Annotated in this window: 48 protein-coding genes and 2 rRNA genes; 18 read left to right on the top strand and 32 right to left on the bottom strand. The window is 65.4% G+C overall.

Annotated features, from left to right (window positions below):
* The first annotated feature begins 75 nt into the window (after positions 1 to 75).
* A 23S ribosomal RNA gene (locus tag RRU_RS17070) occupies positions 76 to 2,817 on the top strand.
* Between the two features lie 125 nt (positions 2,818 to 2,942).
* A 5S ribosomal RNA gene (gene rrf, locus RRU_RS17065) occupies positions 2,943 to 3,057 on the top strand.
* Positions 3,058 to 3,187: 130 nt separating this feature from the next.
* On the opposite strand, the gene RRU_RS17060 is transcribed toward rrf, so the two are convergent.
* The 8 genes from RRU_RS17060 to RRU_RS17025 all read right to left on the bottom strand — a co-directional run bounded on the left by RRU_RS17060 (position 3,188) and on the right by RRU_RS17025 (position 12,420).
* On the bottom strand, positions 3,188 to 4,132 hold the full coding sequence (locus RRU_RS17060; protein ID WP_011391055.1) for a branched-chain amino acid ABC transporter permease: 945 nt from the start codon (positions 4,130 to 4,132) through the stop codon (positions 3,188 to 3,190).
* A complete protein-coding gene (locus RRU_RS17055) occupies positions 4,133 to 5,020 on the bottom strand; it encodes a branched-chain amino acid ABC transporter permease (RefSeq protein WP_011391054.1) in 888 nt (295 codons plus the stop codon).
* Complete coding sequence (locus RRU_RS17050) at positions 5,013 to 5,741, bottom strand: ABC transporter ATP-binding protein (protein ID WP_011391053.1); 729 nt, start codon at positions 5,739 to 5,741, stop codon at positions 5,013 to 5,015. The genes RRU_RS17055 and RRU_RS17050 overlap by 8 nt, the downstream gene beginning before the upstream one ends.
* Positions 5,734 to 6,486, bottom strand: coding sequence for an ABC transporter ATP-binding protein (locus tag RRU_RS17045; RefSeq protein ID WP_011391052.1), 753 nt, complete (start codon positions 6,484 to 6,486; stop codon positions 5,734 to 5,736). Before RRU_RS17045 ends, RRU_RS17050 begins: the two co-directional genes overlap by 8 nt.
* 82 nt (positions 6,487 to 6,568) lie before the next feature.
* On the bottom strand, positions 6,569 to 7,783 hold the full coding sequence (locus RRU_RS17040) for an ABC transporter substrate-binding protein (protein ID WP_011391051.1): 1,215 nt from the start codon (positions 7,781 to 7,783) through the stop codon (positions 6,569 to 6,571).
* 144 nt (positions 7,784 to 7,927) lie between these two features.
* Positions 7,928 to 9,298, bottom strand: coding sequence for a glycoside hydrolase family 15 protein (locus RRU_RS17035; RefSeq protein WP_011391050.1), 1,371 nt, complete (start codon positions 9,296 to 9,298; stop codon positions 7,928 to 7,930).
* 3 nt (positions 9,299 to 9,301) lie between these two features.
* Positions 9,302 to 10,576, bottom strand: coding sequence for a glucoamylase family protein (locus RRU_RS17030; protein WP_011391049.1), 1,275 nt, complete (start codon positions 10,574 to 10,576; stop codon positions 9,302 to 9,304).
* On the bottom strand, positions 10,573 to 12,420 hold the full coding sequence (locus tag RRU_RS17025; RefSeq protein ID WP_014626558.1) for an ABC transporter ATP-binding protein/permease: 1,848 nt from the start codon (positions 12,418 to 12,420) through the stop codon (positions 10,573 to 10,575). The genes RRU_RS17030 and RRU_RS17025 overlap by 4 nt, the downstream gene beginning before the upstream one ends.
* A gap of 210 nt (positions 12,421 to 12,630) precedes the next feature.
* Between RRU_RS17025 and RRU_RS17020 the strand changes: the two genes are divergently transcribed.
* The gene (locus RRU_RS17020; protein ID WP_011391047.1) at positions 12,631 to 14,781 is read left to right on the top strand and encodes a glycoside hydrolase family 3 N-terminal domain-containing protein; all 2,151 of its coding nucleotides are present in this window, start codon (positions 12,631 to 12,633) and stop codon (positions 14,779 to 14,781) included.
* A gap of 57 nt (positions 14,782 to 14,838) precedes the next feature.
* Here the strand turns inward: RRU_RS17020 and RRU_RS17015 are convergent, their stop codons facing one another.
* From RRU_RS17015 to RRU_RS16990, 6 genes are all read right to left on the bottom strand, one after another.
* A complete protein-coding gene (locus tag RRU_RS17015) occupies positions 14,839 to 15,192 on the bottom strand; it encodes an AzlD domain-containing protein (protein WP_011391046.1) in 354 nt (117 codons plus the stop codon).
* A complete protein-coding gene (locus tag RRU_RS17010; protein WP_014626557.1) occupies positions 15,185 to 15,874 on the bottom strand; it encodes an AzlC family ABC transporter permease in 690 nt (229 codons plus the stop codon). Before RRU_RS17010 ends, RRU_RS17015 begins: the two co-directional genes overlap by 8 nt.
* A 243-nt stretch (positions 15,875 to 16,117) precedes the next feature.
* The gene (locus tag RRU_RS17005) at positions 16,118 to 18,070 is read right to left on the bottom strand and encodes a PAS domain S-box protein (RefSeq protein ID WP_011391044.1); all 1,953 of its coding nucleotides are present in this window, start codon (positions 18,068 to 18,070) and stop codon (positions 16,118 to 16,120) included.
* Between the two features lie 8 nt (positions 18,071 to 18,078).
* The gene (gene kaiC / locus RRU_RS17000; protein ID WP_011391043.1) at positions 18,079 to 19,593 is read right to left on the bottom strand and encodes a circadian clock protein KaiC; all 1,515 of its coding nucleotides are present in this window, start codon (positions 19,591 to 19,593) and stop codon (positions 18,079 to 18,081) included.
* Positions 19,590 to 19,898, bottom strand: a complete 309-nt coding sequence (locus tag RRU_RS16995; protein ID WP_011391042.1) for a circadian clock KaiB family protein — start codon at positions 19,896 to 19,898, stop codon at positions 19,590 to 19,592. Before RRU_RS16995 ends, kaiC begins: the two co-directional genes overlap by 4 nt.
* On the bottom strand, positions 19,899 to 20,726 hold the full coding sequence (locus RRU_RS16990; RefSeq protein ID WP_011391041.1) for a transcriptional regulator: 828 nt from the start codon (positions 20,724 to 20,726) through the stop codon (positions 19,899 to 19,901). It abuts the gene before it with no gap.
* A gap of 175 nt (positions 20,727 to 20,901) precedes the next feature.
* Between RRU_RS16990 and RRU_RS16985 the strand changes: the two genes are divergently transcribed.
* Positions 20,902 to 21,684 carry a hypothetical protein gene (locus tag RRU_RS16985; protein ID WP_011391040.1) on the top strand — a complete coding sequence of 261 codons (783 nt, stop codon included), beginning with the start codon at positions 20,902 to 20,904 and terminating at the stop codon, positions 21,682 to 21,684.
* 147 nt (positions 21,685 to 21,831) lie between these two features.
* Here the strand turns inward: RRU_RS16985 and RRU_RS16980 are convergent, their stop codons facing one another.
* The 6 genes from RRU_RS16980 to RRU_RS16955 form a co-directional block, all read right to left on the bottom strand.
* On the bottom strand, positions 21,832 to 22,020 hold the full coding sequence (locus RRU_RS16980; protein WP_011391039.1) for a PLD nuclease N-terminal domain-containing protein: 189 nt from the start codon (positions 22,018 to 22,020) through the stop codon (positions 21,832 to 21,834).
* A 134-nt stretch (positions 22,021 to 22,154) separates the two neighbouring features.
* Entirely contained in the window at positions 22,155 to 23,024 is an 870-nt protein-coding gene (locus RRU_RS16975; RefSeq protein ID WP_011391038.1) for a metallophosphoesterase family protein, read from the bottom strand.
* 4 nt (positions 23,025 to 23,028) lie between these two features.
* A complete protein-coding gene (locus RRU_RS16970; protein WP_011391037.1) occupies positions 23,029 to 24,096 on the bottom strand; it encodes a diacylglycerol/lipid kinase family protein in 1,068 nt (355 codons plus the stop codon).
* Positions 24,097 to 24,157: 61 nt separating this feature from the next.
* A complete protein-coding gene (locus tag RRU_RS16965; RefSeq protein WP_014626556.1) occupies positions 24,158 to 25,972 on the bottom strand; it encodes a sensor histidine kinase in 1,815 nt (604 codons plus the stop codon).
* A 269-nt stretch (positions 25,973 to 26,241) separates the two neighbouring features.
* Positions 26,242 to 27,078: a sigma-70 family RNA polymerase sigma factor gene (locus RRU_RS16960; RefSeq protein WP_011391035.1), complete on the bottom strand. Its 837-nt coding sequence runs from the start codon at positions 27,076 to 27,078 to the stop codon at positions 26,242 to 26,244.
* A 14-nt stretch (positions 27,079 to 27,092) separates the two neighbouring features.
* Positions 27,093 to 27,446 (bottom strand): NepR family anti-sigma factor, encoded by a 354-nt coding sequence (locus tag RRU_RS16955; protein WP_014626555.1) that lies wholly within the window; start codon positions 27,444 to 27,446, stop codon positions 27,093 to 27,095.
* A gap of 547 nt (positions 27,447 to 27,993) precedes the next feature.
* Here RRU_RS16955 and RRU_RS16950 point away from each other — a divergent pair.
* Entirely contained in the window at positions 27,994 to 28,791 is a 798-nt protein-coding gene (locus RRU_RS16950; protein ID WP_011391033.1) for a response regulator, read from the top strand.
* A gap of 119 nt (positions 28,792 to 28,910) precedes the next feature.
* Here RRU_RS16950 and RRU_RS16945 read toward each other — a convergent pair whose 3' ends face one another.
* From RRU_RS16945 to RRU_RS16920, 6 genes are all read right to left on the bottom strand, one after another.
* Positions 28,911 to 29,246, bottom strand: coding sequence for a tRNA-binding protein (locus RRU_RS16945; RefSeq protein ID WP_011391032.1), 336 nt, complete (start codon positions 29,244 to 29,246; stop codon positions 28,911 to 28,913).
* A gap of 181 nt (positions 29,247 to 29,427) precedes the next feature.
* Positions 29,428 to 29,904 (bottom strand): phasin family protein, encoded by a 477-nt coding sequence (locus RRU_RS16940; protein ID WP_011391031.1) that lies wholly within the window; start codon positions 29,902 to 29,904, stop codon positions 29,428 to 29,430.
* Between the two features lie 124 nt (positions 29,905 to 30,028).
* Positions 30,029 to 30,673, bottom strand: coding sequence for a TetR family transcriptional regulator (locus RRU_RS16935; RefSeq protein WP_011391030.1), 645 nt, complete (start codon positions 30,671 to 30,673; stop codon positions 30,029 to 30,031).
* 86 nt (positions 30,674 to 30,759) lie between these two features.
* Positions 30,760 to 31,584, bottom strand: a complete 825-nt coding sequence (gene proC / locus RRU_RS16930; protein WP_011391029.1) for a pyrroline-5-carboxylate reductase — start codon at positions 31,582 to 31,584, stop codon at positions 30,760 to 30,762.
* A 1-nt stretch (position 31,585) separates the two neighbouring features.
* The gene (locus RRU_RS16925; protein WP_011391028.1) at positions 31,586 to 32,086 is read right to left on the bottom strand and encodes a YbjN domain-containing protein; all 501 of its coding nucleotides are present in this window, start codon (positions 32,084 to 32,086) and stop codon (positions 31,586 to 31,588) included.
* Positions 32,087 to 32,344: 258 nt separating this feature from the next.
* Positions 32,345 to 32,713, bottom strand: coding sequence for an accessory factor UbiK family protein (locus RRU_RS16920; protein ID WP_011391027.1), 369 nt, complete (start codon positions 32,711 to 32,713; stop codon positions 32,345 to 32,347).
* A 264-nt stretch (positions 32,714 to 32,977) separates the two neighbouring features.
* Between RRU_RS16920 and rfaD the strand changes: the two genes are divergently transcribed.
* The 7 genes from rfaD (at position 32,978) to RRU_RS16885 (ending at position 39,929) form a co-directional block, all read left to right on the top strand.
* Positions 32,978 to 33,961, top strand: a complete 984-nt coding sequence (gene rfaD / locus RRU_RS16915) for an ADP-glyceromanno-heptose 6-epimerase (protein WP_011391026.1) — start codon at positions 32,978 to 32,980, stop codon at positions 33,959 to 33,961.
* Positions 33,962 to 34,190: 229 nt separating this feature from the next.
* Positions 34,191 to 35,381: an aspartate aminotransferase family protein gene (locus RRU_RS16910; RefSeq protein ID WP_011391025.1), complete on the top strand. Its 1,191-nt coding sequence runs from the start codon at positions 34,191 to 34,193 to the stop codon at positions 35,379 to 35,381.
* Positions 35,382 to 35,383: 2 nt separating this feature from the next.
* Positions 35,384 to 36,310, top strand: coding sequence for an ornithine carbamoyltransferase (gene argF, locus RRU_RS16905; RefSeq protein WP_011391024.1), 927 nt, complete (start codon positions 35,384 to 35,386; stop codon positions 36,308 to 36,310).
* Between the two features lie 66 nt (positions 36,311 to 36,376).
* The gene (locus RRU_RS16900; protein ID WP_011391023.1) at positions 36,377 to 37,312 is read left to right on the top strand and encodes an Hsp33 family molecular chaperone HslO; all 936 of its coding nucleotides are present in this window, start codon (positions 36,377 to 36,379) and stop codon (positions 37,310 to 37,312) included.
* A 57-nt stretch (positions 37,313 to 37,369) separates the two neighbouring features.
* Positions 37,370 to 38,002, top strand: coding sequence for a hypothetical protein (locus tag RRU_RS16895; protein ID WP_011391022.1), 633 nt, complete (start codon positions 37,370 to 37,372; stop codon positions 38,000 to 38,002).
* A gap of 123 nt (positions 38,003 to 38,125) precedes the next feature.
* A complete protein-coding gene (locus RRU_RS16890; RefSeq protein WP_237703790.1) occupies positions 38,126 to 38,689 on the top strand; it encodes a CGNR zinc finger domain-containing protein in 564 nt (187 codons plus the stop codon).
* Between the two features lie 295 nt (positions 38,690 to 38,984).
* Positions 38,985 to 39,929 carry a DMT family transporter gene (locus RRU_RS16885; RefSeq protein WP_011391020.1) on the top strand — a complete coding sequence of 315 codons (945 nt, stop codon included), beginning with the start codon at positions 38,985 to 38,987 and terminating at the stop codon, positions 39,927 to 39,929.
* A gap of 72 nt (positions 39,930 to 40,001) precedes the next feature.
* Here the strand turns inward: RRU_RS16885 and RRU_RS16880 are convergent, their stop codons facing one another.
* Together RRU_RS16880 and gloB are read right to left on the bottom strand one after the other, a co-directional pair.
* Positions 40,002 to 40,640 (bottom strand): glutathione S-transferase, encoded by a 639-nt coding sequence (locus RRU_RS16880; RefSeq protein ID WP_011391019.1) that lies wholly within the window; start codon positions 40,638 to 40,640, stop codon positions 40,002 to 40,004.
* 2 nt (positions 40,641 to 40,642) lie between these two features.
* Positions 40,643 to 41,413 carry a hydroxyacylglutathione hydrolase gene (gene gloB / locus RRU_RS16875; RefSeq protein ID WP_011391018.1) on the bottom strand — a complete coding sequence of 257 codons (771 nt, stop codon included), beginning with the start codon at positions 41,411 to 41,413 and terminating at the stop codon, positions 40,643 to 40,645.
* A gap of 147 nt (positions 41,414 to 41,560) precedes the next feature.
* On the opposite strand from gloB, the gene RRU_RS16870 reads away from it, so the two are divergent.
* The gene (locus RRU_RS16870; protein WP_011391017.1) at positions 41,561 to 42,355 is read left to right on the top strand and encodes a class I SAM-dependent methyltransferase; all 795 of its coding nucleotides are present in this window, start codon (positions 41,561 to 41,563) and stop codon (positions 42,353 to 42,355) included.
* Here RRU_RS16870 and RRU_RS16865 read toward each other — a convergent pair.
* From RRU_RS16865 to metX, 3 genes are read right to left on the bottom strand one after another with little or no spacing between them, the layout of a single operon-like run.
* Positions 42,333 to 42,959 (bottom strand): hypothetical protein, encoded by a 627-nt coding sequence (locus tag RRU_RS16865; RefSeq protein WP_011391016.1) that lies wholly within the window; start codon positions 42,957 to 42,959, stop codon positions 42,333 to 42,335. The genes RRU_RS16870 and RRU_RS16865 overlap by 23 nt on opposite strands.
* Positions 42,956 to 43,591 (bottom strand): methionine biosynthesis protein MetW, encoded by a 636-nt coding sequence (gene metW, locus RRU_RS16860; protein WP_011391015.1) that lies wholly within the window; start codon positions 43,589 to 43,591, stop codon positions 42,956 to 42,958. Before metW ends, RRU_RS16865 begins: the two co-directional genes overlap by 4 nt.
* On the bottom strand, positions 43,588 to 44,763 hold the full coding sequence (gene metX / locus RRU_RS16855; RefSeq protein WP_011391014.1) for a homoserine O-acetyltransferase MetX: 1,176 nt from the start codon (positions 44,761 to 44,763) through the stop codon (positions 43,588 to 43,590). The genes metW and metX overlap by 4 nt, the downstream gene beginning before the upstream one ends.
* Before the next feature lie 188 nt (positions 44,764 to 44,951).
* On the opposite strand from metX, the gene RRU_RS16850 reads away from it, so the two are divergent.
* The 5 genes from RRU_RS16850 (at position 44,952) to RRU_RS16830 (ending at position 51,574) form a co-directional block, all read left to right on the top strand.
* Entirely contained in the window at positions 44,952 to 45,812 is an 861-nt protein-coding gene (locus tag RRU_RS16850) for a chorismate mutase (RefSeq protein ID WP_011391013.1), read from the top strand.
* Between the two features lie 167 nt (positions 45,813 to 45,979).
* Positions 45,980 to 47,086, top strand: coding sequence for a histidinol-phosphate transaminase (hisC, locus tag RRU_RS16845; protein ID WP_011391012.1), 1,107 nt, complete (start codon positions 45,980 to 45,982; stop codon positions 47,084 to 47,086).
* A complete protein-coding gene (locus RRU_RS16840) occupies positions 47,083 to 47,979 on the top strand; it encodes a prephenate/arogenate dehydrogenase family protein (protein ID WP_011391011.1) in 897 nt (298 codons plus the stop codon). The genes hisC and RRU_RS16840 overlap by 4 nt, the downstream gene beginning before the upstream one ends.
* Before the next feature lie 143 nt (positions 47,980 to 48,122).
* The gene (locus tag RRU_RS16835; RefSeq protein WP_237703789.1) at positions 48,123 to 51,179 is read left to right on the top strand and encodes a CHAT domain-containing protein; all 3,057 of its coding nucleotides are present in this window, start codon (positions 48,123 to 48,125) and stop codon (positions 51,177 to 51,179) included.
* A complete protein-coding gene (locus tag RRU_RS16830) occupies positions 51,176 to 51,574 on the top strand; it encodes a hypothetical protein (protein ID WP_011391009.1) in 399 nt (132 codons plus the stop codon). The genes RRU_RS16835 and RRU_RS16830 overlap by 4 nt, the downstream gene beginning before the upstream one ends.
* A gap of 12 nt (positions 51,575 to 51,586) precedes the next feature.
* Here RRU_RS16830 and RRU_RS16825 read toward each other — a convergent pair whose 3' ends face one another.
* Complete coding sequence (locus RRU_RS16825; RefSeq protein ID WP_014626548.1) at positions 51,587 to 51,739, bottom strand: hypothetical protein; 153 nt, start codon at positions 51,737 to 51,739, stop codon at positions 51,587 to 51,589.
* Between the last annotated feature and the right edge of the window lie 242 nt (positions 51,740 to 51,981).

Raw genomic sequence — 51,981 nt, 5'->3', positions numbered from 1 at the left:
TTTCTTCGAATATGCTGAAAGTACGAGCATGGACCGTCCAAGCCTTAGGGCCTGGGTTGATCCCTGCGCGTGGTTTCTCAAGCAAGAGAAGGGCATCTGGTGGATGCCTTGGCGTCAAGAGGCGATGAAGGACGTGGCACTCTGCGAAAAGCCATGGGGAGCTGAGAGCAAGCTTTGATCCATGGATATCCGAATGGGGAAACCCACCCCTTATGGGGTATCCGTAGCTGAATCCATAGGCTACGGAAGCGAACCCGGCGAACTGAAACATCTAAGTAGCCGGAGGAAAGGAAATCAACCGAGACTCCGTTAGTAGTGGCGAGCGAACGCGGATCAGCCCAGTGGTATTTATGTCTAAACCGGAACCGTCTGGAAAGTCGGGCCATAGCGGGTGACAGCCCCGTACGGGTAGATGGCATTTATATCCTCGAGTAGGGCGGGACACGTGAAATCCTGTCTGAACGTGGGGGGACCACCCTCCAAGGCTAAGTACTCCTTGACGACCGATAGTGCACCAGTACCGTGAGGGAAAGGTGAAAAGCACCCCGATGAGGGGAGTGAAACAGATCCTGAAACCGGATGCCTACAAGCAGTCGGAGCCTTTTCGGAGGTGACGGCGTACCTTTTGTATAATGGGTCAGCGACTTAATCTGGCGAGCAAGCTTAAGCCGATAGGTGTAGGCGCAGCGAAAGCGAGTCTTAATAGGGCGTCGAGTTCGTCGGATTAGACCCGAAACCGGGTGATCTAGCCATGGGCAGGTTGAAGGTGGAGTAACACCCACTGGAGGACCGAACCCACGTCTGTTGAAAAAGACGGGGATGACCTGTGGCTAGGGGTGAAAGGCCAATCAAACTCGGAAATAGCTGGTTCTCCGCGAAAGCTATTTAGGTAGCGCGTCGGATGATTACCACCGGGGGTAGAGCACTGGATGGGCTAGGGGGCCGCGAGGCCTACCAAACCTAACCAAACTCCGAATACCGGTGAGTACAGTCCGGCAGACAGACTCAGGGTGCTAACGTCCTGGGTCAAGAGGGAAACAACCCAGACCACCAGCTAAGGTCCCCAAGTCACGGCTAAGTGGGAAAGGATGTGGGACGGCCATAACAACCAGGAGGTTGGCTTAGAAGCAGCCATCCTTTAAAGAAAGCGTAACAGCTCACTGGTCTAATAGCTATCCTGCGCCGAAGATGTACCGGGGCTCAAGCCGTGCACCGAAGCTGTGGATTCTTTCTTCGGAAAGAGTGGTAGCGGAGCGTTCCGTAGGCCTGTGAAGGTGTCTCGTAAGGGATGCTGGAGGTATCGGAAGCGAGAATGCTGACATGAGTAGCGACAAGGAGTGTGAGAAACACTCCCGCCGAAAGCCCAAGGGTTCCTGCGCAAGGCTAATCCGCGCAGGGTGAGTCGGCCCCTAAGTCGAGGGCGAAAGCCGTAGACGATGGGAATCAGGTTAATATTCCTGAACTCGTGAGATGTGACGCCTTTCGGACGTTGTTCCTCCTTATCGGATTGGAGGGGCAGGCAGGAAAGGCCGGGAAATAACCTCACGTATGAACCGTACCCCAAACCGACACAGGTGGGCTGGTAGAGTATACCAAGGCGCTTGAGAGAATGGTGTTGAAGGAACTAGGCAAATTGCCCCCGTAACTTCGGGAGAAGGGGGCCCTCGTGGTGGGCAACCATCATGGGGGGGCACAGACCAGGGGGTGGCGACTGTTTACTAAAAACACAGGGCTCTGCGAAGTCGCAAGACGACGTATAGGGTCTGACGCCTGCCCGGTGCCGGAAGGTTAAGAGGAGAGGTGCAAGCTTTGAATCGAAGCCCCGGTAAACGGCGGCCGTAACTATAACGGTCCTAAGGTAGCGAAATTCCTTGTCGGGTAAGTTCCGACCTGCACGAATGGCGTAACGACTTCCCCGCTGTCTCCAACACCAACTCAGCGAAATTGAATTCTCCGTGAAGATGCGGAGTTCCCACGGCCAGACGGAAAGACCCCATGAACCTTTACTACAACTTCGCAGTGGCATTAGGCGATGGATGTGTAGGATAGGCGGGAGGCTTTGAAGCATAGGCGCCAGCTTGTGTGGAGCCACCCTTGAAATACCGCCCTTCCGTCTCCTGATGTCTAACCGCGGCCCGTGATCCGGGTCCGGGACCCTGCGTGGTGGGTAGTTTGACTGGGGCGGTCGCCTCCCAAAGAGTAACGGAGGCGCGCGATGGTGGGCTCAGGCCGGTCGGAAATCGGCTGATGAGTGCAATGGCAAAAGCCCGCCTGACTGCGAGAGCGACAGTTCGAGCAGAGTCGAAAGACGGTCATAGTGATCCGGTGGTCCCGCGTGGAAGGGCCATCGCTCAACGGATAAAAGGTACTCTGGGGATAACAGGCTGATACTGCCCAAGAGTCCACATCGACGGCAGTGTTTGGCACCTCGATGTCGGCTCATCACATCCTGGGGCTGGAGCAGGTCCCAAGGGTTCGGCTGTTCGCCGATTAAAGTGGTACGTGAGCTGGGTTTAGAACGTCGTGAGACAGTTCGGTCCCTATCTACCGTGGGTGTAGGATACTTGAGAGGAGCTGTCCCTAGTACGAGAGGACCGGGATGGACATACCTCTGGTGTACCAGTTGTCACGCCAGTGGCACCGCTGGGTAGCTAAGTATGGACGGGATAACCGCTGAAAGCATCTAAGCGGGAAGCCTCCCTCAAAACCAGGTATCCCTATCAGGACCGTGGAAGACCACCACGTTGATAGGCCGGGTGTGGAAGCGCAGTAATGCGTGAAGCTAACCGGTACTAATCGTCCGATCGGCTTGATTGACCACGCGCAGCGGTCAGCCCAGACCTTGGGCCCCATGCGCACCTTCAGCAAACCTTCGAAGAACCCAACCGCCAGAACGAACCAACACACACACTACCCGTACCCCAAAGGGGTCGTTTCGATGGCCTGGTGGTCATTGCGGGCTCGAAACACCCGATCCCATCCCGAACTCGGCCGTGAAAGAGCCCTGCGCCAATGGTACTGCGTCTTAAGGCGTGGGAGAGTAGGTCGCCGCCAGGCCTTCCAAACGACCCCTAAAGGGCACAACAACACCACAACAGGTTCAGAAAATCCCTCTCACAATGTCTTTGCGCATTGAAAACCCCGCCGACCCTTTCGGGTCCGGCGGGGTTTTCGTTTGTTCAGGCCGTTATTCGCCGGGGGCGTCGGGGGGCTTGCGCTGACGCCAAGCGGCGATCTCGCCCATGATGCCGCGACGGAACAACAGCACGCAGGCGACGAAAATCACCCCTTGAATGATCGTCACCCAGGCGCCGAAGCTGGCGAAGACGTTCTGGATGCCGACGACCACGGCGGCGCCGACCAGCGGCCCGGCCAAGGTACCAACGCCGCCGATCAGGGTCATCAGCACCACCTCGCCCGACATATGCCAATGGACATCGGTCAAGGAGGCCAGCTGGAAGACCATCACCTTGATCGCCCCGGCGAACCCGGCAAGCGCCGCCGAGAGCACGAAGGCCACCAGCTTGTAGCGATCGACGTCATAGCCCAGCGAGATGGCGCGCGGCTCGTTCTCGCGGATGGCGGTCAGCACCTGACCAAAGGGGGAGTGGATGGCCCGGGCGATGACGAGAAAGCCGAGCACCGTCAAAGCCAGCACCAGCCAATACAGACGGCCCGGATCGCTAACGTCGATCAGCCCGAAGACCGGCGGGCGCGGCACCGCCTGGATGCCATCCTCGCCATGGGTGAAGGCCGCCTGGAGACAGAGGAAATAGATCATCTGCGCCAGGGCCAGGGTGACCATGGCGAAATAGATGCCCTGGCGGCGGATGGCCAGCCAGCCAAAGCCCAGGCCAAGCACCCCGGCGGTCAGGGTTCCCAGGGCGACCGCCTGCAAGGGACCGAGCTCCCAGACCTTGAGGGCATGGGCCGAGACATAGGCGGCGAAGCCGAAGAAGGCGGCATGGCCGAAGGACAGCAGCCCGACATAGCCGAGCAGCAGATTGAAGGCGCAGGCGAACAGCGCGAAGCACAGCACCTTCATCAGGAAAACCGGATAGACGAAAAACGGCGCGACGATCAGCGCGAGGCCAAGCGCCAGCCAGGGGAGAAGGGACCGCGTGACCGCCATCTACCGCGTCCTTCCAAAAAGTCCGGCCGGTTTGACCAGCAGGACCAGGGCCATGATGACGAAGACCACGGTGGCGCTGGCCTCGGGATAGACCACCTTGGTCAGGCCTTCGATGACGCCAAGGGCGAAGCCGGTGAGCACGGCGCCGAGGATCGATCCCATGCCGCCGATCACCACCACGGCGAAGACGACGATGATCAGGTTCGAGCCCATCAGCGGGTTGACCGAATAAATCGGCGCCGCCAGCACCCCGGCAAAGGCGGCGAGCGCCGCCCCCAGGCCATAGGTGGCGGTGACCAGCAAAGGGACATTGATGCCGAAGGCCTTGACCAGGGTCGGGTTCTCGGTGGCCGCCCGCATCACCGCCCCGGCCCTGGTTTTTTCGATCAGAAGCCAGACGACCAGACAGACCACGGCGGAGGCCAGCACCACCCAGCCGCGATAGACGGGCAGGAACATGAAGCCGAGGTTCCAGGCGCCTTGCAGCGAGGGCGGGATGGCATAGGGCAGCCCCGAAACGCCATAGCCCTGGCGCAACGCCCCTTCCAGGATCAGCGCCAAGCCGAAGGTCAGCAGCAGGCCATAGAGGTGATCGAGCTTATAGAGCGGTTTGAGCAGCAGGCGCTCGAGGACGATGCCGAACAGTCCGACGGCCAGCGGCGCCAGGATCAGCGCCGGCCAATAACCGATGCCGAGGATGCGCAGCAGCCACCACGAGACGAAGGCGCCCAGCATGTAAAAGGCGCCATGGGTGAAGTTGATGATGTTGAGCAGGCCGAAGATCAGCGCCAGCCCCAGGCTGAGCACGGCATAGAAGCTGCCGTTGATCAAGCCGATCAACACCTGGCCCCAGAGCACGGGCAAGGGAACGCCAAGAAGATCAGACACCCAGATACTCCTTGAGCTTGGCGCGGCGCGGCGTGACCTCGTCGCGCAGCAGGGTGTCGATCACCCGGCCGTGCTCGACCACGTAGTGGCGGTCGGCCACCCGGCTGGCGAAGGAAAAGTTCTGCTCGACCAGCAGTACGGTGAAGCCGCGGGTTTTCAAGGCGAGGACGATGTCGGCGATCTGCGAGACGATCACCGGGGCCAAGCCCTCGGTCGGTTCGTCGAGCAACAGCACCTCGGCGCCAGTGCGCAGGATGCGGGCGATCGCCAGCATCTGCTGCTCGCCGCCCGACAGCTTGGTGCCCTGGCTGGCGCGCCGTTCGACCAATCGCGGGAACAGCGCTTCGACCTCGGCCAGGCTCAGGCCGCCGGGCTTGATCACCGGCGGCAGGGTGAGGTTCTCGGCGACGCTGAGCGAGGAGAAGATGCCGCGTTCCTCGGGACACCAAGCGACACCCAGCCGGGGCACCTTATGGGCGGCGAGGCCGATGGTTTCGCGGCCGTCGATGCGGATCGAACCCTTGCGCTGGGGCAGGGCGCCCATGATCGCCTTCAAGGTCGTCGATTTGCCCGCGCCATTGCGCCCGAGCAGGGTGACGATCTCGCCGCGCGGCACCTCGAAGGCCATGCCGTGCAGGACGTGGCTTTCGCCATACCAGCCGTGAAGATCGGCCACGGCGAGCAAAGGGAGGGTGGGGGCGGAAGCCGAAGGGTTAGCCATGGCCACTCCCCATATAGGCTTCGATCACCGCCGGATCGGTGCTGATCTGGTCATAGGTGCCCTCGGCCAGGATGCGGCCGCGCTGAAGAACGGTGATGCGGTCGGACAGATCGGCGACGACCGAGAGGTTATGTTCGACCATCAGCACCGTGCGATCGGCGGCGACCTTGCGGATCAGCGCCGCCGTGCGGCTGATATCCTCGGCCCCCATGCCGGCCATCGGTTCGTCAAGCAGCAGCACCTTGGGATCAAGCGCCAGGGTGGTGGCGATTTCCAGAACCCGCTTGCGGCCATAGGCCAGTTCCCCGGCTGGGATCGCGGCAAAGGCGGAAAGACCAACACGATCGAGCAGGGCGGCGACCTCGTCGTCAAGCACCGCCAGACTGCGGGCCGAGCGCCAGAAGTGAAAGCTGGTGCCCAGCTTGCGTTGCAGGGCGACGCGCAGGTTCTGGGCGACGCTGAGATGGGGGAAGATGGCGCTGATCTGAAAGCTGCGCACCATGCCGAGGCGGGCGACCCGGGCCGGCGGGGTGCGGGTGATGTCGCGGCCCTCAAGCAACACGCTGCCGGCGGTGGGCTGTAAAAACTTGGTGATGAGATTGAAGCAGGTGGTCTTGCCGGCGCCATTGGGGCCGATCAGGGCGTGGATGGTGCCGCGTCGAACCTTGAGGTCGACATCGTTGACGGCGAGGAAGCCTTTGAAGGCCCGGCTCATGTTGCGGGTTTCGATGACGTAATCCGCCATGGGCGACGCGTCTCCCTGCGGGGGTAGGACAAGACCCGGGGGCCGGTTGGCCGACACCCCGGGGGAGGGGCGCTTAGGGGCCTTACTGGACTAGCGGGCAACCACCTTCGGCCAAGGGGCGGTAAGCCTCCTCGCCGGGGATAACGTGGACCAGACGCATCAGATCCCACTCGCTGGTCGAGTCGGCGGGCTTCTTGACCTCCATCAGGTACATGTCGTGGACCATACGGCCGTCGGCGCGGACCGTGCCGTTTTCGGCGAACATGTCGTTGACCGGGGTTTCGCGCATCTTGGCCGCCACGGCGTCGGCGTTATCGGTGCCCGCCGCCTTGATCGCCGCCAGATAATGGCGCACCCCGGAATAGACGCCGGCATGGGCCATGCTGGGGATGTTCTTGGTGCTGCGCTTGAGGAATTCCGCCGACCACGCCCGGGTGGCATCGGTGCGGTCCCAATAGAAGCCGGTGGTCAGCCGCAGGCCCTGGGCGGTTTCCAACCCCAGGGAATGGACGGTCTGATCAAAGATCAGCAGCCCGGCCAGGATCTGCCCGCCCTGGGTGATGCCGAATTCGGCGGCCTGTTTGATGGCGTTGACCGTATCGGCCCCGGCGCTGAGCACGCCGATGACCTTGGCCCCCGAGCCCTGGGCCTGGAGCAGATAGGACGAGAAGTCCGAGGTGCCGAGCGGGTGGAGAACGCGGCCGACCACCTGACCGCCGGCCTGGGTGATGAAGCGCGAGGTATCGGTATCAAGGGAATGGCCGAAGGCGTAATCGACGACGATGTTGTACCAGGTGGTGCCGCCGTCCTTGACCAGGGATTCGGCCGTGCCCTTGGCCAGGGAATAGGTGTCATAGGTCCAATGGAAGCCATAGGGGCTGCATTTGGGGCCGGTGAAATCCGTCGACCCGCCGCCCGAGGCGATGACGATGCGCTTCTTGGTTCGGCCGATTTCCTGAACGGCGAGCATGGCCGAGGAATTGGGGATGTCGACGATGGCATCGACGCCGCCGGTGTCGATCCATTGATTGGCGACATTGGCGGCGATATCGGCCTTGTTCTGATGGTCGGCGGAAACGAATTCGATCTTGGCGCCGTCGATCTCGCCACCGAATTCCTCGGCGGCCATGCGCGCGGCTTCGACCGATCCGGTGCCGGCGATATCGGCATAGACCCCGGATTGGTCGTTGAGAACGCCGATGCGAATGACCTTATCGGAAATCTCCGCCGCCTGGGCGTAAGGGGCGAGGCCAAGGAGAAGGGCGGAAATCAGGGCGCGGCGCGGCGTGAACGTCATGGATAGGATCCTCCCACAGGTCCGATGTCCGGCTTTGGCCGGTTTTCCTCCGTCGCCGGCGGCGAACGGAGGCTTACCAAAGATGTGGGAGAGGCGAAGGCCTCCGTCACCCCTTGAACGGAGGAAACGAAAAAGTTTATCGCGCTATTGGAGAATGCCGCCCAGATGGTCTTGTGCCCGCCGTCGGGCGCTGGCGGCGGTGATCAGCCCGGCGTGGCTCCAGGCCAGGGTGCGGGCCGAGGATTGGGCGCCGGTGGTCTTGTCGAATTGTTCGGCCATGTCGCCATCGGCGGGCGCATAGGCGCGGGTTGTGGCCAGAATGGCGTCGCCGGCGGCCAGACTGGCCGGGTCGTTGCGCAGTCGGGCGCGGTGGTAATGGTATTCGGCCGCGCCGAAGGTCGAGAAATAGAAGGCCCCGCCGCTGAAATAGGCATCGGTGCGATAGCGCCCGAAAGCCGGCCCGCGCCCGGGGGGCAGGGCGTGGTTGATCGGATAATCGGCGCGAAACAGCGCTTCGAGGGCGGCGAAGGTCGCTTCGATCCGCGGATCGAGCAGGCCATGGCGATCGCCCTCGCGCGCCGCGTGGACAACCCCCAAGATCACCGCGATATCCAGGAGCTTTCCCGGATCGCCCCCGCCCTCGATCCCCTGGCGCGAGACCAGAATGTCGCCGGTCCAATGGCTTTCAAGTTGATCGAGGATGGTGCGGGCGGTCTGGCGCAGCCGGTCGGCCTGGGTTTTGGCTTCGGTTGGCGAGGCGTCGGTCGCCCCGCCAGCGAGCCAATCGGCGCCACGCTCCAGGGCTTCGGCCTGAAGCAGGCGGGTATAGTAATGGGTGCCGCATTCCTCCTCCCAAGGGTCGAACGACGGCTCGGCCCACAGCGCCTCGACCACGGCGAGATCGGCGGCGATCAAGGCCTGGAGCAAGGGACGGTCGGCCTCGTCGACCGTCCCTTGGGCATCCCAGCGCAGATGGGTGAGCGCGCGCAGCGCCGGGCCATCGGTCTGCGGCCGGGCCCAGGTGGTGATATCGAAGGTGCCATCGGCATTGACCCGGGTTTCCGCGGCGACGCGCAAGCCGCAGATCCCGGCGATGCTGGCGGGATCGCGCAGGTATTGCACCCCCTCGGGGCGGGTCGCCGTCCGGTAGGCGCCATCGGCCAGCGCCGCGCCTTGCAGCCTGGCGACGGTTTGGGCGAAGGTCAGGCTGTCGTGGAGCAGGGCCTTGGCGCGTGCCGCGCTCAGGATCCCGTCGAGGGCGAGCACGCGGATGGCGTCGAGGATCACCGCCGCGTCGCGGAACCAGTGGAAGAAATAATCGGGCTCCGGGTCCCAGGCGGCATCGACCGGCGAGGCCAGGATCGAGCCGGGCAGCGGCACGATCCTTTGACCAAACAGCGGCCGCTCCTTGACCAGATCGACGCGCGACACCGCGCTCAGCATCCATTCGGCTGAGCGCGGGATTTGCGTGGTCAGCCAGTCTTCAAGGCCGGTGGCCGAAGGCGCCTCGCTCATCGCTCAGGTCCGGGCGGCGGGGGAGGGCGGCAGGCGGAAATCCAGCGCCTGAAGCCCGGCGCGGACCTCGGGAATGGCCATGAACAACCGCCAGAGCAGGCCGCTGCGGAAGTTCTCGATCATCGCCACCACCGGCCCCTGGTCGATGGCCAGGAAGGTCTCGGCCGTCCAGTCGCGCGACGGGCAGAAGGCGTCGACGAAGCCGAAGCGCCCCCACAACTGGTCGCGCAAGGGCCCCGAGAAATGACGCAGCGCCGCCATCGCCTCGTTGGGGGCATAGGGGAAGGCCGACAGGGCGGCGGTCGGGCTGATCACGCCGGTATCGTTGGTCGGCGCATGGGCGGCGTAGCCGTCGGGATCATCGCTGGCCGTCAGCCCCCAGCAGGCGGCGCCATAGCCCTTGTGGCCCAAGGGATTGCGTTGGCAATAGCGGTAGTTGATCAGGGTATGGCGGCGGTTTTGCTCCCAATAATCGGCGTAGCGGTCCGCGAGCCCCCGGGGATCGAGGCCGCAGAAGGAATACTGGGTGAAGAACAGCGGCCCGCCGCCCTCGGGGCCAAGCGGCAATTCGATGCCCTCGAAGACCCGGCCATTGCGGAAGTCGCGGCCCGCCGCGAAGCCCTGGTGATAGACAGCCGGTTTGATCGGATGGGTCGGGCTGCCCGCCGCCAGCACATAGGCGATCAGGCATTCATTCCAGCCCCGGATCTCGTGGTTGAGCGCCCAGCCAGACGTCGGGCTCCAGTGCCAATACAGCACCTCGCGGCCCTGGGTATAGAAATCCCATTCGGCCGCGGCATAGAGCGCGGTGATCGCCTCGGCCAAGGCGCGTTCCTTGGCATCCTCGCCGTTGAAATAGGCGCGCGCGCAGAGAAAGCCCTGAAGGGCCAGCGCCGTTTCCACCACATCGCCGCCGTTGTCTTGCGGGCTGAAGGGAATGGTGTCGCCGGTGCGACCGTCAAGGAAATGGGGAAGCATGCCGTGGTGGCAGGCCGCCCGCCCCAGGGTTTCGACCATCGCGCTCAAGCGTTCGACGGCGGCGCCCCGGGCGATCCAGCCGCGTTCGACGGCGACGACGAAGGCCATCGCCCCGAAACCCGATCCGCCGGCGCAGACCAGATCATTGGCCGGGTCGCGGTCGATAAAGCTGCGATCGCGGGCCAGACCGCTGACCGGATGACCGCCCTCGTCGAAAAAGCGCAGGCTCTGGCGCTGGACGAGATCAAGCAGGGCGTCATCCTCGGCCGACAGGGTGACCGGAGGGGGCGATAGGGTCATAGCGAGCTCTCCTTGGGAACAGCACGAACGGAAAGGCCTTCCTCGTCGTCTCCGGCCGTCGGCGCGTCGCGATCGGCATCGCCGGTGGCGTGGTCGTCGGGAAGGAAACGGGGGCCGGCGGGATCAAGCGACAGCCGCAGGACCTGATCGAAGAAATGATCGCGGACCTCGGGGCGGCCGATGGTGATAACGATGGTCTTGCGCAGCTTTTCGCGGAAAATCGCCATCGCCCGGCCAAGCGAGGCGTCGTCGAGCACGTCGAAGGCCTCGTCCATGATCACCACCTTGGGCTTGCGCAGGGCGACCCGGGCGAAGGCGAGGCAGCGGCGCTCATCGTCGGTCAGTTCCTTGTCCCAGCGCGCCGAGCGGTTGAGGCGGGCGGCGAGATGGGCCAAGCCCATGCTGCCCAGCGCTTCGACCAGGGCCCAATCGTCGAAATCATCGGCGGCCTGGGGATAGGAGATCGCCGCGCGCAGGGTGCCGGGCGGGATGTAGGGGTGGCGGGGCAGGAACATCACGCCATCGCCCTCGCGGTCTTGCAAGTCGTCGTCCGGCGGCAGGCCGATGCGGCCCTTGCCCCAGGGCCACAGCCCGGCGATGGCCCGGAAGAACACGGTTTTGCCGGTGCCCGAATCGCCGATGATCAACAGGTGTTGGCCGGGCTCGATCACCACCTCGGGCTGGCTGAGCGAGATCGCTCCGGCTGGCGAGGCGACTTCCAGACCCGAGAGGATGACCTGCCTGTCGGTGGACGGCGCGAAATCGATGCGACCCCTCCCCTCGCCCAGGCGATCCATCGCCTGAAGCCCCTCGCGGAAGCTCGATACCCGCAAAAGGGTCGCCCGCCAGTCGGCGATGGCGCTGACGTTGTCGATGAACCAGCGTAGGGCCTGCTGGACCTGGATGAAGGCGCCGACCGCCATCATCAATTCGCCGAAGCTGAGATTGCCGTGGAAATAGCCCGGCGCGGCGACCAGGATCGGCGCCACCAGGGTGAACCAGCCATAGCCGGCGGTGATCCAGGTCAGGCCGGTCACCGCGCCGACGATGCGGCGCATGATGCCCAGAACGCGGTCGAGATCGCTCGACAGACGGTCGCGTTCATCGGCCTCGCCGCCGTGGAGGGCGATGCCCTCCATATGTTCGCTGACCCGGACCAAATTGAAGCGCAGATCGGCTTCGCGGGCATAGCGCAATGCATTTAGCCGGACCAGCGGGCTGCCGACCTTCCAACTGAGCAGCGAGGCGATGCCAGCGTAAAGCAGGGCGCACCACACCATATAACCGGGAATGGCCAGGACCTGCCCGTCGATATGCAAGACGATGCCCCGCGACAGCCCCCACAGCACGCCGATGAAGGTGGCGAGCAGCAAGGAGGCCTGTAACAGGCCGATGCCAAGATCGGTGGTCAGTTCGGAAAGATGGCGGGCGTCCTCGTGGATGCGCTGGTCGGGGTTGACGCCGATTTCGCTGTTGAAGGCCAGACGGAAGGCCCGCCGTCCTTGCAGCCAGTCATCAAGCAGGTCGCGGACCAGCCCCTCGCGCAGCTTCACCTTGGTCGACTGGTTGAGCCAGGTCTGGCTGACATTGAGGGTGAGAAGAAGAAAGGCGATGCCGGCGAAAACCCAAAGCTGGTGGATGAAGCCATCCATATCCTTGCGCGCCAGCGAATCATAAAACGGCTGGTTCCAGGCGTTCAGCCACATCTGGCCAAAGGCGGTGAGAGCGATCACCGTGGCCAGACCACCGCCCAGAAAAATCAGGCGGTTGCGCGCCGGGCTTTTCCAGAAGGCCCGCGCCATGCTGCGCACTTGCGGCCAGAGGGCGTCGGTATCGGCTTTCACGGGTTCCGGGGAAGGACGCGGGGAGGGGTCGGGTATCGCCATGAAGGTGTGGAATCCTGAAGGCCGAGGTCCTGGAGCGCGGGAGCCTGGATGGTCGGGGGACCCAGGAGGAGCCGGTCGGGACGTGTCTTTGACGTGTCTTTATAGTGGGGACGCAAGCATTAGGGCGCTAAGATTACCCTGGGTTTGAACCGCCAAGCGAGATTTTCCATGAACCGCATCGATACGCTCCTTGCCGCCATGACGCTGGAAGAAAAAATCGGTCAGCTGACCATGGCGACAGCGGGTTATGCAATAACCGGGCCGGTCTTGGGCGGTGACGTGACCGACGGGATCAAGGCCGGCACCATCGGCAGTCTGCTCAATGTCTGGGGAGCCGAAGCCAGCCGGACCATTCAGGCCCTGGCCGTGGAGAACAGCCGGTTGAAGGTGCCGCTGTTCTTTGGCTTCGACGTGGTTCATGGCCACCGGACGGTGTTTCCCATCCCCTTGGCCGAGGCGGCGGCCTTCGATCCGGTTTTGTGGGAGGAGACGGCGCGGGCCAGCGCCGAGGAGGCGGCGGCCGATGGTCTGCATATGACCTTCGCGCCGATGATCGATATCGCCCGCGATCCGCGCTGGGGGCGCATCGCCGAGGGGCCGGGCGAGGATCCCTGGGTGGGAGCGCGCATGGCCGAGGCCAAGGTGCGCGGCTTCCAGGGCGCCGATCTGGCCGATACCACCCGCGTCTGCGCCACCGCCAAGCATTTCTGCGGCTATGGCGCGGCCATCGCCGGGCGCGATTACGCCTCGGCCGAAATCTCCCTTCAGACCCTGCACGAGGTTTATCTGCCGCCTTTCGCCGCCGCGGTGAAGGCGGGGGTGGGCGCGGTGATGCCGGCCTTCCACGATATCGGCGGCGTGCCGCTGACCGCCCATATCCCGCTGCTGCGCGACTGGCTGCGCGGCGAGGTGGGCTTTGAAGGGGTGCTGGTCAGCGACTACAACGCCATCGCCGAACTGATCAAGCACGGGGTGGCGGGAACCCTGGCCGAGGCGGCGGCCTTAGCGCTGAACGCCGGGGTTGATATCGACATGATGGCCACCGCCTATAGCCGGGGGCTGCCCGAAGCGCTCGAACGCGGTCTGACCGATATGGCCCATATCGACGCCTCGGTGCGCCGGGTGCTGGGTCTCAAGGAGCGGCTGGGGCTGTTTGACGACCCTTACGCCCGCTGTGCTCCGCGTGTCGATGCCGAGGGTGATCGGGCGCGGCGCCTTCTCGCCCGCAAGGCGGCCAGCCGCAGCGTGGTTTTATTGAGCAATCCGGCCAAGATCCTGCCGCTGCCCTCGCGCCTGCACCGGCTGGCCGTGGTCGGTCCCCTGGCCGACTCCCGGGCCGACATGCGCGGGCCGTGGTCGGCCGCCGGCCTGCCCGATGATCCGGTCAGCGTGGTTGAAGGGCTGCGCGATCTTCTGCCCGCCGATAGCATCGCCTTCGCCCCCGGCATCGATCTGATGGGCAAGGACCTGTCGGGCGAGGAGGCCGCCCTTGATCTGTGCCGGGCGGCCGAGGCGGTGGTGCTGTGTTTGGGCGAGGCGGCGACGATGAGCGGCGAGGCCAATTGCCGGGCCGATCCCGGCCTGCCGGGCCAGCAGCGCGCCTTTGCCGAAAAAGTTTTCGATCTGGGCGTGCCGGTGATCGTCGTGCTGTTCTCCGGCCGGCCGTTGATCCTGCCCTGGCTGATCGAGCGCGCCGATGCGGTGCTCGCCGCCTGGTTCCCCGGCTGCGAAGCCGGGCCGGCCATCGCCGAGGTGCTGCTCGGGCTGAGCGATCCCGGCGGGCGCCTGCCGGTCAGTTGGCCGCGCCATGTCGGGCAGGTGCCGCTGTTCTTCGGGGCGCGTTCGGGCGGGCGCCCGGAAAACCCCGAAGACCACTACACCAGCAAATACATGGACATGCCCAATACGCCGCAGTTCCCCTTCGGTCATGGGCTGTCCTATGGCGACTTCGCTTTGGAGGCTTTGACCGTTGGCCCCGACGAGGTGAGCGCCGACGGGGTCATCGAGGTGACGGTCAGTCTGATCAACAAGGGCGGGCGCCCGGGCTTGGGCTGCGTTTTCCTGTTCATCCATGATCCGGTCGCCTCGGTGGCCCGCCCGCTTCTTGAGCTCAAGGGCGTTCTTCGGGCCGAGGTCGAGGCCGGTGGACGCTGTGAGCTGCGCTGGAGCCTGCCGGTGGCCGATCTGGCCTTTCTTGGCGCCGATCTGACGCCAAGGATCGAAGCCGGGGTGATCGAGATCGCCGTCGGCCGCAGCGCCGACCCCGAGGGGCTGCTGCGCCGGTCCGTGCGTATCCTCACCCCCCGGCACCAGGGGTGAGAAGAGGGAGCAAGCCCCCGGAGCAATTGGCGTGAACCGCGTTTCACGCCAATTGCTCTAGCCGGGAAAGACCACGCCGGCGCCAACGAACAGCGCAAGGCCGATCAGCGTCGGCAGAACCGTGCCGCCCCGCCACAGCGACCACAGAAAGGCGACGCCGACGCAGAGCAGCGCCCAGCTCGCACCGGCGACCGGCGTGCCGGTGAACAGGCTTTGGCCCGATTTCAGCGCTGAGGTCGAGACGATGCCGCCAAGGATGCCAAACCCGGCGCGGTCGAAGAACAGGCGGATGCGGGCGCCGGCGATGGCGTTCTGGGCGACCACCGGCACAAGGCGCAGCAGCAGCGTTCCCAGGCCGCCGCCCGCCGCCACCGCCCACAGCTGCCACTCGGTGAACAGGGGATCAGCCATTGGCGGGGGTTCCTTTTCCGATCATCAGGCTCAAGGCGGAGATCCCCAGCGGTACGATCAGTAGCGACAGGCTGCCAAGCAGCGGCGCGGCCAAGGGAACCAGAACGGCGCCGGCCAGGGCGTTGGCGATCAGCGCCTTGTGCTTGCCCTGGCGGGCGATCAGCGTGGCGAAATAGATCGGGATCATGGCGCCAAGCGCTGCGCCGACAAGGGCGGGAACCGAGGCGGCGAGCTGATGACCAAGCAGGGCGCCGATCACCGCCGAAATCGAACAGGACACCCCGACCAGGGCGCAATAGAGGAGCGGCCGGGCCGGCGGGGCGCTCATCAGCCGAGGCAGGATGATGGCGAAGGAACTGGCCGAGACCAGCCCGACCGCGGCGGTGCCGCGCAGGAAGCCGGCCTGGGGCAGGCGGCCGAGGATCGAGGCCACCATCACCATGAAGCGCAGGTTGACGATGATGACGGCGACCATCGCCGCCACCCAGACGCCGCTGGTCGCGCCGTCGCTGGTCATGATCTGCATGGCCGCCGCCTGGGCCGGGGCGGCGACGGTCAGCAGGGTCATCACCGCCGTTTGCACGGCGCTGAGCCCGGCTTCGGCGCTCAATTGGCCAACGCCGAGGAACATGACGATAAAGGTCAGGATGACGACCAGGGCATCGGCGATGACAAGGCGCAAGGTGGCCCCCGCGCTCTCCGCTGCCGGAGCGTCGGAGGGGGGCATGGGCGGCGGAGCAAGGGTCATGATTGGGGGATGGATACCGGCGGGAGGGACGGTTCGGTCATTACCCGAACCCTGGGGGAAACCAAGTTTGCCCCTCCGGGATTTGCTTGTCCACTCCCGGCCTGGAAGGAGATCGGGTTTTGCCGATTTTTCAGGCAAACGGTTGCGCCCTGCGGATTTATCGCCCAGGGCGGTGGTTTATGGGCTCGGCGCCAGGGGCTGGAGGATATGGATGGTGGTTCCCGTTCCTTCGCGGGATTCGATCCAGATCCGGCCGCCCCGGCGATCGATGATGCGCTTGACGATGGCCAGGCCCAGGCCGGTGCCGTCGTATTTCTCCCGGCCATGCAGCCGCCAGAAAATATCAAAGACCTTTTCGCGCGCCGCCTCGGGAATGCCGATCCCGGCATCGCGGATGGTGATATGGCAAAGCGGAGATCCCTGATCCTTCCCTTTCGGCGGGCTTGGGCAGGTCTCGACCATGATGTCGATGTGCGGGGATTGATCGGGTTTGGCGAATTTGACGGCATTGCCGATCAGATTGACGAAGACCCGTTCCATTTCGGACGGAACGGCGAGAACGGTGGGCAAAGGGCGCTGGACGGTGATCCGCGCCTCGGAGTCGCGCAAGGTATCGGCGAGGCTTGCCAGGGCGCGATCAAGCGGGCCCTCAAGGGCGACGGCGTCAAGATCGGGGGAGGACGCCTCGATGCGGGCGTAATCAAGGATGCCCTCGATCATCTGGTGGATGCGCCGCGCCCCCTCCAGGGCGAAGTTCAAAAACTCACGCCCTTCGCCATCGAAGCTGTTGCCATAGCGCTTCGACAGCAGGTTGACATAGGACGCCACCATGCGCACCGGCTCCTTCAGATCATGGGAGGCGATGAAGGCAAAGCGCTCCAGCTCGGCGTTCGAGCGGCTTAATTCGTCGATCAGTTGCTGTTTGCGAGCGGCCGCCTCGCGCAGATCGGTGATATCGCGCAAAACCCAGACGCTTTCCCCATCGGCGTTATCCTCGCCCTCGACCGGGGCGCCTTTCAACTCGCCCCAGAAGCGTTCGCCAGTCCGTCGCTTGAACAGGTGCTCGGCGCTGTAAAGGCGGCCTTCGCGCACATCCTGGTACCCTTTCTCCCCGACCGCCTCATAGCTTTCCTCGGTGGCGAAGAAGGCTTTGGTCTCCAGCCCGGGCATGTCGTCGACCTGATAGCCCATCATGTCGGCCAGGGCTTGATTGGCCTGGACGACGCGGCGGCCACGGACCAGACAGAGGCCTTCGACCAGCTGGCGGAAGACCGAGGCCTGTTTGACCATGGCGCGGGTGAGCAGGTCTTCCAGCCGCATACGGCGCAGGGCGTCGAGAAAAAGCGTCGGGGCCGGACGCAGGGACTCGAGGTCATAGGCCGCCGCGCCAAAGCCGGGCGGGGTGGCGCGCATCAGACACAAGGCGCCGAAGCCCTCCTCGCCATCGGTCAGGGGCAGGATGCCGATCCAGCGGGCGGAGTCGTCTGTCCGCCCGTCGCCGCTGGCGGCCAGGGTGGTGCCGACAAGGGCCTGCACCCTGTTGTCGCGCAGGCAGGCTTCCACCTCCTCGCCCAGGGCCGGCGATAGGGCCCGATCATTGCCGCGCTCACCGGCCGGATAAAAGGCGATGATCTCGAAGGCTCCCGTCTCGGTCCGCGCCAGCAGAAAGGCCTGTTCGGCCCGGACATAGTCGCAAAACAATCCCAAGGCCTGGGCGCTCGCCGTCTGACGCTCCGAGGATCGGGCCCGGGCGAAGGTCGCCGAGATTTCAAGAAGAAGCTGTTCGAAGGCCAATCTGTCGCGCAGCGACGCCGCCATGCGCACCCGGTCGCTGACGTCGCGCAAGATGATGACGTGGCTGGCCTCGCCTTCCCAATGCACCGAGGAAACGCGCATTTCGGCGACCCGGCGGCGGTCGCGGCCATGGATGTCCAGTTCGGAGATCTGACCATGGATCGCCGGATGACCGAAGGGCAGGCCCAGCAGGTCGGCCGGGCGATGACCAAACAACTCGCCGGCCGCGTCATTGGCATAAAGGATGGTGCCGTCACCGCCGATGACCATGATGGCGTCGGTCGCGACTTCAACCAGGGTGCGGAAATCCTGATCGATGGAAGGAGACGTATCCATCGATGCCGTCACTTGGGAAATAGTCTGTCGAGGCGGTCGGCCTCGCTTTGGTGGGAGTATTGGGGATTGCCGGCCAGGATGCCGGTCACGGTGCGGAAGGGGCGGCCGATATGCATGCCGGTGGCATCGATGGCGAACTCGCGGATCTCCTTCTCGTGGCGCGAGCCCCGCATCTTCAAGACCATCACGCCCCGGCTGATCTCGCCAAAGGTCTCCACGTAGCGCAGCAAGATGATGCTGTCGGTGATCGAGGAGATATGGGCCTCGGTGACCGATGATCCGCCCATCAGGGTCGGCGTGTTCGAGGTGAAAAGGGCGGCGACCTCCTGATGCTTGATGAACGAGGTCAAGCCGATGACGAATTCGCGAAAGCCCCGTTCCGAACAGATCCGCGCGATCGCCGACAGGCTGTCGACGGCCACCCGATGGGGGTGGAAGGTGTCGATTTCCTCTTTGATCTTGATCAGATGGTCTTCGATGGAGGCCACTTCCGGATAGTCGCAGACGACGCGCAACTGGCCCGAGTCTTCGGCCGCCTGGAAGTCGATGCCCCAGCCGCTGGCGTTGCGGAACAACTGCGGCCGGCTTTCCTCGAAAGCGAAGAGCAGGCACCGCTCGCCCGCCTGCAGTCCGCCATTGAGGAAATGGGTGCTCATCAGGGTTTTGCCCGTGCCCGTCGCCCCCGAGACCAGAACCACCGAATCGCGGAAGAACCCGCCCCCGCACATGCCATCGAGATCGACCGATCCCGAGGGGATGCGCAGATCCGACGATCCCTGACGCAGTTCCATGGCCGAAAGCGGAATCACCTGGACCCCCGATCCGGGCAGGATGGCGAAGGGGAATTCGCCCTTCTGGTGATAGGCGCCCCGGTATTTCAAGATTTCGCAGGTGCGCCGCCGCCGCTCGCCCTCGCGCAGGTTCCTCAGGATCACCACGTTGTCGGCGACGAATTCCTCGATGCCGGTGCGGGTCAGGGGCCCTTCTTCCTCGGAGCGTTCGGCGGTCATCAGGGTGGTGACGCCCATGTCCTTGAGCGCGGCGGCGATGCGCAGCAATTCGTTGCGCAAGGTCGCCGGGTCGGCGAAGCGCATGAACACCGCCCCCAGGGAATCAAGCACGACCCGGGTGGCCGGAGTCTGGCGCACCGCATGTTCGATGCGCGCGAGCAGGCCGCCCAGATCATAGGAGCCGACCACGTCGCCATCTTCGAGCGGATAGGGCGAGGCGTCGACGAAGCTCCATTTCCCGGCGGCTTCCCAGGCCGGAATGTCCCAGCCGAACCCGGCCAGATTGCGCCGGATATCGGCGACCGATTCCTCGAAGGTTACAAAAACCGCGCCCTGATCGAAGGACTGAATGCCGGCGGCCAGGAACTGGGCGGAAAAGATGGTTTTGGCGCTGCCAGCCGTGCCGACGATCAACGTTGTTCGACCGGCCGGCAGTCCACCATGGGCGATCAGGTCGAACCCGGGAATTCCCGTGGGAAGCTTCTCGACTTCTGTCAGCAGGGGAAGGGTCATGGCGTTATGTCCGCGTTCTCGAGGCACGACGGCGGGAGGGGGAGATCAAGGATGCGGCACACCTGGTCCACATCGATCAGATCACCAACGACCCGTCGTCGCGGAGGGGGCAGGTCGCGCACAAGGGTCGGCGTGGCAAGGATCCGCTGCTCCTCGGCTTCGGCGGGACTGTCGATCACATCGACCACCTTGATGGCGCAATGGGGGCCGTAGGCGTGGCGGATGCGGTCGATCGCCCGCAGGGCGTTGCGCGAACGCAGGGTTTCGCCGCAGATATAAAGCGTGAGGTGAACGGTTGGACCCATTCAACGTCTCCCCCGGCCCAGCGTGCGCCCCGGCGCTCCAATCACCCGCAGTCTGTAATGCGTGACCAAATGTCCCATCAATTGCAAAGCGATCAACCGGCCTTCCTCGGCGGCGAGGGCCTGACGGCGCGGCGTCGGCCTTTCTTCGGCGCCGCGCAGCATGGTGACATACAGATCGATGACATCGCGCGGACTGGCCCGGGCGAAACCCAGGCTGTCGGCCAGGGCGCGCAGGCCAGCGTCGGTTCCCGCCCCCGGTCCGAAGATCCGTTCATCGATCGCTTGATCAATCAGGGTGTTAAGGCTGAGCACGGCGCTGGCGAACACCTCGGGCAGCCCCTCGCGCAAGGGGCGGCTGCCAAAGGTGCGGGCGGTGGTGGGGGTGGGGGTGCCGCCGACCATCTTGTCCAGGCGGTCGGCCTCCTCGGCGCGTAGGGTGCTGTCGAGCGCGAGCTGATGCTCGCTCGCCGCCCGCCGCCGCTCCAAAATGCGCTGGATCATCACCTCGGGTTCCAGCAGGTCGGCGGCGATCCAGTCGTCGGCCCCCGCCCGCATGGCCGCGAGACCCAGGGCATCGTCGGGGCTGTCGAGAACCACGAGAACGCCGGCGCGTTCGACGACATCGCTGACGGCGGCGGCCAGGGCGTTGACCGGGCAAAAGGCGCCGACGACAAGAATGACCAGCGCCGATTCGGCGGCGAGGTCATCGGCTAGCGAGGAAAGAACGCGGGTTTGCGGCAGAGTCCGGCGCACGCGCTCCACCGTTCCCTCGACGGCGCCACCATGAAATCCGACAACGGAGATCGGGGGAAGATGCCTGGTCTCCATGTCACCTTGTATCAACGGAGGTTCTCACCCTTAGGCTGGGTTTATCCTAGTCCATTCCATCATTCTGTCCAGGGATAAAGACCGCATCCCCCTTGTTTCAGCGGATCTGGATCCCCACCTCCATCCTTAATGATTCATCCTTTTTGGTTAATATCCTTTGGTGGAGTCGGCGCTCATGGACACGACGTCCCTCTCGTCCGCGACGCGGACGACGGTTGGTGAGATCCAGCGTCTTAGCCGGGCGCAGGGGGTCAATCAGGTCGAGCTGGCAAACGGGCAGCGCGATACGCGTCTGGCCGTGTTCGCCCAGATCTCGTCGTTCAGCCTGTCGGACCGCGCCAGTGATCTGGCCAGCACCAAGAACGACATCACCAGCGCGCTGTCGACGGTCGAGGCCGCTTCGGCCGGGCTTGACGCCATCGGCCAGACCCTGGATCAGGCCCGGGCCATCGCCGATCAGTATGAACGCAGCGACGATGCCACCGAGCGCGCCCGTCTCCAGCAAAATTTCGACGAGATTTCCCGCCAGATCGATTCTCTGGCCGCCGACAGCGGCATCGGCGGCGTCAATCTGATCGCCGGCCAGGGGAGCGGCGGGGCGAGCGATCTGACGGTGAGCTATCGGCAGGGGGGAAGTGGCTCGCTGAGCATTGGCGGTCAGGCGAGCGACAGCGCCGGGCTCTCGCTCGGCCTGTCGGTGGCCTCGGTCGATGCGGCGCGCGCCCAGATCCGCGACACCGCCGCCAGCTTCGGCACTTCGGCCTCGGCGCTCTCGACCCGGGCCGATTTTACCCAGACCCTGCGCGACACCCTGGAAACCGGCGCGGCCGGTTTGGTCGAAAGCGATCTGAACCGCGATGGGGCCGAGGCCTTGGCCCTTGATACCCGCACCCGGCTTGCCGCCAGCAGCTTGTCAATCGCCGCCGGCAGCGAACGGGCCGTCACCCAGTTGTTCTGAACCGCGGGAGCGAATCCACAGCGCCCTTGATCAGGGGCGCGGGTTTAGAGCAAATCCCGAGCAATCTGAACCAGAGTGCGACGACGATTTGCTTGACGATCAAGATCTTAGAGTGCCGAGCGTGAACCAGATTTCACGCTCGGCGCTCTAGCGGGCCGAGCGCGGGCCGGCGAACAGCCAAGCCAGGAAGCCCAGCACCGGCATCAGCAAAATGGCCACGACCCACACCACCTTGCCCCCGGTGGAGGTCGTCGGGCTGTTGATCACGTTGATCGCCGCCCAGATATCGCAAATCAGCAGAACGAAGCCAAAAAAGCCCCCGACCTCAATGCTCATCGTCGTCTATCCCCTTGATGTGACGGATCGGATCGACCGATCCCCTTTTTATAGTCCTCACAGGCGGGAAAAGTCTTTGCGCTTGTGGGTCTGACATGGGGCGCCCCGGGCCGAAGCCAAGGGGCGGCCTTTGCTTACGATTGCCCGGTCAGTGGCTGACTGGCCGCCCATACGCCATCGATCCGGGCGAAGTGGCGGGTGGCGACGGTGGCGAAGTCTTGCGCCCCCACCGTCCAGGCGCGGATGTGGACATCCAGGCCGTTCGCCGAGGTTTCAATCATATTATAGGCGTTGGGTTCACCGCGCAGGCGGGTGGAAATCGCGCTGGCCGCCTGAACGACGACGGCCGTCCACGGCGTTCCGTCGGGCTTGGGGCCGGGGAAGCTCAGGCAGGCGGCGCGGCTGACATGCATATGGCCGCTCAACATCAGATCAACCCGCGCCGCGCCAAGCGCGCGCAGGGCCCCGGCGGCGTTGAAGGTTGGCAGAGTCCCATCCGGGCTGGCGCCGCCGGTGGGACTGGGCGCGAAAGCCAAGGGGTGGTGGGTAACGACGACGCGCAGTTTTTCCGCCGGCTCGGCGGCAAGCAGGGTGGCGACCCGGCGGGCGCGTTTGGTCGAGATGCGGCCGTTCGCCCAATTCCAATGGGGGACCAGGGCGCGCGAGGTGGTGATCCCGGCCACTGTCATTTCCGGATCGCGGAGCACCGGGCTGAGGTCCTTGCCGATCATCTTGCGAAAGCGGCCGTGGGGGCCGAGGAAGCGCTGCACCGGGTTATGCCAGGGAACGTCGTGATTGCCCGGAACGACCAGGATGGGCAGTTTCAGGGAATCGAGGAAGGCCCGGGCATCGAGGAATTGCCGGCTGCGGGCGCGTTGGGTCAGGTCGCCGCTGACGACGACCAGATCGGGAGCCTGGGCGATCAGTTCCTGGCCAAGGGCGATCACCGCGTCGGGGTCGACCCGGCCGAAGTGAAGATCCGAGATGTGGGCGATGCGCCGCATGGCCTTAGGTCGCCGCCGCCACGACCGCCGGCGGCCGCGCCAAAGGGCCGGGACGGGGATCGGCCAGACGCCGCGCCGCCTCGCCATGGGCGAGCACCGTTAGGGCCGCCCGCTCCAGGGTGAAGGTCAAGGGCGTTGGCAGCAACTGCGGCTCGCCATCGACGGTGGTGTGGATCTGCGGACGCTTGGTATGGATGACCAGATGGCTGGTGGTGAAGTGATCAAGCTCGGGATCGTGCTGCCAGCGGCCGCCGACCAGACGCAGCAATTGGCGACCAAGCGACAGAAGGCCTTGGTGGCGACCGATGTAGACGGCCAGGGCCCCGCCATTCAGATGGTCGCGCGAGACCAGCAACCCCGGGCGATCGGCATAGCCGTTATTGGCGACCGCCAGCCCATGGGCGCGCACCTTGCGGGTTCCCTGGGGGGTTTCCAGGATCATCGGCTCGCGCGGGGCGCGGCGGAACAGCTTGAGGGCATGCCAGACCATCCGCAGCCAGTGCCAGGGCGACAGGCTGCCCCGGTTGCGTTCGCGGATGCGGGTGATCGAAGACTTGATGCCGAGCATGGTGAGGTTGAGAAAGGGCGCGCCATTGATCCGGGCGACATCGATTTCGCCCTGGACGCCATCAAGAAGCGCCGGCAAGGCGGCGTCCATATCGAGCGGGATCAGCAGGTCGCGGGCCAGCAGATTGAGGGTGCCCAGCGGCAGGATGCCAAGGGGGATCCGACTGCCGATCAGGCGGGTGGCGATGGCCAGGACGGTGCCGTCGCCACCGCCGACGAGAACGGCCGCCGGCCGGCCGGCTTGGGCGCTCAACATCGAGTCCAGGGTATCGACCAGCGCTCCGCCCTCGAGCAGGCGAAGATCGACACGTCCCCCGCGCCCGGCGACCAGGGCTTCAAGACGCTGGCCCAGGGCGTGGGCGAATTCATCGGGATCGTTATCGATCAGGCTGCCGGCCGAGCGGTTGAGCAGAACCAGGATCGCCGGCCGCGGCTCGGAGGCTGGGGGGAAATCCTGAACGCCGGCATCGTCGGCCGTCGCCAAAGGCTGGGTCTCTAGCACCATGTCGGCCTCTCTCTCTGGCAAGCGGGCGGCTTGCCGAATTCCATGACGGCGATGGGCGGAGTCACGAAGCGGCGGGCGGCGGCGCAGGTCGGGCGGCGGCGAAAGCAAGGCTGACCCTGGTGCCCCCTCCCTCGCGCAGGCCGATGGTCACCCGACCGCCGGCTTGGCGGGCGAGGCTGCGGATCAGCGTCGCCCCGATGCCGCGCCGACCCAGTCCGATGGTGGTCCAGGTGCCTTCGCCCTGCGCCGAATCAATCGGAGAAACCTCGGCCGCCAGCCCGATCCCGTCATCTTCCACCGACAAGCAATGGGTGGGTCGGCCGAGGGTTCCCGTCGCCTCCGTGGCATCGGCGGCGGCAAGGGTCTCTTCTGCATCCAGCGCGCCAAGGCGGACGCGGATGACACCGCTGCGACCATCGGGATAGGCGTGGCGCAGGGCGTTGGTCAAAGCCTCGGTCATCACCAGGGATAACGGCACGGCCTGATCGCTGGTGACCAGCACCGCGCCGTCGATCCGGATATCGAGATCGACGATGCCGTTGAGGCCGCCCATGCCGTCATAGATCAACTGCCCCAATTCCCGCAGGAAGCGGCCAAGGTCGACAAGGCTGGGATCCTCGGTCTCATAAAGGCTGCGGTGAACGGTGGCCAGCGCATTGATCCGCGTCTGGGCCTGCATCAGGGCCGAGCGGGCCGGACCGGGGGGAAGGGCGCGGTGCTGGAGCGACAGCAAGCTGGACACGATCTGAAGGTTGTTCTTCACCCGGTGGTGAATTTCCTTCAGCAGCACCTCGCGGTGGCTGAGCGTGTGTTCCAACTCGGCCTCGCGGGCCTTGATGGTGTCGGCCATGCGCGACAGCGTGCCGCCCAGTTCCTGAATCTCCTGGGGAGCGGCGGCGAGGTTCGGACGCTGGCCGAAGTCGCCCCGGGCAAAGGAACGGGTGGTCTTGCGCAGTTCGGCCAGCCAGTGCAGCACCAGCCGGTCGATGGCCACCCAGGTGACCAGAAGGGTGAACAACAGCATGACCAGCGGTCCGACCAGCCGGGTCACCACATCGCGCTGCGCCCAGTCGAAGGCCGAGGCTTCGGGGCGGGCGAATAGCAGATTGACCGAGCCGCGCGGAAGCGGCACCAGGGCATAGGATCGGGGCTGGCCATCACGGCCCGGCGCATCGAAAACGGCGGGTCGGTCGCTGGTGGCCTGAAGCCCGCTCAGCAGGGCGGCGTCGGGCAGCATGGCAAGCGATTCTGAGCCGGGCAGGGGCTTGCCCTCGGTGTCGACCAGGATGGCTTCGCCGCCATCGGCGCGAAAGCGTTTGCCGGGCATCGCCCCGCCTTCAAGCCGGGGAACCAAGCCCACGGCCCCGCGCGGCAGGCCGTCGGGTCCGGGAATGGGAATCGCCACCAGGATGGCCGGTTGATCGCGGATGACCGGCGAGATTTCGCTGGCGCGCGCCGGCCGGCCTTGACTCATCAGAGCCTTGAACCACGGGCGTTCGGCCACCGAAGCCGGCATGTCCACCCCCGGGCGGATGGCGGAGCATATGACCCCTCCGCCGGTATCGACGACGAAGATCGACTGATAGGCGGGAAAGCCCCTGCGAATGCGGTCGATGCTTTCGCGGCAGATCTCGGGGTCGGCGGTCAGGATCGGTAATAGGGCCAAGGCCTTGCCCACCTGCTCGGCGCCGGTGATCGCGGCACTTTCCTGGGCGGCGGCGGCGATCGCCTGCTGGCGCAGGTGTTCGCGGGCGCGTTCCCGGTCGGTGGTATAGGAATTATGGGCCATCAGCCCGGCGTAAAGGGCGCCGGGCAGCAAGGCCAGAATCAGCAGCGCCAGCACCTGACGGCGCAAGGGAACCCCGCGACCGATCAAACGGGCGAGGACCTGTCTTTTCCGGCCACGGGCGGGGAGATCGGGAGGGGATGGCCCCGAGGGCGTGGCGCCCGACGGTGCCGAGGGAGCGCGAGGAGGAGAGACCGAAGCGGACTCCGTGGCTTCCCCGGAAGCTCCATGCGCCGCGGGGAAGCTTTCCGCCGTTCTCGTCATCGCTCCCCCTTCCCCACACGCCCTATTCCACGACTCTGCCCCGGTTTGCCGGGCGGAACCGTCACCTCAAACCCATGCACCCGTCAAGCCCACCGTCATTTCAGGCCCAAGGACCGATCCAACTGATCTTCGAAGCCTCCCTTGGCCAATTTTGCGAAGTCGGAGCGGTCGCCCTTGAGGGCGTCCTCGTCGAGCATGGTGCGCAATTCGGCCCGGGCCCGCGAAACACGGCTTTTCATGGTGCCGACGGCGCAGCCGGCGATCTCGGCGGCTTGCTGATAATCAAAGCCGCAGGCTCCGACCAGAACCAGGGCTTCGCGCTGTTCTTCCGACAGCAAGGTGAAGCCGCGCTTGAAATCCTCCATGCGCAGGCCGCTTTCCTGGGTTTCCGGGGCGCCGGCGCGGATCATCGCGTCTTCATTGCCCTTTTCCATGCGACGCCACTTGCGACGATGCTCGGAATAAAAACAGTTGCGGACGATGGTGAAGATCCAGGCGCGGAAATTGGTTCCGGCGTGATAGCTGTCGCGGTTGGCCAGGGCGCGGGTGGCGGCTTCCTGGGCCAGATCATCGGCCAGGGCCCGGTCGTCGGTCAGTGAGCGGGCGAAGGCGCGCATATGGGGCAGGCTGTCGATGAGCAGCTTGTTGAAAACCGCCGGCGGCAGACTCTCGCGGTCCCGGCGGCGGGCCGGCGCCTCGCCCCCATCGCGGTTCTGGTTCTCGAACAACTGGTTTTCCGAGGTCTCGGCCTCCTCTCGCGCCTCTTCGGTGTCGGAGGGGGCCTGGGACGAGCCGTCGCAAGCCAGCGCCTCGTCTTCCAGGTCGGGGTCGGGCGCAATGGAGGTCGTGGCGCCGGGCGCCACAGGCGGGGCCGGGGACTGGGAAAAGCTGGCCGAGGCGAGCCCGTTGCGGGGCGCGGAGCGATGGGTCATGGAAAAGCCTTCCGTCAGCGGTCGCGTGCGGGGGGGGCGTCCTGGGGGGTGGCCTCCGCGGCATCCGAGGGCGGGTCCCCGGTTCCGGCGGAGGCGTCCTCGTCGGGACGGCCAACGGGGGGCATATCGAGCGATCCGGGCGAATCCATTTGCTCGAGCTGCTTCAAAAGGCTGTTGAAGCTGTCGGGCAGGGGTTCGTCGACCACGTCGTCATAAGCCCGACGCAGATAGGTTCCCAGCCACCGCTCTTCTCCGGGCGTCGGCCGGCGGACGGGCTCGGGAGTCGAAGCCGGGCGGCCGCGGTCGTCCCCCTGGTCGGCCCCCGCCAAATTCAAAGAGCCCCGATCACTGTTTGGTTCAAAGGACATATCAGCTTTCCACACGCTCATCAGCCTTGCTCGCCCGAAAGAGTAAATCCACCCCCGCCGCAGTCCGCCGCGACCCGCGTTCATCTTGAAGCCCACGACGAGCGTCCCAAGATCTTCTCCCGCCTGCCGCCAGGACGGGGAATGTTCCTTGAAAGAAAACGGATTTTTATAGGTCTCAAGGCCGCTTCGTCCTTCATAACGTGTTTCCCCTGAAGCGGTTGCATCGCGCCGCCAAAAAGCCGTTAAGCCTCTGTAGCCTTCCGGTTGGAGGGGGATCGTCCAAGCCCTTCTTTCTTTCTAGGGACAATCCTCGGTTATCGGGCCTCGGTTATCGGGCCTCGTTTATCGGACCTTGGTTATCGGGCCTCGACCATCAAGGTCCCGTGACCGGTCTTTCCCCGGGGGTTTCCCTCTAATCTTGCGTGAAGACGACAATATCGATCGTTGAGGGAACCAACCAGACACCCCAGGTGTTTGAGCAAGGCGAAATACCGCGTGTTCGGCCGCTTGGCCGGCGTCACTATACTTTTAGTCAGGGGGTGAGCCCATGCCCGCTACGGCCGTGTCGCAAGCCGTTGTCCACCAGCTTCCGTTTCTTCGCCGCTATGCCCGCGCGTTGTGTGGCGATCAGATCGCCGGGGATGAAGTCGTCAAGGCCGTCCTCGAGGTGATCGTCGCCGATCCGCGGGTGATCCCCGATGTGACCGATCTTCGCGTCCGTCTTTACCAGTTGTTTCATAAGGTGTGGATGTCGGCGGGATCCCTGTCGGCGCCGGCCGAGGATGCCGAGACCGATATTCAACGCCGGGTCAGCCAGCTTCCCGCGGAAGACCGCCAAGCGCTGTTGCTCGTCGCCATGGAAGGGTTCACCCTGGCCGAAGCGGCGATGGTTCTTGGCCGCGACGACAGCCAAACCGCCGCGTTGGTCGATCAGGCCCGTCTGGCCATGGCCCAGCAGGAAAGCACCCGGGTTCTGGTCATCGAGGACGAGCCGATCATCGGCCTCGATATCGCCAATATCGTCGAGAGCATGGGGCATCGGGTGGTCGGCATCGCCGCGACCCGCGCCGAGGCCGAGGCGATGGCCCTTGAAAAGAAGCCGGGGCTGGTTCTGGCCGATATCCAACTGGCCGATGGCAGTTCCGGCATCGATGCCGCCCGCTCGATTCTGGCCGGGGCGGATATTCCGATCGTTTTCATCACCGCCTATCCCGAGCGCCTGCTGACCGGCCAGCGCCCGGAACCGACCTATCTGGTGACCAAGCCTTTCGCCGTTGATACGGTGAAAGTGACCATCGCCCAGGCGCTGTTCTTCCGTCAGGCCCAGCCGGTCGCCGCCGAATAAATCGGCGATCGTGCGAGACGGCGCGATAGAACCATCGGCCCTGGAACGAAAAAAACCCGAAAGGGGGAGCCTCGCGCTCCCCTTTTTGGGTTTTCACGGGCGGGTTTCGGCGGGCTGCCCTAAAACAGCCGGCCGCCGTCGGAGACCAGATGGTCGGGGATGAGCAGAACCGGTTCGCCCGCCGGATCGGGGACGCCGAGGACTAGGCAATCGCTGACCGTCTTGCCGATCTGCTTGGCCGGGAAATTGACCACGGCGATGACCTGGCGACCGACCAATCCCTCGGGGGTGTAATGGGCGGTCAACTGGGCGGAACTGCGTTTCACGCCGATCTCGTCGCCGAAGTCGATGCGCAGGCGGATGGCGGGCTTGCGCGCCTCCGGGAAGGGCAGGGCTTCGATCACCGTCCCCACCCGGATATCGATCTTTTCGAAATCGGCATAAGAGATGGTCATCGCGAGCCTCTCGCTGTAAAGCGAACCGCGTCAAAGAAGAGGGGCGTTTAACGCGGTTCGCTTTGGGATTCGCTTCGGGCAAATGCCCTTTGGGCATAACAAACACAGCGGAGGAACGGCCTTATGGCCGAACCTCCCGGTTTATCGCTGAGAGTTCGAGGGAAAACGCCGAGACAGAGGCTTACTTCTGGGTGGTCGCGGCGCGCGGCGCCGGAGTCTTGACCGTGGCGTTCTGCTGCTTGACCACCAGATCCTTGGCCTCGTCGAGCACTTCGCTGACCCGCGAATTCAGCAGATTGAAAACCTCGGTGTTGGATTTGGCCAGCAATTCGACCAGTTCGCGCAGGTTGGCCACGCTTTTTTCGAAGCTTTCCTTGGCCACTTCGGTCTGCTTGGCGATCTTGTCCTGGGGCGTTTCGGCCTTGGCGATGTCCTGGGCGGCCTGGGCGGATTCCTCGACCGACTGGCGAAGGATCTCGGCCTGACGCTTGAAGATCGCCTGCACGCCTTCGAAGGCCAGCTTATTGGCGTTGGTCAGCGCGTCAAGGTTGCGCTTCTGGCTGGCGATAAGGCTTTCGACGTCAACCCCGGGGACTTTGAGGTCGGCGAAATAGCGCGTGAAGTCAAAGTCAAGGAAGGTCTCGGGTTGCTTGGCCATCTCGTATCTCTCCCTGCGAAAATGGCGGTGCGGAAAGGCTTTAACCCCAAGACCCTAGGAACTGGGCCCCCTTGAGTCAACGCGTTTTTTTGCACCGCAAAATCAACCCTTTGTACATGTGGGTTTAGATATTCGCCGCAGCGTCGCCCCCAGCGCCGCTGGTCGAGTCGACCCGTCCCGCCGCTGTCGCCTCGGCGCCGCCCCGGCGGAAAACCGTGGTGGCCAGCGCCTCGGCCTGATCAAGGGCCTTGTCGAGCGCGGCCATGGTGCGGGCCATGTCGGCGGTGTCATCGGCAAGCCAGACCCGCAGCGTATAGAGATAAACCGCCGAGAGGCCCTTCACCCGCAGCAGGCCGCGCAGGCCGGCGGCGCTGAGGCCGGCGGCTTCAAGGGTGAGGGCGGCCGAGCGGCCCAGGCCCAGGCCGGCGGTCAGCGCCAGGGCCGGATCGCCGCCGAACGAGGGCAACAGGGCGCGCAGGGTTTCCTTGTGCGGGGCCAGGGCGTCGAAACGGCGCATCAGCAATTCGAAAAGCCGATCGCGGGCGCTTTCCCCGGGATCGGTCGCCGTCCCTTCGGCCAGCATGGCGAAATCGACCGACCGCCCCCAGGCCTCCAGCAAGGCGGCCCGCGTTGGATAAAGCCGCAGCAGATCGGCCAGGGAAAGGCCGGCATCCGCGGCGATGCCGGCCAGGGTGCCCCGCGACCAGCCGCTGAGCGCGATCGCCCGCAATGCTCCGTCCAGGATGCTTTCGTCGTTGGCATTGACCATGAAATAGCCCCGCTCCTTGTGACGTCTTTCTCCCTTGGATATGGGCGGTGAAAGCCTTTTGCAAAAGAGGCGCGGGCGACGGGGCGTTAGGAAGCCAGTTCGCGCGAGCGTTCGGCGGCGGCGGCGATGGCGCGGGTGACCATGGGCTGAAGGGCGTCTTCGGCCATCAGCACCGCCAGGGCGGCGGCGGTCGTGCCCTTGTGGCTGGTGACGTTCTTGCGCAAGGTGGCGGCGTCTTCGGCGCTGCCGTCAAGCAGGGCGCCCGAGCCGGCGACCGTGCTGCGCGCCAGCCGCATCGCCAGATCGGCCGGCAGGCCGTTGGCCCGCCCGGCTTCGGCCAGGCATTCGACCAGCAAGAACACATAGGCCGGGCCGCCGCCCGACAGGGCCGTCACCGCGTCGATCAGCGATTCGTCATCGACCCATTCGACGGTGCCGACGGCGGCCATCAGGGTTTCGCACAGGGCGCGCGTCGGCGCCGGCACCCGGGCGTTGGCGCAGAGCACGCTGGCGCCCCGGCCGACGGCGGCCGGGGTGTTGGGCATCGCTCGGACCACGGCGGCATCGCCGCCCAGCAGGCCCGACAGGCCATCGATCGTCTTGCCCGCCGCCACCGACAAGAACACCGTTCCGGCCTGGGCCAGCGGGGCATAGGCCGGCAGAACCTCGGGGACGACCTGGGGCTTGATCGCCACCAGACAGACGTCGGGCGGCGGCAGGGCCACGGCCTGCTCGGCGGTCAGCCGGGTGACGCCGGCGGGCAGATCGGCCAGGGGATCGACGACATGGACCGCGCTCGGCTCAAGGCCACGGCCCAGCCAGCCGTTCAGCAGGGCGCCGCCCATCTTCCCGCAGCCCAGCAGCAACAACGAAACCCCCGCAAGCGGGGTATCGGTGGTCAGGCAACCCATCTCAAGCTTCTCCAGCGGTTTCCAAAAGGGCGGCCTCCACGGCCTCCCGCGCGCTTTTGCCGCCCCAGATGGCGAACTGGAAGGCGGGATAGAAGCGCTCGCATTCGGTCACGGCGATCTCGACCAGATCTTCCAGCCCGGCCCGGTTCAACTCCTGGCCCGACAGCAAGACGGTCTGGCGGAACATCGGGATCCCGGTCTCGCTCCACAGGGCGAAATGGCCAAGCCACAGCCGCTCGTTCAACTGGGCGAGCAGGTCAAGGATCTCGCCGCGGCGGTTCTTGGGAACGCGCATGTCGAAGGCGCAGGAAAAGTGCAAGGCGTCGAGATCTTCCGACCACGAGAAGAACAGCCCGTAGTCGCACCAATGCCCGGGAACCTCCACGGCCATCTCCCGGTCGCCACGGCGCTCGAAGGTCCATTCCTTGAAGACGGCGATGGACTCGATCAGGTCGATGGGATTGGGGGTCGCCTCTTCGGTCAAGGCGGTGATTGTCGTCATGCCCTCTTCTCCGTAACGGTGGGGGGCCTATCCGGGACCGCGAGCGGCGCCGGGGAACGAGCGGGCCGACGCCCGATCACGGGCTGTCGACGATGGGATCGATCCGCGTCGATCGGCCCGGGCGGCGAGGGGCCGGCGGGGTGCGGGCGCGGAAAGGGCCGTGCCGCCGGCGACCGGTCCGCAAGGGACCGTCGCCGGGCACGGGCGCGTGGCGGAGGCGGCCGGGGAGCCGGGCGATCGGCCCCGTCGCCGGTCGCTTTAGAGGTCGGACGGCTTGTCGGTGGCTTCGCCGTGCGGTCCCGCCCCCTTGGGGCCGGCGCGGCGGGCAGTCGGAGCGGGGGTGGCGGCCTGGGCCGTTTCGGCGATCGCCGTCTTGATCTGGTCGGTCAGGCGGCTTTCCAGGGTGGCGACCTGCTTTTCCAGGTCTTCCTGCCGCTGGCGGGCTTCGCGGGCCACCGCCGCCACCGCGTCGAATTCTTCGCGGGTGACCAGGTCCATCGACGAAATCAGCTTCTCAAGACGCTGGCGCACGATCACCTCGATTTCGCCGCGGAGGCCGCCCAGCGCGCCCAGCGCTCCGCCGGCGACGCGCGAAAAGTCGTCCATCAGGCGGTTTCCGGCTTTCATGCCAATTCTCCAGCATTCCATGGTTACAGCCCCGGCGGCGACAAACCGGTTGAGGTGTCGCGGCGCGCGGGGCCTTTCCTCCATTATGGAGAGGCACCCGCTGCGATGCAACCCGGCCCTTGCGTCGATCGGCCCGAGATCGTCGCGGCGAAGAGCCTGCCGCCGGCCGTTCGCCGGGGTGGCGGCGGGCCGATGGCGGGGCTATAAGGCGTCGATCCCTGGTTTTTTTCCGATCCATCGCGTCGAACGGAAGGCTTTCCCCCCATGATTATCGTTACCGGTGGCGCCGGGTTCATCGGCTCCAATATTCTGGCCGGGCTGGAAGAGCGCGGCCATGGCGACCTCGTTCTGGTCGACCGCCTGCGCGATGGCGTCAAATGGCGCAATGTGGCCAAGCGCGATCTGGCCGATATCGTCGCTCCCGAAGCCTTGCCCGCCTTTCTCGACGGCCATCGCGGCGAGGTTTCGGCGATCCTTCACATGGGGGCGATCTCGGCGACGACCGAGCGCGACGCCGATCGCATCATTGAAAACAACTTCCGTCTGTCGCGCGATCTGTGGCTGTGGTGCGCGGCCAATGGCGCGCGCTTCGTCTATGCCAGCAGCGCCGCCACCTATGGCGATGGCGCCCTCGGGTTCGATGACGATTTTTCCCCGGCCGCCCTGGCCCGCCTGCGTCCGCTCAACGCCTATGGCTGGTCCAAGCATCTGTTCGACCGCAAGGTGCGTCATTGGGTCGACTCCGGGCCGGTGCCGCCGCAATGGGCCGGGCTGAAGTTCTTCAACGTCTATGGGCCCAACGAAACCCATAAGGGGCCGCAAAGCAGCGTCGTCAGCCAGATCCATCCGGTGGCCCGGCGCGGCGAGTCCTTCGCCCTGTTCAAATCCCATGACCCGCGCTACGCCGATGGTGGCCAGTTGCGCGATTTCGTCTGGATCGGCGATGTCGTCGATATCGTCCTCTGGCTGCTTGAAACGCCCAAGGTCAGCGGCCTGTTCAACGTGGGCACCGGCCGCGCCCGCAGCTTCGCCGATCTGGCCGCCGCCGTTTATCGCGCCCTGGGCGCCGAGCCGGCGCTGACCTATCGCGACATGCCCGAGGCGCTGCGCGACAAATACCAGTATTTCACCCAGGCCGAGATGGGCCGGCTGCGCGCGGCGGGCTATCCCGGGCAGGCCACGCCTTTGGAAGAGGGGGTGCGGCGCTATGTTCAGGACTATCTGGAACAAGCCGATCCCTTCCGCTGAGCCGGGGCCGGCGCGCGGAAAGGCCACGAGCGGTTTTCCGCGCGAGCGCTGCCCTATCTTATTGAATTCAGGGCAAAGTCTTTGTGCCAAAGGGGGGGCTTTCCCACAGTTAGCTCTGGACAAGCCGGTGGAATGGCGCAATAACACTCGCTTTCCTGCGACGGGCGGCATTCGGTGCCGCCCTCGTTTTTTCAACTCCAAGCATAGCGAAGTAAGGCGCTGATCAACCATGTCGACCGTTCCGGCCGTGATGCCAACCTATTCCCGCGTGGACCTTTCGTTCGACCGCGGCGAGGGTGCGTGGCTCCTCGCCAACGACGGGCGACGATTTCTTGATTTCGCCTCGGGGATCGCGGTCACCGGCCTTGGCCATGCCCATCCCCATCTGGTCGAGGCCCTGACCTCCCAGGCGGCCAAGCTGTGGCATTGCTCGAACCTGTTTCGCATCCCCGGTCAGGAACGTCTGGCCCAGCGGCTGGTCGACGGCTCCTTCGCCGATTCGGTGTTCTTCACCAATTCCGGCGCCGAAGCCATCGAAGCCGCGCTCAAGCTGGCGCGGCGCCATCAGCATGTGGTGCGGGGCGAGACGGCGCGCTATCGCACGATCGTGACCCGCAACGCCTTTCACGGGCGGACGCTGGCGACGGTGACCGCCGGCGGTCAGGCCAAGCACGTCAAGGGCTTCGAGCCGCTGGTCGAGGGCTTTGACCGCGTGGACTTCGGTGATCTCGACGCCGCCCGCGCCGCCGTCACCGAAGAGACCGCCGCCATCCTGGTCGAGCCGATCCAGGGCGAGGGCGGCATTTTCCCCGCCCCCGAAGGCTATCTGTCGGGCCTGCGCCGGCTGGCCGACGAGCATGGGTTGCTGCTGATCCTTGACGAGGTGCAGACCGGCGTCGGCCGTACCGGCAAGCTGTTCGCCCATGAATGGGACGGCATCATTCCCGACGTGGTGGCGATCGCCAAGGGCATCGGCGCCGGCTTCCCGATGGGAGCCTGTCTGGCGCGCGAGCCTTACGCCTCGGCCCTAGTGGCGGGCAGCCATGGCTCGACCTTCGGCGGCAATCCGCTGGCGATGGCGGTCGGCAACGCCGTTCTCGATATCATTCTGGCCGAGGGCTTCCTCGATGGGGTGTCGGCGCGCGGCGCCGATCTGATCGCCCGTCTTGATGGTCTGGTCCATCGCCATCCGACCATTCTGGCCGGCGTGCGCGGACGGGGGTTGATGATCGGGCTGGTCTGCGCCGCGCCCAACGGCGTGGTGCTGAACGCCCTGCGCGAGCAGGGGCTGCTGGCCGTTCCGGCGGAGGCCGGGGTGGTGCGGTTGTTGCCGCCGATGATCATCGGCGAGGCCGAGGTCACCGCCGCCGAAGAGATGATCGACCGCGCCTGCGTCCATCTGGAACGGGAGGCGGCGTGATCATGACCGTGATGAAAACCCCCCGGCATTTCCTGGAGTTGTCGGATTTCGACGCGCCGGCCCTGCGCGCCATGCTCGATCGCGGGCTGGCCTTCAAGGCCGAGCGGCGGGCGGGTGTGGTCTCGGCGCCCTTGGCCGGCAAGACCCTGGCGCTGATCTTCGAAAAGCCCTCGACCCGCACCCGGGTGTCCTTCGAGGTCGGCATGCGCCAGCTTGGCGGATCGTCGATCACGCTGAGCCCGACGGAAACCCAATTGGGGCGCGGCGAAACCATCGCCGATACCGCCCGCGTGCTGTCGCGCTATGTCGATGGCATCATGCTGCGCACCAACGATCCGGCCAAGTTGCGCGATCTGAGCCAGAACGCCAGCGTGCCGGTGATCAACGGCCTGACCGATGCCGCCCATCCCTGTCAGATCATGGCCGATCTGATGACCTTCGAAGAGCATCGCGGGTCGATCACGGGCAAGGTGGTGACTTGGGTCGGCGATGGCAACAACGTGGCCTGTTCGTGGATCAAGGCCAGCGCCCTGTTCGGCTTCACCATGCGTCTGGCCTGCCCGGCCGAGCTTGAACCGCCGCAAGGCGTGCTCGATTGGGCGCGGGCCAATGGCGGCGCGGTCGAGGTACTGCGCGATCCGCAAGAGGCGGTGGCCGGAGCCGATTGCGTGGTGACCGATACCTGGGTTTCGATGGGCTGCGACGGCGCCGCCGCCCGCCATGCCCTGTTGCGTCCCTATCAGGTGACGGCGCCGCTGATGGCTGCCGCCGCCGCCGACGCCTTGTTCATGCATTGCCTGCCCGCCCATCGCGGCGAGGAGGTGACCGAAGACGTCATCGACGGCCCGCAGTCGGTGGTCTGGGATGAAGCGGAGAACCGTCTGCACGCGCAGAAGGGGATCCTTGCTTGGTGTATGGCCGGCTCGTAACGCCGGCGTCCGGGGAGGGAGGCCGTCACCACGGCCGTCCCTTCGCCGCAGAAGGGGGATAACGGCGTGAGCGGACCTTCCGACAACCTGATTTTACCCTTTCATCTGGCCTCGGGCGTGTTCCGCGGGCGGCTGGTTCGCGCCGGCCGGGCGGTGGCGGACACGCTGCGGCCCCATGACTATCCCCCCGCCGTCGCCGCGCTGCTGGCCGAGACCCTGGTCTTGGCCATGGGGCTGGCCTCGGGGTTGAAATACGACGGCGTCTTCACCGTTCAGGTGCGCGGCGAGGGGGCGGTGCGGGCCCTGGTCGCCGATGTGACCAGCGGCGGCATGGTGCGCGGCGTCGCCCGCTTCGATGCCGAGCGCCTGCCGAGCGGGCCGATCACCGCGCCGGTTCTGGAACTTCTCGGCGCCGGACATCTGACCTTCACCGTCGATCAGGGTGCCAATACCGAACGCTATCAAGGGATCGTCAGCCTGGAGGGCGACTTCCTGGCCGATTGCGTCGCCAGCTATTTCGATCAGTCCGAACAGTTGCCGACCGCGCTCAAGGTGGCGGTCGCCCCGCCCGATCCGGCCTTGGGGCCCGATGCCCCCTGGGCGGCCACCGGCCTGATGCTTCAGCGCATGCCCCCCGAGGGCGGGCAGGCGCGCGGCGAGGCCTGGGATGACGCTTGGCAGACGGCGACCATCCTGATGGAAAGCCTGACGCCTACGGAATTGCTCGATCCGGCGCTGTCGCCCGAAACCCTGTTGCACCGGCCCTTCCATGGCGAAGGGCTTGAAGTGGCGCCCTATCGTCCGGTGTTTTTCGGCTGTCGCTGTTCCCGGCGCAAGGTCGCCCGCACCCTTGCCACATTTCCGCGCGAAGAACTTGTTTCCTTAGCGCATAACGGGACTATTGACGTCACCTGCGAATTTTGCAAAGCAACATACGCGCTATCCGTTCAGGAGCTCGACGCCCTGGCCGCCGAGGCGGGCGAGTCCGAGAACGGGGTCTGACGGGACCGGCGTAGGCCCCCGGGCGGGGGCGGATTTCATCTCGCAACGGGGAGTAGGATGTACAAGCCCGGTTATTCAGTTTCGCGACGCGGCTTTCTGGCTTTGAGCCTGGGGGGACTCGCGGTGCTTCCCGCCGCCTGTTCCCATCCCGAGCCGCCGCCGCGCTTCGCCGATCTGCGTTTCACCCATCTGCCGCCGATGGTGCTGCGGGCTGGCCGACTCGATGTGCAGGAGTCCTATCAGTCGCCGCTGCGTCCGCCCAATGTCGAGCAGGAAATGCCCCTGCCGCCGGCCCGCGCCGCCCGCCAATGGGCCTTCGACCGGCTGCAGACCTCGGGCGAATCCAGTCTGACGGTCTTGATGACCATCCTCGACGCTTCGGTCACGGCGAAATATCTGGGCGTGCAAAAAGGGCTCAAGGGGGCCTTCAAGACCGACCAGTCCGAGCGCTATGACGCCAATCTGGAAGCGACGGTCGAACTGATCGACCCCAGCACCGGCATCACCCTGGCCCAGGCCTCGGCCAAGGTCTGGCGTCATGTGACGGTGCCCGAAAACGCCAGCGTCAACGATCGCGATTCGGCGTGGTTCTCGCTGATCGAGCAGCTGATGGGCGATTTCAACAATCAGATGGAAAGCTCGATTCGCTCCTACATGGTCAATTACCTGTCGCCGCGCACCTTCGGCTAAGCTGGTATCCCTTCCATGGGCGACAAAGGGGGGCTTTCGCTCCCCTTTTTCATGGGGCCAGCGCGCGATCAGGGCTTGGGCGCGATAGTTGAAAAACCTTATAAACCGGTTTATTCAGACTCCATGAAACCTTCCGAGGAATTTCGTTTCAATTCCGGCCGGCTGTCGCTCGATCTCGCCGCCACGGTTCGCCGGCGCGGCTCCCTGCCCAACGATGTCCTCGCCGCTCCAGGGGCGCCAGCGCGGTGGCTGCGCGAGGCGATCGGGGTGGAGGATCTTCCCGCGTTGTCCCCGGCGCAGGAGGCGGCGCTGCGGGCCTTGCGCGAAACCATCTGGACCCTCGCCACGGCCGCCAGCGCGGACGCGGTCTTGCCGGCGGCGGCCGTCGATGATCTGAACGCCACGGCGGCCTTTCCTTTGGCCACGCCGCAGCTCGACGCCGCTTCGGTCACGGTCCGCCTGCTCGCGGCGGATCCGTTCCTGGCCGCGCTTGCCGCCATCGCCGGCGATGCCATCGACCTGTTGGGCGGGGCGCTGCGCAGCCGCATCAAGGCCTGCGCCCAGCCCGATTGCCAGATGCTGTTTCTCGATCTATCGCGCAGCCGGCGCCGGCGGTGGTGCTCGATGGACCGCTGCGGCAGCCGGGCCAAGGGCGACGCCTTCCGGCAACGCCACCGGGACCCCTGAGGCCGCGGGCGACGCTCCAGCGGCTTTCCAACACTCCTGAAAGAAAAACCTGATCGGGCGGGCGGGGGATAACTCCGCGCGCCGGGATCCTTTTGACCGTTCGACAGCTTGCCGATGGCGGGGTCGATGGCCAAAGGCGCCCGTCTGCCCGCGCTCCGCCTGCGGGTCGCGGCGGTTCCCCGGCTTCTTTACAAAACCATATTAACCGGTTTATATGGTTTTTAGAGCGAGCCCCTGCGCGCCGTTCCCGTTAGCGAATTCCGCCGTCGTTCTTCTTGTGGACCGGAGCCAAGCGATGGACCTCGGGTATCTGAAATCGAAGGAGAGCGGCTTTATCGCCGGGATGATCCTGTGCACCGCCTTCATGGGGTCATCGTTTCCCAGCGGGAAATACCTGATCAGCGAGGAGGCGATGCCCGCCTTCTATGCCGGCGGATGGCGGTTCTTGCTGGCGGGGGGGCTTATTCTGGCGTTTTGCGCGGCGAAAGACGGCCTGGGCGCCATCCTTCCCGCCTCGGGTGGGTCCGTCATCAAGGGCGCGTTGTTCGTTCTCGTCGTCGGCTGCCTGCAGACCGCCGGAACGATGGGCTTTCTCAATCTGGCCCTGACGACGCTGAGCGCCTCGATGGCTTCGCTTCTTCTTTTCACCAACCCCCTCTGGGTGGCGATCCTCGCCCATTTCGCCCTGGGCGAAACCTTGTCCTGGCATAAGGTCGTCGCCTTGGTCTGCGGTATCCTCGGCGTTTCGCTCTGCCTGGGCGGCGGGGCGGATCATGGTTTGGGCGGCATCGTCATCGCCTTGGCCGGCTCGCTCTGCTGGGCCCTCTGCACCCTGATCTCGAAGAAACACAAATTCGATAAATCGGTTTTCGTTTTCACCGGATGGCAATTGACCCTGGGCGCGCTGGTGATGCTGGCGATCTCGAAGCTGAGCGGCGAGGCGTATGACATCGATCGGATCACCGGCTGGGGGATCGCCTGCTTCATCTGGCTGGTCGGTCCCGCCTCGATCGGGTCGTTCGGGCTGTGGTTCACCGCGCTCTCCCGACGGGGGGCCACCGTGACCAGTTCCTACCTGTTCCTGGTTCCGCTGTTTTCCGCGGTGTTTTCGATGATGGTTCTGGGGGAGGCCGTGAGCCCCCACAGTCTGATCGGCGGGGCGATCATCATCGTCGCCCTCTGGCTGATCAATCTTCCCCAAACGGTCTCCGCCGTCTGGCGGGAGCGTCTGGGATTATAGGGGCGTCCTCCCCTGCCAACCGGGGGCGGGAGGGGCGAACCCGTCGGCGGGCGCCCCCCCCTTCCTATCGCCTCAGGCCTTGGGCTGGGGTGCCGGCGGGCGGGTGGCTTCCATCGACGGGCGGCGGGAAAAATCCTCGAACCAGCCGGCCAGGGCGGGATGGCGGTCGCGCCAGAAGATGTCGGGGAAGCGGAAATCGAGATAGCCGAGTGCCGCGCCCAGCGAAACGGCGCCGATCGTCACCGGAGCGCCGGTCAAGGGGCCGGCTTCGCTTTCCAAGACATCAAGGGTGGAGCGGATCGCCAGCTTCTGGCGGTCGATCCATTTATCGTCGCGGGTCCCTTCGGCGCGGCGGCCCTCGATGACTAGATTAACGGCGGCGGTGATCAGGCCATCGGCCAGCCCCAACTGGCGCAGGGCGGCGAAGCGCGCCCCGTCCTCGGTCGGGAACAGCTTTTCCCCGTCGTGGAGGTCATCGAGATAGGCGCAGATCAGGCTGCTTTCGCCCAGGGACGAGCCATCGGGGCGGATCAGGGTGGGAACCTTGCACAAGGGGTTGTCGTCGCGCAGATCGGTGGCGGCGTCCCAGGGGTCGGTCGCAACCAGATCGATGCGATCGCGCAGGCCGGTTTCGATGGCGAAGGCGAGAACCTTGCGCACGAAGGGCGAGGTCGGCGAATGGCGCAGGCGGAAGCGGGGGGCGTCGGTCATGGTCAGAAATGATCCTTCTTGAGACGGGTACGGGCGAAAACCTCGACCGGATCGGCGCCGGTCATGCCAAAGGCCTCTTGGAAATCGGCCGAATCGGCGCGCAGGAACGGATTGGAGCGCGCCTCGTCGCCGAGGAAGGCCGGCACGGTCGGCCGGCCGGCGGCGCGCAGGGCGTCGACCTCCAGCGCCCGGGCGCGCAGGGCCTCGTTGCGCGGGTCGATGGTCAGGGCGAAGGTGATGTTGGGCTGGGTATATTCATGGCCGCAGAAAACCAGGGTCTGGGCCGGCAGGGCGCGCAGCTTGCGCAGCGAGTCCCACATCTGACCGGCCGACCCCTCGAACAACCGGCCACAGCCGGCCGAAAACAGCGTGTCGCCGCAAAACAGCGCCGACGATTCGGCAAACCAATAGGCGATATGGCCCAGGGTGTGGCCGGGAGTCTCGATGACCCGCGCTTCGGCCTGACCGATCGCCACGCGGTCGCCTTCCACCACGGTGCGGTCGATCCCGGGCAGGCGATGGGCGTCGCCGGCGAAGCCGATGATCTCGCAGCCGGTGGCGGCCTTGATTTCCTCGTTGCCGCCGGTGTGGTCATAGTGGTGGTGGGTGTTGAGGATATGGGTGATCGTCCAGCCCAGGCTTTCGGCCGCCGCCAGGACCGGCTCGGCCAGCGACGGGTCGATGACCGCGCAGGCGCCGGTGGCCCGGCAGCGGACCAGATAGATGTAATTGTCCGAAAGGACCGCGATCTGATGGATGTCGAGAGTGCTCAAGGTCCTGTCCTGCTTTGGCCGGCCTCGCGGCGGTGATCTGAAGCGGGGGGATCGTTCCGCCGCCCGTTTCGCGCGATGCGCCCAACCCGGCTCACGCGCTTTCCATGTGGGGTTATTGATCCGCTCCGCAAGCGCGCGACCTCTGCTATGATCGGCCCCATGTGGAGCGATGTCATCGATCTTAGGGACTTTTACGCCACCAGCCAGGGGCAGCTTACCCGCCGGCTGATTGGCCGGTCCCTGCGCGCCCTGTGGCCCGAGGTGAGGGGATGCAGGGTCTTGGGCCTGGGCTATGCGGTGCCCTTCCTTCAACCCTTTGCCGATGAGGCCGAGCGGGTGGTGGCGATGATGCCCGCGCCGATGGGCGCGGTGCGCTGGCCCTCGGTCGGGCCGGTGCAAGGCGCCCTGGCCGACGAGTTGGAGCTGCCGTTGCCCGATCGCTCGATCGATCGGCTGCTGCTGATCCACGGCCTGGAATTCGCCGATCACGCCCATGGTCTGCTGCGCGAATGCTGGCGGGTGCTGGCCGATAACGGCCGGCTGATGGTGGTGGTGCCCAATCGCCGGGCCACCTGGGCGCGGATGGAACGCTCGCCCTTCGCCAATGGCCAGCCCTATTCCGAGGGCCAATTGACCCGCCTGCTGCGCGACCGGTTGTTCACGCCGATCGCCTCGTCCACCGCCTTGTTCATGCCGCCAAGCCGCTCGCGCATGGTGATGGGCTCGGCCAGCCTGCTCGAACAAATCGGCTGCCGATTGTTTCCGGCGTTCGGTGGGGTGGTGGTGGTCGATTGCGCCAAGCAGATCGCCGCTCCGGTGCTGCGTAGCGCCGTGGCGTCGCGGCGGGTCTATGTCGGGGTCGGGCTGTCCCAGCCCCTTCAAGGCAGTTCGCGCGCGGGCTTCAAGAACCCGGCCCCCTTCACGGGTGTGGACGGAAGCTGAGCGGGCCGTCGTCCGCCCCCACGATCTCGCCGATCAACCGGCCGGGGGAGGGGGGAAGGCGGGCGCCGTCCAGGCCATCGGTTAGGGTAAGCGCGCCGTCGGGTCCGATGACGCCGCCGGCCCGGGCATCCCCGGCCGGCGAGGTCAGCACGGCGCCGCTCGGCTTGCGCAGAACGCGCACCACGGCGGGCGTCAGCGGATCGACCAGCACTTCGCCGCCGGCTTCCACCAGCCGCAAATAGGGGCCGGCGTTCGCGGTCTCTTCGGCGTCGATCCAATAGACCCTCACGGGCGAGGCGGGCTCGGGGGCGTCAAACAGCATGGTTTCGATCACCGGCTGGCCGGCGCGTTCCAGCACCAGGGTGCGGCGATGACCCTCGATCAGCGGCCCCAGGGTGCTCCGCGTCAGCACGATGCGGCCCGAGCCATCGGGCAGGGCGAAGACCACCCGTTCCCGGCGCTCGAAGACCAGGGCCAGCGGATCATCGGAAAACCGCGTCAGCGCCAGGGTCGCCGCCGCCAGGCCCAGCGCCAGGCACAGGCCGGTCAGGATCAGGATGACGCGGGTCCGCCCCGGTTCCGGCCGGCGCGCGGGATCTTTCACCGGCGGCTTCCGCGCGCCAGCAGAAAGACCGCCTGGGCGCTCATGAAATTGGCGATCGGGCAATTGGCCGGGAAGCGCTCGGGCCGGCCGCGTTCGTCCAGCGCCAGGGCGCGCTCCACCGTCAGATCAAGCTCGCGGCAAAGCTTGAGGAAATCGCGGATGGTGCAGAAATGGATGTTGGGGGTTTCCCACCATTCATAGGGCAGGTATTCGCTGACCGGCATGCGGCCGCGCACCAGCAGATGCAGCCGGCCGCGCCAATGGGCGAAATTGGGGAACGACACGATCGCCCGATCGGCGATGCGCAGCATGTTGATCAGCACGTCGCGCGGCCGCTCGGTGGCCTGCAGGGTCTGGCTGAGGATGGCGTAATCAAAGGCGCCATCGGGGTAATCGGACAGATCGGTATCGGCGTCGCCCTGGATCACCGGCACGCCCTGGCTGACGGCGGCGCGCACCCCGGCCATCGACAGCTCGATCCCCCGGCCATCGACCTGCTTGAAGGTGCGCAGATAGGACAGCAGATCGCCCTCGCCGCAGCCGACATCGAGAACCCGGGCGCCCGGGGTCACCATGTCGGCGATCAGCTGCAGGTCATAGCGAATGGCGCCGGTGGGGCCGGTGGGCGTCATGGACGGATCCCCGAAAAAAGGCCGCGCGGCAGGCCGAACATGTCGGCCGCGCCATCAAGGAAGCCCTGAAGGGTGTCGTGGAACTCGGGCTCGTCGAGAAGGAAGGCGTCGTGGCCCTTGTCGGTGGTGACTTCGACAAAGCTGACATCGGCCGCTGCCGCGTTCATCGCCCGCACCACCGCCCGGCTTTCGGCGGTGGGGAACAGCCAGTCGCTGGTGAACGACACCACGCAAAAGCGCACCTTGGTGCCTTGGAAGGCGCGGGCCAGCACGCCGTCATGCTCGGCGGCCAGATCGAAATAATCCATCGCCCGGGTGATGTAGAGATAACTGTTGGCGTCGAAGCGTTTGACGAAATTCGCCCCCTGATGGCGCAGATAGCTTTCCACCTGGAAATCCGCATCGAAGCCATAGGTGATCGAGGCGCGGTCCTGGAGCTTGCGGCCGAATTTGCTTTGGAGCGCCGGTTCGGACAGATAGGTGATATGCGCCGTCATCCGCGCCACCGCCAGCCCCCGGCGGGGAACCGTGCCCTGGTTCAGGTAATCGCCGCCGTTCCAATCGGGATCGGCCATGATCGCTTGGCGGCCGACCTCGTGAAAGGCGATGTTCTGGGCCGAATGGCGCCAGGATCCGGCGATCGGCACCACGGCGCGCACCCGTTCGGGATAGCTGACCGCCCATTGCAGCACCTGCATCGCCCCCATCGATCCGCCGATGGCGCAAAACAGCCGCTCGATGCCCAGGTGGTCGAGCAACAGGGCCTGGGCGCGCACCATGTCGCCGATGGTGATGACGGGAAAGCCAAGCCCCCAGGGCTTGCCGGTCGCCGGGTTGATCTCCTTGGGGCCAGTGGTCCCCAGGCAGCCGCCCAGAACATTCGAGCAGATGATGAAATAGCGATCGGTATCGATGGTCTTGCCCGGACCGACCAGGGTCTCCCACCAGCCCGGCCGGCCGGTGACCGGATGGGGACCGATGACATGCTGGTCGCCGGTCAGCGCGTGGCATATCAAGATGGCGTTGGTCCGCTCGGCGTTGAGGCGACCGATGGTCTGATAGGCCACGGTGAGCGGCCCCAGCTCCAGGCCGCTGTCCAGGCGCATGGGCGCGTCGACGCACAGCGTGACGCTTTGATTGAGCGGTTGGGATGCCGCCGGCAGGACATTCATCGCGGCGCTGCTTCCTTCCGATCGGGCCGACCCGCCCGCCTTGGGCGGGACGGGGGGCGGGGGATGAATTGCTAGAAAGGGGTACCCCGTCTGTCAACGTTTTCTTTGACATCGCCCCGGCTTGGGCTAAACCTGACGACCCCCCCATTTTGCCCGGAAACGGGCCGTCCTGCCATGTCGGAGCCGTAATGCCTGAGGAAACGCCTTCGCTGGACGCCTTGCGCGCGGAAATCGATCGCATCGACGACGAGATCCACGACCTGATCGTTCACCGGGCCACTATTGCCGCGAAGGTCCGCGCCGCCAAGACCGGTGGCGGCGGCGGTGACATTTTCCTGCGACCGGGCCGCGAGACCATCGTCTTGCGCCGGCTGCTCGCCCGTCATGCCGGGGCCTTTCCCCGCCGGGTGCTGGTGCGGCTGTGGCGCGAGCTGTTCTCGGCCATCGTGTCGATGCAGGGGCGGTTTTCCCTGGCCGTCTGGATGCCCGAACGCGGCGCGGGCTATATCGAGCTGGCGCGCAATCAGTATGGCACCTTCACCCCGCTGTCGGCCCATCAATCCGTCGGTCAGGTGGTGCGCGAAGTGGCCGAGGGCCGGGCGACCGTCGGCGTCTTGCCGCTGCCCCGGGCCGAGGACGCCACCGCTTGGTGGCTGCATCTGACCTCGGACCTGCCCGGAACGCCGCGCGTCGTCGCCCGCCTGCCGGTGGTCGAGACCGGCGGCCTGGAGGCCCTGGCCATCGCCTGCCTTGATCCCGAGCCGAGCGGCGGCGCCGATCGCGCCTTGCTGTGCATCGAAAGCGGCCCCGACGCCAGCCGCGCCGCCGTGCTCGATGGTCTGCGCGAGGCTGGCTTCGATCCGGTCGGGCTGATGGATGTGCGGACCCTGGAGTCGGGCCCCCGGCTTAGTCTGGTCGAGGTGGCCGGTTTCGTCGCCCCGGGTGATGAGCGGCTGGCCCTGGCGACAAGCGGCCCGATCTCGCGGCTGGTCGTTATCGGCGTTCACGCCGAACCGTTTTCCGCCCGCGATCTTGACGGCGCCCCCTGATCGAGAGCGGCGAGCGGGAAAGGGGATACCGGTTTTCCGTGTCAGCGCCGCTCTCATTTATTGAATCGAGATCAAAGTTTCCGCGTTAAAGGGGTAGCATTTAACGCGGTTTGATCGAGGCGCGCCCACGATCCTTGTCGTTTTCCGTCCAGCGAAGGCATCGGACCATGACCAAAGCGATTATTCCTCAGCCCCGTCCCGGCATCATGGAGATCAGCCCCTATGTCGGGGGCGAGTCCAAGCTGGCCGGTGTCGATCGGATCATCAAGCTGTCGTCCAACGAGGGCGCCCTGGGGGCGAGCCCGCGGGTGCGCGACGCGCTGATCGCTTCGGCCGGCGAGGCCCATCGCTATCCCGACGGCAACGCCACCGCCCTGCGCGAGGCCCTGGGGCGCACCCATGGCCTTGATCCGGCGCGCATCGTCTGCGGCGCCGGGTCCGATGAACTGATCGGTCTTTTGTGCCGCGCCTATGCCGGCCCGGGCGATAGCATCGTGCAAAGCGCCTATGGCTTCCTGATGTATGGCATCTATGCGCGCGGCGTCGGGGCCGAGCCGATTCTCGCCCCGGAAAGCGATCTGACGGCCGATATCGACGCCATGCTGGCCGCCGTGCGCGACACCACCAAGCTGGTGTTCCTGGCCAATCCCAATAATCCGACCGGCACCTGCCTGCCGACCTCGGAAGTCGTGCGCCTGCGCGAGGGCCTGCGCGACGACATCATCCTGGTCGTCGACGCCGCCTATGCGGAATATGTCGAGCGCAACGATTACGACGCGGGCGCCCGGCTGGTCGACAGCCACCCCAATACGGTGATGCTGCGCACTTTCTCGAAGATCGGCTTGGGCGGTCTGCGGCTGGGCTGGAGCTATGGCCCGGCCCATATCATCGACGTTCTCAACCGCGTGCGCGGGCCGTTCAATATTTGCGGTCAGGCGCTGGTGGCCGGCGAAGCGGCGCTGGCGGACCCGGCCTTTACCGATCTGTCGCGGGCCCATAATTCCCTGTGGCGGGAGTGGACGCGCGCAAAACTGCAGGCGATGGGCATCCGGGTTGGCGAGTCCTCGGGCAATTTCGTTCTTGCCACCTTCGATGCCGAAGGCCCCTTCACCGCCCTGGCCGCCGACGCCGCCTTGCGCCAGCAGGGCATCATCTGCCGCCGGGTGGCGGGCTATGGCCTGCCCAACTGCCTGCGCATCACCATCGGCCGCGATGACGAGATGCAGGCGGTGGTCGAAGCCCTTGGCGCCTTCATGGCTGGCGAGGGGCGGTGACGACGGCGCCGTCCTCTGCGCTGTTTGACCGCGTCGCCCTGATCGGCGTTGGGCTGATCGGGTCGTCGCTGGCCCGCGCCATCAGGCGCCATGGGCTGGCCCGCACCATCGCCGTGGCCGATCAGGGCGAGGGCGTCGCCGCCCGCGCCCTGGCCCTGGGTCTGTGCGACGAGGCGGGCGAGGATGCGGTGGCCGCCGTGCGCGGTGCCGATCTGGTGATGCTGTGCACCCCGGTGGGGGCCGGCGAGGCGATCGCCCGGGCCATCGGCCCGGCGCTGGCCCCGGGCGCCATCGTGTCCGATGTCGGCTCGGTCAAGGCGCGGGTGATCGAAATGATCGCCCCCCATCTGCCCGCGGGCGTTCATCTGGTGCCCGGCCATCCGGTGGCCGGCACCGAAAAAAGCGGCCCCGAGTCGGGGTTCGCCGAATTGTTCGAAGGCCGCTGGTGCATCCTGACGCCTTTGCCGACCACGGACGCGCGGGCGGTCGACAAGGTTGCCGAGCTGTGGCGGCGGGTGGGCATGGTCATCGAGACGATGGATCCCGACACCCACGACAAGGTGCTGGCCATCACCTCGCATCTGCCCCATCTGATCGCCTATACCATCGTCGGCACCGCCGCCGATCTGGAAGACCACCTGTCGCAAAAAGTCATCGCCTTTTCCGCCGGCGGCTTCCGCGATTTCACCCGCATCGCCGGGTCCGATCCGGTGATGTGGCGCGATGTGTTCTTGAACAACCGCGAGGCGGTCTTGGAAATCCTCCAGCGCTTCACCGAGGATTTGACCGCCCTGCAGCGGGCGATCCGCTGGGGCGAGGGCGACACCCTGGAAGCCCTGTTCACCAAAACCCGCGCCATCCGCCAAGCGGTGATTGAAGCCAAACAGGCTTAGCGTTTCGGCGGAAGCGAGCCTGAAATCCCGTGGTATTTGCCCACTTTGCCGCATAAACTCTTGTTTTGGTTGTCTCAGGGGATGGTGGTCATCGTCCTCTGGCGTCGTATTCGCGCTACCTTGGGAGGCGGAGGACCATGGGGATGTTACGGATCCGACGAAGTGATGATTCCTTGCTGTGCCAGGACGGCCAAAAGGTTGTCCGAAAGCCCCTTGGGTCCCTAGGCATTGCCCGCCTGCAGGGCTGGACCACCGATTACGCGACGGCGGTTCGGAGCCGAAATGCCGATAGTCTGTTGGCGATTGGCCAGAACATCGCCGATTTTCTCAACGATGGAGATGGTTGGCTTAACGGCTGTTTGAAACGGCCTGGGCCGGTTTGCCTGGAGATTGAAGCCTCCGCCGATCCAGACGACGGCGCGTCGCTTCTGCTGGATGTTCCATGGGAGTTGTTGGCTCTCCAGGGGCGGTTTCTGGCGGCGGACCCGCATCAACTTTTTCTGGTCGCCCGCCGTTTGGGTGCGTCGGAAACGCCCGATGAGCCCGAGCATGGCGATCTTGCGGTTTTATTCATGGCCGCCGAAGTCGAGGGCCAGCATGTCCTTGATTATGAACGCGAGGAGGCCGCTTTTCTCGATGCCACGCAGGGCCTGAACGCCCATCTCGCGGTCGAGGAAAGCGGTAGCCTAGCGGGTCTTGGGTTGCGCCTGAAGCAAACCCGGCGCTGGGAGGCGCTGCATCTCACCTGCCATGGGGACCTGGGCGAGACCGGTCCGTTCCTGGCTCTGGAGACGGCGGAAGGAGGACTCGACCGCGTGGATGCCGGTCAGCTCTGCGCGCTGCTTGGCGACGAAACCCAGATGCCCCGGCTGGTTTTCCTATCGGCTTGCCGGACGGCGGAGCGAGCGGAGAGTGGTGCGGCGCGTTTTGCCCAGGCGCTGGTGCGTGCCGGAGTCGGCAATGCGGTAGGCTGGGACGGATCCGTCCAGGATGGCGACGCCATAGCCTTCGCCGAGGTCTTTTATGGTGAACTCGCCGGAGGGCGGTCAGTTATCCACGCCGCGGCGGTGGCGCGGCGGAAGGTGTTGGGTACCTATAAGGCCAATGGAAACGAGGGCGACGGTATCCATTGGCATCTGGCGCGGGTTTATCTGGGGCCACGCGGCGGTGGTGCGCTGTGTAACCCGAGCGGCAAGCCAACGCGCCCGTTTCACCGCAATCCCGCCGACAAGGCGTATCTTGATAAGACCAACAGGCGGGTGCCTGTAGCGACCGCCGACCAATTCGTCGGCCGTCGCCGCCCGCTCCAGGCGGCGCTGCGCGCCTGGAGCGCCGGCAGTGCCGGTGTGTTGATCCAGGGAATGGGCAATCTTGGCAAATCAAGCTTGGCCGAGCGCATCGCCAGCCGGTTAGACAGTCATGACGTGGTGGTGGTGGTCGAGCGCTACGATGCTCTGGCGGTGTTTAATGCCCTGGTCGCAGCGCTCCCCGAGACCGAGCAAGCCGCTATCGCCAAAGCCTATGAGGCGTCGATTGTTAGTGATCCCGCTTCATTGAAGCTGGTCGTCCAAAAGCTTCTGAAAGATCCCTTCAGTGGGCATGGCGGAACCCGGCCCATCCTGCTGATCATCGACGATCTTGAACAACGCTTGGATGCGCCAAAACCCGGCGAATCGGCTACACCGTTCAAAACCCCGGACGACAATGTTATCTTCGGCGCGCTGATCGCCGCCTTTTGCGAGTCCCAACGGCACAGCAAATCGCGGCTGCTGATCACCAGCCGCTATACCTTTGCACTCCGCGACGCCCAGGGCGACGACTTGGCGGCAAGGCTTACCGTGATTGCGCTGCCGCCAATGGACCCGGCGCAGCGAGCCAAGCAGATGCGAACGGCGGCGCGATTGAATGGCCGGCTGCGTCGCCCGGGCGCCGATCCCGATCTCGATCAACTGGAAGGGCGTATCCGCGCGGCGGCGGGCGGCAATCCCGGTTTGCAGGAAATTCTAACCCGTCCCCTTCTGGAAATGGGCGATCGCGCCGCCGCAACGCGGGCGGTGGAGGCGGTGGAAGGCTATCTCATCAGCGGGAAGGCGCCATCTGAAGATAGCGCGGCGCAAGAGTTCTTCCAGCGGGTGTCGCTGGAGGCCCTTCGAGCGATGCTGACGCTAACCGAGGTTGCCCAGCTTCGCGCCGCAACGCTGTTTCCGCTGGAGGTCCCGCTGACTGTCGTCGAGACGGCGGGCCGCGCCGCCGGGATTGACTGTCCAGATCAAGCGGTGGAGCGGCTTCAGGGCTTGGGGTTGCTTGATCGCTACCAAGGCCCCGGGGGCAGGCTGGAAGCAGCGGTCAATCCGCTGGCCCGGCCGCTGGTTGAGCCCCTATCGGCGACCGAGCAAACTTTCCTGGCCGCCGCCGTGGTCGAGAAATTGTATGCCGCTTGGACCAACGATGACGGACAACTGTCGGCAAACGCCCAGGCTGTTGTGCTCGCCGACCTCGCTTTGATAGCGGGCGGCCCACCAGAGATTTTGAAGAAAGCGATTTGGGCAGGTGTTTATTTCCTCAGATGGGCGGGATGGTTGGCGGAGGCTGAGGCGCTTTTGTACCATGCCGTACAGAGCTTTAACCACCTGGGCGACAAGCACGCGCGCGCGACGGCCTGGGGCCAGATCGCCGAGATTCTCGTCACGCGCGCCAAGATGGATACGGCTCTGCATATCTTCTGCGAGGAGGTTATGCCCGTTTTTGAGGGGGTGGGCTACGAGCGTGAGCGCGCGGTGACCCTTACCAAGATCGCTGATATTCTCGATAGCCAAGGGAAAACAGATAGGGCGTTGTGCATCTATCTGGAGCAATGCCTACCGGTAGTGCAACAGATGCGGGATCTGAGCACCCTTGCCCATATCCGCCTTGCCTGCGCCAAGATCCGTCTCAAAAAGAGTGGGCTGCAAAACAACGAGGCTGTTACCATCGTCAGCGAACTCTCCGAGAGTTTCGACCTTTTTTGCCAGATCGACCGCCTGGACTATATCGGCAAGGTTGGCTTGGAACTTGGTCAGGTTCTTGCGAAAACCGGGCAGATAGAAGAGGCGGTGCGCGTACTTGAACAAGCTGCCGAAGCCTTCACAAAGCTCTTGAACAGAGAGCTTGTAGAAAATATCCGAACTCTTCAGGCCTCTATCCGAAAGCCATCTGAATGACCCTCTTCCTCCACATCACCGGTCCCAACGCTCAGGCGCTTGCCGCTGAGGTCGAGGCGTTCTTTGCCGAAGTGATCGGTACCCCGGTGGAGCGGCGTTCGTTGCCAAAGGATGATGTCATTTACCGCAGCGATCCGCTTGCCGTCGCCGCGCTGGTGCTGGCAATTCCCGGCGCCCTGGTCGCGACCCTTGATCTCGCCCAGCGCGCCCGTTTGGGCGAGCGGATCGACCGCCTGCGTGATCGCTTGCGCGGCAAGGCGGACTCAGCCGATAGGGTAAGCTTGAGTGGTGGTGCGGGGCCCGATCTTGATCTGATCGCCGCCCCCCGCGATGCCGTGATTGATCGCCTTGAACAGACTTCGGGCGATCGCGTTCAGTCCCCCAGCGGGAAGTAGGGCGCCGCGTTCTCAGTCGCGTTCGGGGCGGGAGCTTGGGAGGAAGGAGAGCGGGTCGGGGACGGGGGCGCCTTTGAGGTGGTCTTCGATGCGGCGGGCCAGATCGTGGCCAAGAATCATGATGTCGTCGGAGTCGCAATCGAGATGGCGCAGAGAGTCCGCCATCTTGTAGAGATGAGACCGTTGATCGTTCCCTATCACCTTACCCTCACTCTGGTCCCTGCTTGGCATCGCTGGCTGAAAGGCGGGGGCGGTTCTGGCCCATGGTCTATGATTCTTCCGCCAGGATAGTGTTTCGACTAGGTTCTGTCCAGAGTGGCGAGCGGAAAACCGGGGGCCGGTTTTCCGCGTCACCGCCGCTCTAAGATCTTGATGCTCAAGCAGATCGTCGTCGCACTCCGCGTCAG

It is taken from the genome of Rhodospirillum rubrum ATCC 11170 (genome assembly GCF_000013085.1).
In the GTDB taxonomy this organism is placed as follows: domain Bacteria; phylum Pseudomonadota; class Alphaproteobacteria; order Rhodospirillales; family Rhodospirillaceae; genus Rhodospirillum; species Rhodospirillum rubrum.
This window is presented reverse-complemented; position numbering and strand designations above follow the sequence as displayed.

Coding starts and splice junctions, on each gene's coding strand:
- RRU_RS17060 (WP_011391055.1), bottom strand. CDS start 4,132: ATGGCGGTCACGCGGTCCCTTCTCCCCTGGCTGGCGCTTGGCCTCGCG.
- RRU_RS17050 (WP_011391053.1), bottom strand. CDS start 5,741: ATGGCTAACCCTTCGGCTTCCGCCCCCACCCTCCCTTTGCTCGCCGTG.
- RRU_RS17045 (WP_011391052.1), bottom strand. CDS start 6,486: ATGGCGGATTACGTCATCGAAACCCGCAACATGAGCCGGGCCTTCAAA.
- RRU_RS17040 (WP_011391051.1), bottom strand. CDS start 7,783: ATGACGTTCACGCCGCGCCGCGCCCTGATTTCCGCCCTTCTCCTTGGC.
- RRU_RS17035 (WP_011391050.1), bottom strand. CDS start 9,298: ATGAGCGAGGCGCCTTCGGCCACCGGCCTTGAAGACTGGCTGACCACG.
- RRU_RS17030 (WP_011391049.1), bottom strand. CDS start 10,576: ATGACCCTATCGCCCCCTCCGGTCACCCTGTCGGCCGAGGATGACGCC.
- RRU_RS17020 (WP_011391047.1), top strand. CDS start 12,631: ATGAACCGCATCGATACGCTCCTTGCCGCCATGACGCTGGAAGAAAAA.
- RRU_RS17015 (WP_011391046.1), bottom strand. CDS start 15,192: ATGGCTGATCCCCTGTTCACCGAGTGGCAGCTGTGGGCGGTGGCGGCG.
- RRU_RS17005 (WP_011391044.1), bottom strand. CDS start 18,070: ATGGATACGTCTCCTTCCATCGATCAGGATTTCCGCACCCTGGTTGAA.
- kaiC (WP_011391043.1), bottom strand. CDS start 19,593: ATGACCCTTCCCCTGCTGACAGAAGTCGAGAAGCTTCCCACGGGAATT.
- RRU_RS16995 (WP_011391042.1), bottom strand. CDS start 19,898: ATGGGTCCAACCGTTCACCTCACGCTTTATATCTGCGGCGAAACCCTG.
- RRU_RS16990 (WP_011391041.1), bottom strand. CDS start 20,726: ATGGAGACCAGGCATCTTCCCCCGATCTCCGTTGTCGGATTTCATGGT.
- RRU_RS16985 (WP_011391040.1), top strand. CDS start 20,902: ATGGACACGACGTCCCTCTCGTCCGCGACGCGGACGACGGTTGGTGAG.
- RRU_RS16980 (WP_011391039.1), bottom strand. CDS start 22,020: ATGAGCATTGAGGTCGGGGGCTTTTTTGGCTTCGTTCTGCTGATTTGC.
- RRU_RS16975 (WP_011391038.1), bottom strand. CDS start 23,024: ATGCGGCGCATCGCCCACATCTCGGATCTTCACTTCGGCCGGGTCGAC.
- RRU_RS16970 (WP_011391037.1), bottom strand. CDS start 24,096: ATGGTGCTAGAGACCCAGCCTTTGGCGACGGCCGACGATGCCGGCGTT.
- RRU_RS16960 (WP_011391035.1), bottom strand. CDS start 27,078: ATGACCCATCGCTCCGCGCCCCGCAACGGGCTCGCCTCGGCCAGCTTT.
- RRU_RS16955 (WP_014626555.1), bottom strand. CDS start 27,446: ATGTCCTTTGAACCAAACAGTGATCGGGGCTCTTTGAATTTGGCGGGG.
- RRU_RS16950 (WP_011391033.1), top strand. CDS start 27,994: ATGCCCGCTACGGCCGTGTCGCAAGCCGTTGTCCACCAGCTTCCGTTT.
- RRU_RS16945 (WP_011391032.1), bottom strand. CDS start 29,246: ATGACCATCTCTTATGCCGATTTCGAAAAGATCGATATCCGGGTGGGG.
- RRU_RS16940 (WP_011391031.1), bottom strand. CDS start 29,904: ATGGCCAAGCAACCCGAGACCTTCCTTGACTTTGACTTCACGCGCTAT.
- RRU_RS16935 (WP_011391030.1), bottom strand. CDS start 30,673: ATGGTCAATGCCAACGACGAAAGCATCCTGGACGGAGCATTGCGGGCG.
- proC (WP_011391029.1), bottom strand. CDS start 31,584: ATGGGTTGCCTGACCACCGATACCCCGCTTGCGGGGGTTTCGTTGTTG.
- RRU_RS16925 (WP_011391028.1), bottom strand. CDS start 32,086: ATGACGACAATCACCGCCTTGACCGAAGAGGCGACCCCCAATCCCATC.
- RRU_RS16920 (WP_011391027.1), bottom strand. CDS start 32,713: ATGAAAGCCGGAAACCGCCTGATGGACGACTTTTCGCGCGTCGCCGGC.
- rfaD (WP_011391026.1), top strand. CDS start 32,978: ATGATTATCGTTACCGGTGGCGCCGGGTTCATCGGCTCCAATATTCTG.
- RRU_RS16910 (WP_011391025.1), top strand. CDS start 34,191: ATGTCGACCGTTCCGGCCGTGATGCCAACCTATTCCCGCGTGGACCTT.
- argF (WP_011391024.1), top strand. CDS start 35,384: ATGACCGTGATGAAAACCCCCCGGCATTTCCTGGAGTTGTCGGATTTC.
- RRU_RS16895 (WP_011391022.1), top strand. CDS start 37,370: ATGTACAAGCCCGGTTATTCAGTTTCGCGACGCGGCTTTCTGGCTTTG.
- RRU_RS16890 (WP_237703790.1), top strand. CDS start 38,126: ATGAAACCTTCCGAGGAATTTCGTTTCAATTCCGGCCGGCTGTCGCTC.
- RRU_RS16885 (WP_011391020.1), top strand. CDS start 38,985: ATGGACCTCGGGTATCTGAAATCGAAGGAGAGCGGCTTTATCGCCGGG.
- RRU_RS16880 (WP_011391019.1), bottom strand. CDS start 40,640: ATGACCGACGCCCCCCGCTTCCGCCTGCGCCATTCGCCGACCTCGCCC.
- RRU_RS16870 (WP_011391017.1), top strand. CDS start 41,561: ATGATCGGCCCCATGTGGAGCGATGTCATCGATCTTAGGGACTTTTAC.
- metW (WP_011391015.1), bottom strand. CDS start 43,591: ATGACGCCCACCGGCCCCACCGGCGCCATTCGCTATGACCTGCAGCTG.
- metX (WP_011391014.1), bottom strand. CDS start 44,763: ATGAATGTCCTGCCGGCGGCATCCCAACCGCTCAATCAAAGCGTCACG.
- RRU_RS16850 (WP_011391013.1), top strand. CDS start 44,952: ATGCCTGAGGAAACGCCTTCGCTGGACGCCTTGCGCGCGGAAATCGAT.
- hisC (WP_011391012.1), top strand. CDS start 45,980: ATGACCAAAGCGATTATTCCTCAGCCCCGTCCCGGCATCATGGAGATC.
- RRU_RS16835 (WP_237703789.1), top strand. CDS start 48,123: ATGTTACGGATCCGACGAAGTGATGATTCCTTGCTGTGCCAGGACGGC.
- RRU_RS16830 (WP_011391009.1), top strand. CDS start 51,176: ATGACCCTCTTCCTCCACATCACCGGTCCCAACGCTCAGGCGCTTGCC.
- RRU_RS16825 (WP_014626548.1), bottom strand. CDS start 51,739: ATGGCGGACTCTCTGCGCCATCTCGATTGCGACTCCGACGACATCATG.